Source organism: Variovorax sp. GW822-FHT04A09, from assembly GCF_058801005.1.
The window spans coordinates 114,580-170,711 of the sequence record NZ_JBXAMV010000007.1; the positions used below are offsets into that span (position 1 = coordinate 114,580).

Below are 56,132 nucleotides of genomic sequence, written 5' to 3' on the forward strand. Positions count from 1 at the left end.
ACGAATTGGGATGGATTGGTCGCAACGACATCGATGCTTACTTTCACGACGGCTCTCGACTCAAAGGACTCTCGGATGCACATGTACCGGGATGCGAAGTGACCTCCGGCACCTTGGGGCACGGGCTCTCGGTCGGCGTTGGACTCGCGCTGGCGGCCGCACGCGGAAAGACTGGGCAAAAGTGCTACGCCATCGTCGGTGATGGCGAGATTAACGAGGGCGCTATCTGGGAGGCGATGCTCTTCGCCGCTCATGCAAAGCTGGACAACCTCATGGTCATCGTCGATGCCAACGGTTTCCAGGCAATGGGGGCCACCGACGAAGTGATGCAACTCGGGAGCATCAGCGCGAAGTTTTCGGCGTTCGACTTCGACGTGCTGGAAGTCGATGGGCATGACATGGATGCCATATCGGCCGCCATCGAAAAATTGGAGTCCGTTAAGAGCGGGCGTCCCAAAGCGCTGGTGGCGCAAACGGTCAAAGGGAAAGGCGTTTCTTATATGGAGAACGTCAATGCTTGGCATTACTCCCGCCTGAACCAAGATCTCTACGCGCAAGCGCTGCACGAGCTCGGAGGAGCACCCTAATGAGAGCCGCATTTTCCAACGCGCTGATCGAAGCGGCGACCAATGACGAGCGGGTGATTCTTCTGACCGGAGATCACGGCTACGCGCTGTTTGACGAATTTCGTAAGCGTTGTCCGAATCAGTACATCAATGCGGGAATCGCCGAGCAAAACATGGTCGGGGTGGCCGCCGGGCTGGCGAAGGCCGGCCTTCGCCCCATCGTCTATGGGCTGAGTGCGTTCGTGCCGGTACGCGTGCTCGAGCAGATCAAGATCGACGTTTGCTACGAACAGTTGCCGGTGATCTTCACGGGTGACGGAGCAGGTCTGGTTTACAGCACGCTGGGGACGAGTCACCAGAGCTTTGAGGATATTGCGTGTCTTCGTGCGGTTCCGTACATCGACATCATGTCTCCGTGCGATGCGCACGAGTTGACGGTCGGTATGAGAATGGCGCTGGCGCAGAAGAGCCCGGTGTACTTCCGTATGGGCAAGGCCGACATCGGAGCAGTCCACGAAGCTCCGCCGCAACTTCGGCGCGGTGGCTTGGTACAGGTTCGCAAGGGCGGCCACTCCGTCAATCTCATTGCGACCGGCTCTATGGTGAAGACAGCTTGTGCGTTGGGCGACGAGTTAGGTGCCTCGGTCTGGAGCGCGCCGTGGATCAAGCCACTTGATGCAAGTCAGCTGACGGAGATGGCCGCAAGTGCTTCGGCGTTCGTTACGTTGGAGGAGCATTCCGCGGTGGGGGGCTTAGGCGGTGCCGTGCTTGAGGCAATCTCCGAACTTGCACCGCGTCCTGTTCTTCGCATTGGTATCGGCGAGCGCTTCTCCGAAACCTGCGGCAGTCACGTACATGCGATGCGCGAGCATGGACTCGACCTTGCGACAGTGCGTGAACGTGTACTGCCTTTCGCCGAGAAATGGAAAGTCGCGTGAAGTGTTGAATTCGCAGCTACTTCGCTTCCTCGTGGTTGGCGGCCTGAACACGGTTGTCGGCTACGCGCTTTTTGCAGTGCTCTCCTGGGCGGGGTTGCCTTACCCGTTGGCCATCGGGTTGGCCACGATCGTTGGTGTTGCGTTCAACTTTCAAAGTACCGGGCGGTTGGTTTTTGGTGGTGCGCCGCTGTCGTTGCTCTGGCGCTTCGTTGCTGCCTACGTTCTGGTGTATCTGATCAACATCGGTGCGGTGGCACTGTTGCTGCGTGCAGGGCTTAACGTCTATGTTGCAAATGCCTTGGTCATCCTTCCTTTGGCGCTGATCTCGTTTGTGCTGCAGCGTCGATTCGTTTTTGGAATGTCATGAAACATATCACCGTCGTCACGCCTTGCTACAACGAGGAAGACAACGTCGAAGAGGTTTACCGCCAGGTCCGAGCGGTCTTTGCGACCATCGAGGGGGTGACTTATGAGCACCTGTTCATCGATAACGCTTCCACGGACAAGACGCCAGGCCTTCTGCGCGAATTGGCGGCGACGGACTCAAGCGTCAAGGTCATTCTGAATGCGCGGAACTTCGGTCATATCCGCTCGCCTTTTCACGGACTGCTGCAGGCGGGTGGGGACGCAGCGATTTTGCTAGTAGCTGATTTGCAGGATCCCCCTGAACTCATGAAGGAGTTCGTTGGAAAATGGCTGCAGGGCGCGAAGCTGGTGGTGGGCGTCAAACCCTCCGCAGACGAATCCGGACTGATGTTCGCAATTCGCAGGGCCTACTATCGGACGGTGACACGCATCGCAGATGTCAAGCTGATTCAGAACTTCACTGGCTTCGGCCTCTACGACAGACAGGTGCTGGAGGTGCTTCGCCGCATTGACGATCCGTACCCCTATCTGCGCGGGCTGGTTTCCGAGGTGGGTTTCGAAGCGGTGCAGGTGTCCTACAACCAGCCGCGCCGAAAACGCGGCATCACCAAGAACAATTTCTATACCCTCTACGACATCGCGATGCTTGGGATTACCTCGCATTCGAGGGTTCCCTTGCGCATCGCGACGATGGCCGGGTTCGCCCTTTCCGGCCTCAGTCTTGCTGTTTCGTTGCTCTATCTTCTGTTGAAAGTCGTCTTCTGGAGTCAGTTTTCGGCCGGGTTGGCGCCGATTCTTATCGGCATGTTCTTCTTCGCCTCCGTACAGTTGTTCTTCATCGGATTGCTGGGGGAGTACGTCGGTGCGATTCTTACGCACGTCATGAAACGCCCGTTGGTTGTAGAGCGCGAACGCCTAAACTTCGATCAGCCCTGAATGAGAAATGCCACGCCCGAATAGACGATGGGGTGTGGTGCGTGAAAGCGTAGCCCCAGCGATATAGAACAAGGAAATCGGAGCGATGAACGAGCGAGTGAGAAGGTTTTTTTCGTTTTGGAAGGAGCAGGGCACAGGGGCCGTTGTGCGACTGGTTCGTGCCAAACTGGGGCGTGCGGTAGCCGGGCGACCCATTCTGGGAGGGGGGGAGGCAGCTGCTGCCATCAACGCGGTCGACCCGATCGTGAAGGCGAACGACGTTACGGCTGGGTACTTCTTGGCGATTCAGCCCTTGGAAACTTTCCTGATACCGGCTTCCTCGACGCGAAGAATCAGCCTGATTACCGACAGTATTGGTCGCGGCAGCCTGTTTGGCGGCGTTGGCACGGCCATGCTGTTAGCGGCACAGCTGGCCAATCGGTTGAGTGCCACACTGCGAATTGTGACCCGTACCGAAGAGCCCTCGCCGTCGAACGTTGCACAGATCCTGGGGGCGTATGGCATCGAGTTGACTCATGAAGTCCAGTTTGCATTCTTGCCACCCGTGGTGTCCGGCTTAGAGGTCGCTTCAGAAAAACCGCAAACCGGCCCTGCGGTCCCGGGGTTGGATATTCATCCGGACGAGCTGTTCATCACGACCTCCTGGTGGACAACAGCCGCAACGTTGCCCAGCGTTCCGCGCGCTTCGATCATCTACCTCCTCCAAGAGGACGAACGGATGTTCTATCCCTTTGGCGAGCAGCGGGTCCAATGTGAGCGTGTGCTCTCTACCCAGGACATTCGATTTGTTATCAACACGCAACTGCTGTACGACCACCTCATTGCATCTGGCTTGGAGAATTTGAACCGCAGCGCGAGTTGGTTCGAGCCTGCATTCCCGAAAACGCTGTTCCACGAGCGTGAGCGTGTTCCGGGCGAAAAGAAGCGTTTCTTTTTCTATGCGCGACAGAACAATCCGCGCAATCTTTTTCACATCGGCCTCGATGTGATTGATCGTGCGATCAATCAAGGCGTTCTCGATCTCAATGAGTGGGAGGTGTTTCTTGTTGGAAAAGACATCCCGAATGTGACATTCGGCGACGGTTATGTGCCCCAGCGCTGTGAGGGCCTGGAATGGAAAGCCTACGCCGATCTTGCCGGAACGATCGACCTTGGGCTTTCCTTGATGTACACGCCGCACCCGAGCTATCCGCCCCTGGATCTGGCTGCGAGTGGTGCGATCGTGGTGACCAACAAGTTCGCCAACAAGCAGGACCTGTCCAACTACTCGCGCAATATCATTTGCGCCGAACTCGATACCGAGGCATTGGTGGAGGCTCTTCGAACTGGTGTAGCGCTTGCTGAGGACCAGCAAACGCGCCGCCGCAACTTCTCGGCCAACGCACTCGGCGCAGACTGGGCCGCAGCGTTCGAGGAAACGCTCCAGTTGCTCACAGCGGCGCGCTAATGTTTTCTCTGGACATTCCTCAGGTTCCCTATTCGGACCCGTGGCTTCTGCCGCTCTCGGCGCGGCTGGCGATGCTGCATCGCCGCAAGGTTCGCGTCGCCTACTTCTACGAAGAGCCGAACAACAGCACCTTCCGCTACCGTGCCTACAACATGGCCCAGGTGCTCAATGAGGCTGACGGGGGCAATGTCTCGGCAAGCTATTTTTTCCTGTCGGATGTAGCGCGCTTCGATGAGATTGCAGATGCTGCAGACATGCTGGTAATTTGTCGTTCGCGCTATTGCCATCGGGTCAACGGATTGATCAGCAAGTTCCGCGCACGCCGCAAGCGCGTGCTGTTCGATGTCGATGACCTGGTTTTCGACACCGACTATGCGCACCTGGTGGTTGCCACGCTGGGCCTTGACGTCACACAGAAGGGGCTTTGGGACGATTGGTTTGCGATGATCGCGCGCATGGGCCAGACGCTGCGTCTTTGCGACGGCGCCATCACCACCAACGAGTTTCTTGCACAGAAGATTTCGGATTACTCCGGCCTTCCGGCGTCCGTCGTGCCAAACTTCATGAACAAGGAGCAGCTCGCCGTCGCGGAAGATGTCTTTGCTGCCAAGCAGCGCATGCGCTTTGTCGGCAGCGAGAAGATCTGTCTTGGCTATTTCAGCGGATCGCCGTCGCACCGACTTGACTACGCCATCGTGGAGCCGGCATTGGCCGAAGTACTTTCACAGCGCCCGAACGTGGAAGTCATGGTGGTTGGTTACATCGAGCATGGCCCCAGAATGCGAGAGTTTGCTGATCGCGTCAGTCGACAGCCTTTTCACGATTACGTGAACCTCCAGCGTCTGCTGGGAACAGTCGAGTTCAATCTGATGCCGCTGCAATCAAACGCGTTCACTGACTGCAAATCCGAACTGAAGTACTTTGAGGCGGCCAGCGTTGGTACTCTGAGCATTGCATCGCCGAGCTTCACTTACCGCGGCGCTATTCGCGAGGGCGAGAACGGCTACTTGGCGAAAGCCCACGAATGGACCGCGTCAATCTTGAGCGCCATAGACCGAAGTGAGTCCTATGAAGAGATGGCGACCGAAGCCAAGCGTGACGCGCTGCTAAAGTTTGGATGGCAGCACCAAGGCGCCACCATCCTTCGAGCACTGCAACTCATCTGAGTTGAAATGTCCTGCAGAGTGATGGCTTTTCTCGTTCAATAGATCGCCACAACCCCAATGAACGACGACGGCCGAACTTGACGAAATTTCTCCACCAAGACACGGTTCGGGCGCAGACCATCTTCATCTTTTTGGCGATTGGCACCGTGTTGCTGGCAGTCGCCTTGGTTATGGCGATAGACGCTCAGCCGTCAAATATTGCATCTTCTGCCAGCTTGATCATCGACGCGTACAAGGACTACATCGCGCCGAAGCCAACCGAGCGTTTTGTTTTTGGATTGCTTGCCGTCACGATACCGGTGTTGGCGGTCGTGGTCACATTGAAGGCTCCCAACTTTGAGCATTTGACAGCGCGGCCGTTTGCGTCATCGTTGCCATGGTTTGTCGCCTTGATGCTCTACTTGCCGTTTTTCGGCTCTGACTTCGTCGTCACGCTGCTCGGTCGATATGGCGCGATCAATCCGCACATGGGTCTTCGAGTTGCTGCGAGCCTTGTCGTGGCGATAGGGTGGTGTGTATGGTTTGCTCGGGTTGAGCGAGTGCGCCTGTCTGGCGCGAGGCGCGGGAACGCATTGCTTTTGGCCTGGTTGATCTTTGGTGCAACTGTTCTGCTTCAGTTGTTGTCTTGGCGGGTTGTCAGCTTTGCGTCGGTTACGCGAAGTGGTGTCTGGTCGACGCATGCCGACCCGGTCTTTTTCGCGCTGAGCCAAGTGGTTGCTGGGAAGACGCTGCTTGCTGACTTGCCGTCCCAATACGGGCTGTTCCCGCACATGCTGGCTCCGCTGTTCTGTGTCGTGGGACTCTCGGTGCTGAAGTTGAGCGTTCTCTTTGCATTGATGCAGGTGACGTCAATGGCTGGACTGTTTTTTGTCACTTCCAAGCTTGTGAGGAGCCGGTTGCTGCTGCTGCTGGCGGGCCTTGCACTTGTGATGGTGACGTTCGAGACGGTCTTGTACTTCGCCGGCATCGATGAGCGCTACTACCAGTACTGGCCCATTCGATTCTTCTGGCCAGCAATGTCCGTGCTTGCGTTCTATTGGTTTGCGTGCAGACGGACGCTATTGCGATGTGCAGCGGTATCGCTGCTCTCGGCCATCGGTCTGCTCTGGAACGTCGATTCGGGGCTCTTTATCGTTGTTGCGTTCGGTGCCTATCTCGTGGCGCAATGGGCAATGATCCTCTTTCCGTGGTCAAAGCCTCCCAACGAATTGCGCAACCGTTGGACTTCGCGCTCCTTCGCTGCAGCAATTGCCATTCACGCGGTCGTCGCTACGGCGGTCGTGAGCGCATCGCTCGCCGTGATGGTTCTGAAGGCTGGCGGCCCGCTCAATCTTCGTGCGTTGTTCGAGTACCAGCGAATCTTTGTCGAACTTGGTCTCATGATGCTTCCATTGCCGACCAAAGTGCATCCTTGGATGTCGGTCTTGGGCGTATACCTTGCCGGGGTGGTTGTTTCCCTCGGCATCTGGCGGCGGCGTGGCGCTCAAGTTCGGGCAGACGTGATGTTTTATCTCAGCATGTTGGGGCTCGGTCTGTTTGTGTACTACGCCGGTCGTGCGCACATCTTGAACCTTGTCACAGTTTGCTGGCCTGCTGTGGTGCTCGCCGCATGTGGGGCGGACGACTTGCTTCGTGGCGTGCGAGCAAAGGTATTGCCACGCGTGCAACTGGTTCTGCCCGTTGTTGCAGTCGCAATGCTTCTGCTGGCGGCAGCCAGCTTCGTGAGCAGAGTACCGTTTCTGCTCACGAAGGTTTGGGCTCAACTGGAAACGCACGGGCAAGTCGAAGAGCCGTTCGTTGCGAGTGAACTCGATCTGATCAGGGCACATAGCATTGGCAGGCGTGAATGCCTGATTCTTTCCCAGCGTCAAGGCATCTACTATGCCGAGTCAGGGCTTGCGTCGCCCCTCAAGGGGCCGGGCATCGTGGAAATCCTGCTCAAGAGCGACCAGCAAGCTATCGTCGAAGCCTTTGTCAAAGGACGTCTTGAATGCGTATTTCTCGGTGTGGGCGGATTCTCGAACCCCGGGCTGAACATGGATCTTGGCAATGTCCTTGCCAACTACGAAATCAAAGGCCGCAATACGCCGGAAACGATGCTTTTCCTGCAGGCCAAACCGTAACGTCACCGCCGCTGGCGTAATCGCATTCAGCACCGATGTGGCTCCGTGCCACGACGAAGACTGTGTCTCATGATCCAGTCGCGATTCGCTGACCGCAGACAACAGTTGGAATATCGGGGCGGCGAGCCCGCGCCGTGCCGTCCTAGCTTTCGACGATCCGCCCGTGTTCCATGTGGATCACGCGATTGCATTCCTTGGCAATCAGCTCGGGCGAGTGCGAGGCCAGCACCAGGATGCCCGACTTGGACACCACGTCGCGCATCCGCTTCTCTGCCTTCTCGGTGAAGGCGGCGTCGCCCACCGACAGCCATTCATCCATCAGCAGGATGTCGGCCTCGACGCTGGTCGAAATGGAGAACGCCAGCCGCATCATCATGCCGGTCGAGTAGGTGCGAACGGGCATGTTGACGTACTCGCCCAGGCCGCTGAATTCGCAGATGTCGGGCGTGAGCCGGTCGACCTCTTTCTTGCTCATGCCCATGACGAGGCCGCGCAGCATGATGTTCTCGATGCCGGTGGCGTCCATCTCGATGCCCAGTGCGGGGTCGATCAAGCTGGCCACGGAGCCCTGGCGCGTGAACTCGCCCGACGACGGTTCGTAGACGCCCGCCAGCGTGCGCAGCAGCGTCGACTTGCCCGCGCCGTTGTGGCCGATCAGGCCCAGCCGGTCGCCGCTCTTGAGTTCGAGGTTGAGGCCGCTGAGCGCCTGCACCACGGTGACGCCGGTTTCCTTGCCGAAGCGCCCGCCGGTGACGGAGGCCGCCAGCGTCTTCTTGAGTGACACCGAGCCGGCCCCGTAGATGGGGAAGCTGACCGAAACGTTCTTGAGTGAAATGGATGCCATGGATCAGAGCCAGTAAACGACGCGGCGACGGTATTTGACGAACATCACGCTCGCGGCGGTCAGGCACAACACGGTCCACACGCCGATACCGATCCAGCTGTGGAGATGGGCCTCGCCGCCCATCAGCGGGGTGCGCAACAGGTCGAGCATCTGCGCGAAGGGGTTCCACAGCACGTACTTGGCGCGGCCCGGGAGGTTCTCGGGAAGCCAGAACACGGGGGTGAGGAACATCAGCATCTGCATGATGCTGGTGATGATCTGCGTCACGTCGCGGTAGCGGGTGCAGATGAGGCCCAGCAGCAGGCCGAGCGCATGGGCGTTGACGATGAGGATCAGGAAGGCCGGAATGACCAGGAGAACCGACCACGACAGCGAGACGCCGGCCCACAGGGCGACGGGGATGTACAGCACGATCTGGTGGGCGAACTGGATCAGGTTGCGTCCCAGGCCTCGCCACACGAAGAGGCTGATGGGAAAGTAGCCCTGCTTCAGGTAGTTGGAGGCGCCGACGAAGGCGTTGCAGGCATCGGTGACGATCGCGGAGAAGAAACCCCAGAAGATGACGCCGAGCGCCAGGTGCGGGAAGAACTTGTCCAGCTGGGTGCCGAAGAGCGAGGCATACAGCGGGCCCATGCCGCCGATCATGATGCCCATGCTCAGCGTGAGCCACAGCGGCCCCAGCATGGAGCGGCGATAGCGCAGCACCACGTCGAACCAGGCCAGCGTCCACCAGATGTCGGTGCGGCGGGTGCCTTCCCACCAGTCGGCCAGGGCGCTTCGATGGAGATTGGAATGAACTTGGCTCATGCGTGTGCGTCAGTGTCTTTGTCTGCCATGCGGATGCCGATGTGCAGGGTCAGGTTCCCACCGCCGCGTGAAACGGCGATGAGCAAAAGCGCTTCGTGGCCGAGGGGGTCAAGCGGGATTTCTTGGAGGGCTATGGCCGGATGGGCCGGGACGGTGCTCGTGCGAGCCCGCGCATTTTATTCAGAGTATCAACTGAGAGATAATTTTACCGGCTCCGGTTCCCCTGCAATTCGTAACCATGGAAGAGCCCACCGCTCCCCCGATCGGACGGGCTGCGGCTGCCATCGGCAGCATGCCCGACAGAAAAACGATCCACCCATGCGCAATCCCCGTCCTCTCGAAGTCTCCGTCGCCCTGTGCACCTACAACGGCGCCCGCTTCCTGCGCGAGCAGGTGCGCAGCATCTGCCTGCAGACCCGGCCGCCGATCGAGGTCGTGCTGTCCGACGATGCCTCGCGCGACGGCTCGGTCGATGTCGTGCGTGCCACGGTGGCCGAATGCGCGGCGGAACGCCCCGGGCCGCCCATCGCCCTGCGGGTCTTCGAGAACCCCGTGGCCCTGCGGGTCGTCAAGAACTTCGAACAGGCCATCTCGGCCTGCACCGGCGACCTGATCGCGTTGAGCGACCAGGACGACGTGTGGGTGCCCGACCGGCTCGAGCGGATGGTGGCGCCCTTCGTGCAGGACGACAACCTCTGGCTGCTGCACACCGACGCGCGCCTCGTGGATTCCCAAGGCCGCGACCTGGGCAACACGCTGTTCCATGCGCTGGAGGTCACACCGTCGGAGCTCGAGCGGATCCACACGGGCCGGGCGTTCGATGTGTTCCTGCGCCGCAACCTCGTGACCGGCGCCACCACGGTTTTCCGTCGTGCGCTGCTCGCCGATGCGCTGCCGCTGCCCGTCGAGTGGGTGCACGACGAATGGCTGGCCATCATTGCGTCGACGACGTCGCGGGTCGACCTGCTGGAAGAGCCGCTCATCGAATACCGCCAGCACGAATCCAACCAGATCGGCGCCCGCCGCGACACCTACAAGGAAAAGGTGCGCAAGGCGCTCGCCTCGCGCGGCAACACGCACGTCGAGCGCGCGATCAAGGCCGAGCTGTTGCTGGAGCGTCTGCTCCAGCTCGGCGATCGCGTGCCCCCCGAGATCATCGACAAGGTGCGCAGCAAGATCGTGCACCAGCGCTTCCGCGCCGCCTTGCCGGCCTCGCGCCTGGCCCGGTGCGTGCCGATCCTGCGCGAGGCCATGACCGGTCGCTACGACAAGTTCGGCCGCGGGGTGCGCGGCGTGGTCCGCGATCTTTTCGAATCCGTCTGACACAACAACAATGAACCCAACCAACGTCCCCGCGAACTCATCCCGGCCCGGCGAGCCGACGGCCTGGCCGAACGTCGTGGTCATCATTCCGTTCTACAACGGCGCCGATTTCATCGAGCGCTCGGTGAAGAGCGTGTTCGAGCAGTCGGTGCCCGCGCACGAGGTGATCGTGGTCAACGACGGCTCGCGCCCGGAGGAGCGCGCCGCGCTCGACGGGCTGGCGGCCCGCTATCCGTTCCGCATCCTCGACAAGGAGAACGGCGGCCAGGGCTCGGCGCGCAATGCGGGCGTGGCGGCGTCGACCTCCGAGTACATCTGCTTCCTGGACCAGGACGACTTCTACCTGCCGAACCACATCGAGACGCTGGTGTCGTCGATCCCGTGGGACGACCGCCTGTTCGGCTACATCTACGCCGACCTGTACGAGGCGGACGGCGACGGCAACGTGATCCGCACCGGCGTCATCAAGGACCACGCACAGCACCCGAAGCGCAGCATCTTCGACCTGCTGCGCTACGACATGTTCGTGCTGCCCTCGGCCGCGCTCGTGAGTCGCAAGGCCTTCGACGCGGTGGGCGGCTTCGACTCGCAGTTCATGGGCTACGAGGACGACGACCTGTTCCTGCGCATCTTCCGCAAGGGCTACAGCAATCACTTCGTGGACAAGGCGGTGACGGTCTGGTGCATCCACACGGCCAGCACCTCGTTCGGCATCCGCATGGTGCGCAGCCGCTTCAAGTACTTCAAGAAGCTGCTGCAGATGTTCCCCGACGAGCACCAGCGCGGCCGCTACTACCTGCGCGAATACCTGATGCCGCGCTTCCAGCTGTTCTTCGTGAACGAGGCGATCGAGGCCATCAAGAAGGACGACCAGTACCGCGGCGAGATGACGGCGGTGCTCGACGACTACGCGGCCATCGTCTTCGCGAACCCGTACGTGGGTCGCAAGAAGAAGCTGCGGTTGTGGATCACGCTGTTCCTGCTGCGTCGGAGCACGCCGGGCATGGTGCGCTTCATCGGCGCGCTGACGAAGCTGCCGATCATCCGCAGCCTGCGCAAGGTCTACAAGTCCTGATGCGCGCCGCGGCGGCCCGCAGGCCGCCGCGGCCTGGTCCTCAGCGGGCCGGCGCCGAGGTCATCGCCGGGTCCATGTAGGTGGCGTGCGAGCGCACGTACTCGGCGCGCAGGTGGCCTGCGTCCTTGTAGATCGGCGTGGCGTCGGCATCGGCGCGGGTGCACCAGTCTTTCTGGCACAGGCTCGGGATCGGGTCGATCACGATGGCGCCGCTGCGCTGCGCGATCTGCCGCATGCGCTCGTGCAGCGCCTTCTGCCGCGGGTCCCAGGGGGCGGTGGGCGACATCTTGCCCACTTGCATGTCGCCCAGGCGGCCGCCCTTGATGAACTCCTCGGGGCCGAAGCCCTCGCCGACCGGGTTGTCCAGCAGCAGGTAGACCTGCTTGTGCTTGGACAAGGTGGTCAGCACGGTCTCGAGCATGTTGAGCGAGAAGTCCACGCCGCCGCCGCCCATGAAGCGCCGCTTGTCCTTGCCGTCGAAGAAGTAGTAGCGGTCGGCCGCTGCGTTCTCGGCGTTGGGCTTGCCGGTCTCGGTGAAGTAGCAGTTCCAGCAGCCGCCGAAGACGACGGCGTCGAACCGGTCGCTCATGGCCAGCCGCATGCCGCCGTCGCGGCGTTCGCCGCAGAGGTTGTTCTGCTCGTCGACCACGTTGGGAATCGGCGGGCAGGCGCCCCACGTCACGAAGGAGAGCGAATCGAGCGTGCCTGGCGAGGTCTTGGAGAGCTCGACGGCGCGCGGCCCGTACTGCTCGACGTGGCTGTCCCCGAAGAACAGCACCCGCCGCTTGCCCTGGCCGATCTGCTGCAGCACCTCGCCGTCGACCTTGATCGGGCTCAGGCCGTCCGGGTAGGCCCAGTCCTTGGCGGCCGCGGCGGTCTTGTTGAAGTACGGATCGCTGTGGCGGCCGACGTAGTAGCGCGTGGTCGCCAGCAGGCCGAGCACGACGAAGCCGATCATCACGGCCACCAGCCCCGCCGTCACCGTCGGGTTCTCGCTGCGGCGCGTGTAGCGCTCGACGAACCGGTAGGTCAGCCACGCCAGCACGAACGACGCCACCAGCATCAGCGCGCGGATGCCGTCGGAAGGCAGCTTGCCTTCCAGGATGCGCGCATAGGCCAGCAGCGGCCAGTGCCAGAGGTAGAGCGGGTAACTGATCAGCCCGACCCAGACCATCGGCCTGGACGCGAGCACATAGCGGTTGAGCACGCCGCTCGGTCCGGCGGCGATGCAGAAGAAGGCGCCTACCGACGGCAGGATGGCCCAGAACCCGGGGAAGGCCTTGCCGCCGCGGATGTAGCACAGGCCCAGCACGATCAGCACGAGGCCGGCGATCGACTGCGCGTGGCGGCTCCAGCCTGGCTTCGGTGGCGGGCGGTGCAGCCGCGCGTAGGCCAGCATGCCGCCGATCATCAGTTCCCAGAAGCGCGACAGCGGCGAATAGAACGCGGCCGTGCGGTGGCTGTGGATGGTCGTCACGTTGAGCAGGAACGACATCGCCGCCACCGTGCCGAGCACCGTGAGCATGCGCCACTTGCGCTTCCAGGCCAGGCCCAGCAGCACGGGCCAGAAGATGTAGAACTGCTCCTCGATGGCCAGCGACCACAGGTGCAGCAGCGGCTTGGTCTCGGCGGCGTTGTCGAAGTAGCCGGCCTCGTTCCAGAAGGCGAAGTTCGACACGAAGCCTGCGCCCGCGGCCACGTGCTTGCCCAGCTGTTCCCATTCGTGCGGCAGCAGGGCGAACCAGCCGAAGGCCATGGTGGCCAGCAGCACCAGCGCCAGAGCCGGGAAGATGCGCTTCACGCGCCGCGCATAGAACTCGCGGTAGCTGAAGCCGTCGCCCTGGAAGCTGCCCAGGATGATGGTGGTGATCAGGAAGCCCGAGATGACGAAGAAGATGTCGACGCCGATGAAGCCGCCCTTGATCCACTGCGGGAACGCGTGGTAGCCGAGCACCGACAGCACCGCGACAGCGCGCAGCCCGTCGATGTCCGGGCGGTATTTCGGGTGAACCAGGTGGGCGTGTTCGGGGAGGGAGGTCGGGCTGCTCGTGGTCGTCATCGTCGGTGCTGAAAGCGGCGCTAGCGGGCTTTTCGTGCGGGGCTTTTCGGCCCCGATTGTCCTCGCAAACGCCGCCGTGCCTTTTCAGGCGGCGGCGCGCTGCAGCCGCCAGTAGCGCCAGAAAGCGCCCGACAGCCACACCTTGAGCAGGCTGGTCACGTGCCAGTACAGGTACTTCTTGCTGCGGTGGCTGGCGCGCTGGGCGTCGTGGCGCGCGCGCAGGTCTTCGGTCACCTGGAGCTTCCAGCCGGCCAGGCGGGTGCGGGCGCAGATGTCGAAGTCTTCCCCGTACATGAAGAAGCGTTCGTCGAAGCCGCCGATCTTGCGGTAGGCCTCGCTGCGAAACAGCATGAACAGGCCGGGAATCCAGGCCGGCACGGTCGGCGGCTGGTAGCCGGGCTTCTTGCGGCCCAGGATCTCGAAGGGGGTCAGCAGCGCGCGGTGCGGCTCGGGCTCGGGCCGGCCCGACTCCAGGATGCGCGGCGTCATCAGGCCGGCGTCGGGCGCGGCCTGGGCGAGCATCGGGGCGAGCACGTCGGCGTCAAAGCGGATGTCGGGGTTGAGCACCAGGAACCAGGGCGTGTCGCAGCGCGCGAAGGCCTGGTTGTGGTTGGCGCCGAAGCCCAGGGGCGCCGCGTTCTCGATGCGCTCGATCGGAAAGCCCCACTGGCGTCCTGCGATCAGGTCGGCCTCGGGAATGTTCAGCGTGAGCACGACCTTGGCGATCGCGTTCCGGCTGTGGCGGTCGAGCTGCTCGAGCAGCGGCAGCACCAGCGCGAGCTGGCCGTGGCTCACGATCGACAGGGTGACCGGGGCGTGGGGTGAAGAAGGGGGCGTGGGCATGGTCTAATTTCGCTCGGGAATTCTAGGGTTCCCCCAACCCCACTCATGATTGCCCTGATCATCCTCAGTTTCTTCGTCTCCGCCATCGCGGTGCAGCTGTTCATGCGCCGCGCGCGCAGACACGCGCGCCGCTACGGCGCCGACATGCCCCAGCGTTTCCACAAGGGCCACGTGCCGCGCCTGGGCGGGGCCGGCATCATGCTCGGCATGAGCGCGGCCTGGCTGGGCGCCGGCCTGATCGAGCCGCTGAACATCGCCTGGCCGCTCAAGTCCTCGATGCTCACGCTGGTGTGCATCCTGCCCGCCGTGCTCGGCGGCATCGTCGAAGACGTGACGCAGCAGGTCAAGGTGCGCTACCGGCTGGGCCTGACGATCGGCTCGGCGCTGCTGGTGTGCTGGGTGCAGGGGCTGGGCGTGGCGCGCACCGGCTTCGAGACGCTCGACGGCTGGCTCGCGCTGCTGCCCTATGCCTCGCTGGTCTTCGCGGCCCTGGCCATCGGCGGCCTGCCGCATGCCTTCAACATCATCGACGGCTACAACGGGCTGGCGGGCACCGTGGCCGTGCTCGTGTGCCTGGCGATCTCGCACGTCGCGCTGCAGCTGGGCGACCGGCAACTGGCCGCGATGGTGATCTGCCTGGTCGGCGCCACCTTCGGCTTCCTGGTCTGGAACTACCCGCGCGGCAAGATCTTCGCCGGCGACGGCGGCGCCTACGTCTGGGGCATGGTGATCGCCGTGGCCTGCGTGACGCTGGTGCAGCGTCACCGCGTGGTGTCGCCGTGGTTCCCGATGCTGCTGCTGATCTACCCGGTGTGGGAGACGCTGTTTTCCATCTACCGCAAGCTGGCCCGCGGCCAGTCGCCGGGCACGGCCGACGCGCTGCACTTCCACCAGCTGATCTTCCGGCGCATCGTGCGTGTGGCCTTCGCGGACGACGAGGCGCGCCAGCTGCTGGCGCGCAACAACCGCACCTCGCCCTACCTGTGGATGTTCGCCGCGCTGTCGGTGGTGCCCGCGGTGCTGTTCTGGAACAACACCTTCGTGCTGATGCTGTTCTGCCTTCTGTTCGTCACGACCTACGTCGGGGCGTACCTGATGATCGTGCGCTTCAAGGTCCCGCGCTGGCTGCGGCCCTGACCGCCGGCGCCGCCTTGTTGCGAGAATTCTTCCCATCGTCCACCGCTTTGGAGCCTGACCGCCCATGACCGACCCCGTCCTCAACATCCCTCCGCGCGACAAGGCCGAGATCCTGGCCCAGGCGCTGCCGTACATCCGCAAGTTCCACGGCAAGACCATCGTCATCAAGTACGGCGGCAACGCCATGACCGACCCGGCGCTGCAGGCCGACTTCGCCGAAGACGTGGTGCTGCTCAAGCTGGTCGGCATGAACCCGGTGGTGGTGCACGGCGGCGGCCCGCAGATCGAGGCCGCGCTGAACAAGCTGGGCAAGAAGGGCAGCTTCGTGCAAGGCATGCGCGTGACCGACGCCGAGACCATGGAAGTCGTCGAATGGGTGCTGGCCGGCGAGGTGCAGCAGGACATCGTGGGCCTGATCAACCAGGCCGGCGGCAAGGCCGTGGGCCTCACGGGGCGCGACGGCGGCCTCATTCGCGCGCAGAAGCTCAAGCTGGCCGACCGCACCGACCCGAACGTGCACCACGACGTGGGCCAGGTCGGCGACATCGTTTCCATCGACCCCAGCGTGGTCAAGGCGCTGCAGGACGACGCCTTCATTCCCGTCGTGAGCCCCATCGGCTTCGGCGAGGAGAACGAGAGCTACAACATCAACGCCGACGTCGTCGCCGGCAAGCTGGCCACCGTGCTCAAGGCCGAGAAGCTCATGCTGCTGACCAACACGCCCGGCGTGCTGGACAAGAACGGCAACCTGCTCACCAACCTGAGCGCGCGCGAAATCGACGACCTGTTCGCCGACGGCACCATCTCGGGCGGCATGCTGCCCAAGATCGAAGGCGCGCTCGACGCGGCCAAGAGCGGCGTGAACGCGGTGCACATCATCGACGGCCGCGTGCCGCACGCGATGCTGCTCGAGATCCTGACCGACCAGGCCTACGGCACGATGATCCGGGCGCGCTGAGCGCCCTCCGCGCGCCTTCCGTCGGCGGAAGGCGCGCGCTCACTGCGCTGTGCGAGAATCAATTGATTACATCTTTGCACGCGCTCCCATGCAGAACGAAGAGACAGCTGCCCCCGGCGTAGAGACCCCGGCCGACACGCCCGCCGCCGCACCGACGCGCAAGCGCCCCAAGCCGGGCGAGCGGCGCGTGCAGATCCTGCAGGCGCTGGCCGCCATGCTGGAGCAGCCCGGTGCCGAGCGGGTCACCACCGCCGCGCTGGCCGCGCGGCTCGAGGTGAGCGAGGCGGCCCTGTACCGCCACTTCGCGAGCAAGGCCCAGATGTTCGAGGGCCTCATCGACTTCATCGAGCAGAGCGTCTTCACGCTGGTCAACCAGATCCTCGAGCGCGAAGGCGCCACCGGCAGCCAGCAGGCGGCCCGCATCCTCGTGCTGCTCGTGCAGTTCGCCGAGCGCAACCCCGGCATGACGCGCGTCATGGTCGGCGACGCGCTGGTGTTCGAGAACGAGCGCCTGCAGCAGCGCATGAACCAGTTCTTCGACAAGATCGAGGCCACGCTGCGCCAGGTGCTGCGCGGCGCGGCCGCCGCCGACGGCTCGGCCACGCCCAGCGTCGACGCCCAGGTGCGCGCCGCGGCGCTCACGGCCTTCGTGGTCGGGCAGCTGCAGCGCTTTGCGCGCTCGGGTTTCCGCCGCGCGCCGTCCGAACACCTGGAAGCCACGATCGCCCTGATCGTTTGACGGCCTTGCCGGCAAGTCCGGCGCCGCAACGCTGAACTCGACGCGGCCCCTTGCGGCGCGTACGATCGATTTCCTCCCTTGCCGCCACGCGGTGCCGCGGTGACAAGCCCGTTTCGCATGACCTCTGGATCGGAGGCTCGCATGAGTGCTTGTCCTTCCCGCCGCCGCTGGCCTTCCGGGGCGCGCCATGCCTGACGCCGCCGCCGCCCGCCCGGCCCTTCTCCTGCACGCCGTCGTGCTCACCGCCGTCGCCATGGTCGCGTTCGCGGCCAACTCGCTGCTGTGCAGGCTCGCGCTGCAGCACGGCGGCATCGACCCCGCCAGCTTCGGCAGCATCCGGCTCGCGTCCGGGGCGATCACGTTGGCGCTCGTCGTGCGCTTCCGGGCGCAGCCGTCCGCCCTCGGGCACACCGGCTGGCTCCCGGCCGTCATGCTGTTCGCGTACGTCGCGTTCTTCTCCTTCGCTTACCTCAGCCTCCCGGCGGGCACGGGCGCGCTGATCCTCTTCGGCGCGGTGCAGCTCACGATGCTGGGCGCGGGCCTGGGCGGCGGCGAGCGCTTCGGGGTGCTGGCGTGGTGCGGCTTTGTCCTTGCGGCGGCCGGACTCGTCTACCTGGTGTCGCCGGGCGTTGCCGCGCCGCCGCTGCTGGGCGCCGTGCTGATGGCGGTGGCGGGCGTGGCGTGGGGCGTGTATTCGCTGCGCGGCCGGGGCGTGGCCGACCCGCTGGCCGCGACCGCGCGCAACTTCCTGCGCGCCGTGCCGCTGGCCCTGGCATTGAGTCTTGTGTTCGCAACGCGCGCGCACGCCGATGCGCGCGGCGTCGCGCTGGCCGTGGCCTCCGGCGCGCTGACCTCGGGGCTCGGCTACGTCGTCTGGTACGCGGCGCTGGGCCGGCTGTCGGCCTTGCGCGCGGCCACCGTGCAGCTGTCGGTGCCGCTGCTGGCGGCGTTCGGCGGCGTGCTGTTCCTGTCGGAAGCGATCACGCCGCGGCTGGCGCTCGCCTCGGTGGCGATCCTGGGCGGCATCGCGCTGGTGCTGAGCCAGAAGTCGCGCCAGGCGACGCGGCGTTAGTTCAGGGCCACGCCCACCTTGGCGCCGGCGGCGACGATCTCGCCCCAGGTCGCGTCATCGACCCACACCCCGTCGCGCCGGCGTGCCGCGCGCGCCCGGCGCTCCGGCTCGCCCGCGATCTGCACGGCCTCGAAGCCCTGGCCCGGCGGGCTTTGCCGCAGCCAGCCGATGAACTCGCGTGCCTCCTCGTCGAAGGCTTTCTGCGTGCCGAGCTTCACGGGGTCGATCAGCACCGTCAGCATGCCGTTGAGCACCGTGCGCGCCGTGTCCGCCGGCCGGTGCCAGGTGCCGCCGCCCGTGAGCGCGCCGCCCAGCAGCTCGCACGCCACCGCCATGCCGTAGCCCTTGTGTTCGCCGAAGGTCATGAGCGCGCCGAACAGGCCGTTGCCCTGCGGCACCACGACCACGCCCGGGTCGTTGGTGGGCGCACCGCGCTCGTCGATCAGGTAGCCGTCGGGCACCTGCTCGCCCTTGTTGTGGGCCACGCGCATCTTGCCCTGCGCCACGCGGCTGGTCGCGTAGTCGAGCACGAAGGGCTCGGCGCCCGCCAGCGGAATGCCGATGCAGCACGGGTTGGTGCCGAAGCGCCCGTCGCCGCCGCCCCAGGGCGCTACCACGGGCCGCGAGAGCACGTTGACGAAGTGCATCGCCACCAGCCCCTGCGCCGTTGCCATTTCCGCGAAATGGCCGATGCGCCCCAGGTGGTGCGCGTTGGCGAGCGTGAAGATGCAGCTGCCGTGCTGCTTCGCGCGCGCGATGCCGAGCTCCATCGCCTGCACGCCGACGATCTGCCCGTAGCCGTGCTGGCCGTCCAGGCCCATCAGCGTGCCGATGTCGAGGTTGACCTTCACGGCCGCGTTGGGCACGAGGCCGCCTTCGGCCACCGCATCGATGTAGCGCGGCAGCATGCCCACGCCGTGCGAGTCGTGCCCGCTGAGGTTGGCCAGCACGAGGTTGGCGGCCACCTGCTGCGCTTCGGCGGTGCTGCTGCCCGCCGCTTCGAGGATGCGGGCGACGTTGGCTTGCAGGCCGTCGGCCGGCAGGGTTCTGGACATGGATCAGGCTCCTCTTGCGTTCAAGGTGATGGCGTGGCGGTGGCCGAAGGGGCGGGCGGGCAGGGGCTGCGCGGGCCTCACATCACCGCGCCGACTTGCCACGGCACGAACTCGTTCTGCCCGTAGCCGTGCTGCTCGCTCTTGGAGTGCGCGCCCGAGGCGGTGGCCAGCACCAGCTCGAAGATGCGCTGGCCCATCTCCGCAATCGACGCTGTGCCGTCGACGATCTCGCCGCAGTTGATGTCCATGTCTTCTTCCTGCCGCTGCCACAGCGCCGAGTTGGTCGCCAGCTTGAGCGAAGGCGAGGGCGCGCAGCCATACGCCGAGCCGCGACCGGTCGTGAAGCAGATCAGGTTCGCGCCGCCGGCCACCTGGCCCGTGGCGCTCACCGGGTCGTAACCCGGCGTGTCCATGTAGACGAAACCGTGCGCGGTCACGGGCTCGGCGTACTCGTACACCGCCTCGAGGTTGCTGGTGCCGCCTTTGGCGACCGCGCCCAGCGACTTCTCGAGGATGGTCGTGAGCCCGCCCGCCTTGTTGCCCGGCGAGGGGTTGTTGTTCATCTCGCCCTCGTTGATCTCGGTGTAGTGCTCCCACCACTTGATGCGGTCCACGAGCTTCTGGCCGACCTCGCGCTTCACCGCGCGGCGCGTGAGCAGGTGCTCGGCGCCGTACACCTCGGGCGTTTCGCTGAGGATGGCCGTGCCGCCGTGCGCCACCAGCAGGTCGACCGCCGCGCCCAGCGCCGGGTTCGCGCTGATGCCCGAGTAGCCGTCCGAGCCGCCGCACTGCAGCCCGATGGTGATGTGCGCCGCGCTGCACGGCTCGCGCTTCACCGCGTTGGCGCGGGGCAGCATCTCGTTGATGAGCGCCACGCCCTTTTCGACCGTCTTGCGCGTGCCGCCCGTGTCCTGGATGTTGAAGGTGCGGAAGTTCTCGCCCTCGGCCAGGTGGCCCGTCGCGAGCCAGGCGTTGATCTGGTTCGCCTCGCAGCCGAGTCCGACGACCAGCACGCCCGCGAAGTTCGGGTGCGTGGCGTAGCCCGTGAGCGTGCGCTCCAGGATCTGCATGCCCATGCCCTGCGTGTCCATGCCGCAGCCCGTGCCGTGCGTCAGCGCGACCACGCCGTCGACGTTCGGAAACGCCGCCAGCGCTTGCGGATTGGTCTTGCGCGAGAAGTGGTCGGCGATCGCGCGCGCGGCTGTCGCCGAGCAGTTCACGCTGGTCAGCACGCCGATGTAGTTGCGCGTGGCCACGCGGCCATCGGCGCGCTTGATGCCCATGAAGGTGGCCTCGCGTTTCGCGGGCGCGGGCTTCACGTCGGCGCCGAAGGCGTAGTCGCGTTCGAAGTCGCCCTTGTCGGGGCCCATGTCCAGGTTCTGCGTGTGCACGTGCTCGCCGGCGGCGATGGGCTTGCTCGCGAAGCCGATGATCTGGTTGTAGCGGCGCACCGGTTCGCCCTGCGCGATGGCGCGCATGGCGACCTTGTGGCCCGGCGGAATCAGGCCGCGCACGGCCACGTTCTCGACGAGCGTGCCGCCCAGCAGTTGTGAGCGCGCGATGACGACGTCGTCGGCGGGATGGAGTCGGATGTAGGGAGTCATCGTGGGTATCGTTCTCGGAGCCGGCGCGGGTGCGCCGGCGGTGGTCGTTACTGCATGATCTTCGGCAGCCACAGCACGGTGGCAGGCCAGTAGGTGATGATGCCCAGGCTCAACAGCAACGGCACCAGCCAGGGCAGGATCGCCATCGTCGTGCGCTCGATGCTGAGGTTGGCGATGCGCGCCAGCACGAACAGCACCATGCCCATCGGCGGATGCAGCACGCCGATCATGAGGTTGAGCACCATCACCACGCCGAAGTGCACCGGGTCGATGCCCAGCTGGTTCGAGATCGGCAAGAGGATCGGCACCAGGATCGTGATGGCCGCGGTGGTCTCCAGGAAGCAGCCCACGAACAGCATCAGCAGGTTCGCCAGCAGCAGGAACACCCAGGCTTCCTTGGTGAAGTTGAGCACCCAGCTCGCGATGTCGGCCGTGACGCCGGTGGCCGTCAGCATCCAGCCGAAGATCGAGGCGGCTGCCACGATGAAGAGCACCGTGGAGGTCGACTCCACCGTCTCCAGGCAGACCTTGACGAACATCTTCCACTGCAGCGTGCGGTACCAGAAGAAGCCCAGCACCATCGCCCACACGCAGGCGGCAATGGCGCCTTCGGTGGCGGTGAACAGGCCCGTCGCCATGCCGCCGATGAGCAGCACCGGCGTCATGATCGGCAGCACCGCCTCGAACTTGAAGACCTTGTCGGCCGCGAAAAGAATCACCAGCGCAATGGCCACCGCCGGTTGGGCCGGCGCGCCGAACTTGTCGACTGCGAACCACAGCAGCGTGGGCCACAGGCACACCACCAGCAGCTCGACCAGCGCCTTCATGAGGCGCGGCCACTGGAACTTCACGTCCGCGCCCCAGCCGTTCTTGTGCGCGTAGTAGGCCACCGTGAGCATCATGAGCAGCGTCATGATGAGCCCAGGCATCAGTCCCGCGATGAACAGCGCCCCCACCGACACGTTGGCCATCATCCCGTAGATCACGAAAGGCAGGCTCGGCGGAATGATCGGCCCCAGCGTGGCCGAGGCCGCGGTCACGCCGACCGCGAACTCGGTCGAGTAGCCGTGCTCCTTCATCGCCTTGATCTCGATCGTGCCCAGGCCGGCCGCGTCCGCGATGGCAGTGCCGCTCATGCCCGAGAAGATCACCGAGCCCAGGATGTTCACGTGCCCCAGGCCGCCCTTGAGCCAGCCCACCAGCGCGAGCGCGAAGTTGTAGATGCGGTTGGTGATGCCGGCGTTGTTCATCAGGTTGCCGGCGAGGATGAAGAAGGGAACGGCGAGCAGCGGAAAGCTGTCGACGCCGCTCACCATGCGGTGAATGACGACGAAGCCCGGCAGGTTGCCGCTCCAGAGGATGTAGACCAGCGAGGCACCGGCCATGGCCACGGCGACCGGGATGCCGGCGCTCATGAAGAGCAGGAAGGCGATCTTCAGCATGTTGTTGTCGTGATGGAGTGGGGTTGCGACCTCAGCGGTCGTCGATCGTGGATTCGGGCCGCTCCAGCACGCAGTAGCCGCGGCGCCAGTGCACCACGCTCACCTGCACCGAGCGCACGCACATGGCGACGAAGCCCAGCAGGCACACGCCGTAGACGATGTTCATCGGCAGGTCGACGATGGTCATGCTCGCGTTGTTGCCGATCTTGAGCATCATCTGCACCGTCATGACCACGGCCGCCGCGAAGAACGCCGTGCGCAGCACGTCGACCAGCAGGCCCAGCGCGCGGCCCATGGCCGGCGGCATGTGGCGGTAGAAGAAGTCGACCTGGATGTGGTTGTTGCGCGCCACGCCGATCGACGCGCCCACGAACACCGTGCCCACCAGCAGGTAGCGCGCGATCTCCTCGGTCCAGGAGGCCGAGTCGTTCAGCACGTAGCGCGTCACGAACTGGTAGAGCACCGTGAGGCCCAGCACCCAGAAGATGCCCAGGGCGGCCCAGGCCTCCACGGTGGTGCCGGACAGGTCGACGGCCTCGTCCTTGGCGTGGAACTCGCCGTCGTCGCCCAGCAGCTTGTCGTCGCTCATCGTGTGGCCTTACTTGATCGCGATGATGCGGTCGTAGTCCTGCTGGCGGTAGCCGTGGTCGGTGGGCTTGGTGTTCTTGAGCACGGCCTCGCGGAACGCGCCCTTGTCGACCGTGATCACGTTGTTGCCCTTCTTCTTGAACTCCTCCACCAGCCGGGTCTCGGAGGCGATGATCTCGCGGCCGGTTTTCTCGGCGGCTTCCTGCATCACGTCGTTGAACATCTTCTTCTCGTCGGCACTGAGCTTGGCCCACAGCTGGCCCGAGACCACGGTGAGCAGCGAGTCGACGATGTGGCCGGTCAGCGAGATGTTCTTCTGCACCTCGTAGAACTTCTTGGCCTCGATGGTGGGCAGCGGGTTCTCCTGCGCATCCACGGTGCCGCTTTGCAGCGCGAGGTAGACCTCGGCGAAGGCGATCGGCGTGGCGTTGGCGCCCAGCGACTTGGGGAAGGCCAGGTAGGCGGGCGCGTCGGGCACGCGGATCTTCAGGCCCTTCATGTCCTCGGGCTTGCTCACCGGCTTGGCCGCGCTCGAGGTGACGTGGCGCGCGCCGTAGTAGTTGAGCGCCGTGATGTGGTTGCCGGTCTTGTCGTCGTAGCCCTTGGCGAGCTCCTTGAACACGTCGCTCCTGGCGTACTTCAGCTGGTGCTCCGCGTCGCGGAAGATGAACGGAAAGTAGGTGATGGCCAGCGGCTTGTAGCTGTTGCCCGCGAAGCTCGCGCCGGTCAGCACGATGTCCACCGTGCCCAGCGTCAGGCCCTGGTTGATGTCGGCTTCCTTGCCCAGGCTGGAGGCCGGGAACACCTGGATGTCGTACTTGCCGTTGCTGCGCTTCTTGATCTCTTCGGCCGCCCACACCGAGTACTTGTGGAAGGGCTCCGAGGTCTCGTAGACGTGCGCCCACTTGAGCTTGGTCTGCGCCGAGGCGATGCCCGTTGCGCCCAGCGCGCCGGCTGCGAGGGCGCAGGCGGCCAGGGCCTTGAGGGCGGTGCGTTTGCTGTTCTTGCTGCTGCTGATCATGGGGTGTGTCTCCGTTGTAGTGAACTGGCAGGAAGGCTGGCGAGAAATCAGGCGGGCTTGGCGCGGCGCCAGCTCGCGCTGAAACGGTGGTGCGAGTTGTCCATGTGCGTGTGCATCGCGCTGCGCGCGGCGTCGGCGTCGCGCGCGGCAATGGCGTCGCGAATGGCTTCGTGCTCGGTGATGGCGGCGCGCCATGAGGTCACGGTCTCGAAGTAGCCGCCCAGCCGCGTGAAGATCGGCCCGCGGCGCGAATCCCAGAAGCCCTGCACCGTCTCGACCAGCACCACGTTGCCGCTGGCGCCGACGATGGCCAGGTGAAAGGCGCGGTCGCCGTCCAGCGGCATGACGTTGCGGTCGGCCATCTCGCGCATGGTGGCGATGGCGCGCGTCATCGCGTCCACGTCCTTGCGCTTGCCCGAGAGGGCGGCGATGGCGGCGGTCTCGCCCTCGATCACGCGGCGCGCGCGGATCAGCTCCAGCGGCCCCCACTCGGTGGGCGCCACCGGCGCGCTGGCGCGGTGCGAGCGGTCGAGCACGTACACGCCCGAGCCGGTGCGCACCTCGACCCAGCCCTCGACCTCCAGCGCGATGAGCGCTTCGCGCACCGAGGGCCGGCTCACGCCGAGCTGCTTGGCCAGGTCGCGCTCGGCGGGCAGGCGCGCGCCCACGTCGAACTCGCCCTTGGCGATCAGCCCCCGGAGCTGGTCGGCAATCTGACGATAAAGGCGTTGGGGTTCGACGGTCTGGAGCGGCACGGGAGCAGGCAGTGGGTGCGGGCGAGGCGGTGGATCGGCTTAAGGGTTGTCCTGAATTGGACAAGTGGTAAGGCCAATTCAGAATACGGCGATTCACAGATGTCACCCATCGGGCCTAACCCGAACCCACCCCGCATCCGCACAACACCCCAGGAGACACCGACCATGAGATTGAAGGGAAAGACCGTGCTCGTCACCGCCGCCGGCCAGGGCATCGGCCGCGCCAGTGTGCTGGCGCTCGCGGCCGAGGGCGCCCATGTGTGGGCCACCGACGTCAACGAGCAGCTGCTGTCGGCCTATGCCGGCGTGGCGAACGTCACGGCCCTGAAGCTCGACGTGCTCGACAAGGCCGCCATCGGCGCGGTCGTGGCGCAGCTGCCCACGCTGGACGTGCTGTTCAACTGCGCGGGCGTGGTGCACAACGGCACCATCGAGCAGGCCGGCGACGACGACCTCGACTTTGCCTTCCGCCTCAACGTGCGCGCGCAGATGTGGACCATCCAGGCCGTGCTGCCCGGCATGCTCGCGGCGGGGCGCGGCAGCATCATCAACATGGCCAGCGTGTGCTCGAGCATGAAGGGCCTGCCCAACCGTTTTGTCTACGGCACCACCAAGGCGGCCGTGCTCGGCCTCACCAAGAGCGTGGCGGCCGACTACGTGGCCCGCGGCATCCGCTGCAATGCCGTGTGCCCGGGCACGGTCGACACGCCCTCGCTGGGCGATCGCATCAACGCCAACGCCGACCCCGAGGCCGCGCGCAAGGCCTTCGTGGCGCGCCAGCCCATGGGCCGGCTCGCGCAGGCCGAGGAGATCGCGCCGGTGGTCGTCTTCCTGGCGAGCGACGAATCCATCTTCGCCACCGGCCAGTACTTCACGGTCGACGGCGGCATCACGATATGAACCGGCTCGATTTCGAAGGCCGCCACGCGGTGGTCACCGGCGGTGCCACGGGGCTGGGCTTCGGCATCGCGCAGCGGCTCGTCGCCTCGGGCGGCAGCGTCACGCTGTGGGACCGCGACGAGGCCGCCGCGGTGCGCGCGGCCGAAGCGCTGGGCGCCAAGGCCTTCGCACTGAAGGTCGAGGTGACGCAGCAGCCCTCGGTCGCGAAGGCCGTGGCCGCCACGCTCGCCCACGCGCCGCGCATCGATGCGCTGGTCAACAGCGCCGGCATCACCGGGCCCAACGTCAAGCTGTGGGACTACCCGGTGGACGACTGGCGCCAGGTGATGGAGGTCAACGTCAACGGCGTGTTCCTGTGCTGCCGCGAGGTGGTGGCGCAGATGCGCAGGCAGGGCACGAAGGGCGAGGGCCGCATCGTCAACATCGCCTCGGTGGCGGGCAAGGACGGCAACCCCAACGCCAGCGCGTACAGTGCGAGCAAGGCCGCCGTCATCGGGCTCACCAAGTCGCTCGGCAAGGAGCTGGCCGACACCGGCATCCGCGTGAACTGCGTGACGCCCGCGGCGGTGAAGACCGCCATCTTCGACCAGATGACCCCCGACCACATCGCCTTCATGCTCTCGAAGATTCCCATGGGCCGCTTCGGCACGGTGGAAGAGGTGGCCGCGATGGTCGGCTGGCTCTGCACCGACGATTGTTCGTTTTCCACCGGCGCGGTCTTCGACCTCTCCGGTGGCCGCTCCACCTACTGACCCCATTCCCTATTTCAATGCACTGAAAGGAACGCATGAAACTCGTCCGCTACGGCAACCCCGGCAAAGAGAAGCCCGGCCTCATCGACAACGAAGGCAAGCTGCGCGACCTGAGCGCCATCGTCAAGGACATCGGTCCCGACCAACTCGGCGATGCCGCCCTGGCCAAGCTGCGCAAGACCAAGCTCGACAAGCTGCCGCTGGTCAAGGGCAAGCCGCGTTTGGGCAGCCCCGTGGCCAACGTCGGCAAGTTCATCGCCATCGGCCTGAACTACGCGGACCACGCGGCCGAGTCGGGCCTGCCGGTGCCCAAGGAGCCCATCGTCTTCATGAAGGCCACCAGCTGCATCCAGGGCCCGAACGACCCGGTGATGCTGCCCAAGGGCTCGGTGAAATCCGACTGGGAAGTCGAACTCGGCGTGGTCATCGGCACGAAGGCGCGCTACGTCTCGCAAAAGAGCGCACTCGACTACGTGGCCGGCTACTGCACCATCAACGACGTGAGCGAGCGTGAATACCAGATCGAGCGCGGCGGCACCTGGGACAAGGGCAAGGGCTGCGACACCTTCGGCCCCATCGGCCCCTGGCTCGTCACGCGCGACGAAATCGAGAACCCGCAGAAGCTCGCGATGTGGCTCGACCTCAACGGCCAGCGCGTGCAGACCGGCAGCACCAAGACCATGATCTTCAGCGTGGCCAAGCTCGTGAGCTACGTGAGCCAGTTCATGACGCTGATGCCCGGCGACGTGATCACCACCGGCACGCCGCCCGGCGTCGGCATGGGCATGAAGCCGCCGCTGTTCCTGAAGAAGGGCGACGTGATGACGCTGGGCATCGAAGGCCTGGGCGAGCAGCGCCAGGAAGTGGTGCCCTTCAAGCTCTGAGCACGCGCACCAGCTCGTCGTACACCAGCCGCACGCGCGCCGGCACCGGCGCGCGCTGCGGGCGGTAGACGTGGATCGGCCAGGGCTCGGGCGCCTCGGCTGCCAGCACCTCCACCAGCGCACCCGACTGCAGCCACGGCTGCGCCAGCGGCCCGATGAGCTGGCCGAAGCCGATGCCCGCCAGCACCGCGGCGCATTCGGCGTCGATGTTGTCCGTCACGAACGCGGGCGACGACACGGTGAACACCCGTTTCTTGCTGAAGGCCCACGGCCAGGGCCGGCCCGAGCTGTGGTCGATCAGCGCCGTCACCGGCAGCCCGGACAGCGCATCGACGGTGCGCGGCGCACCGACCCGCTCGACGAGTGCGGGTGAGCCCACCACGCACAGCGACATCTTTCCCACGCCCCGCGCCACGAAGCGCGCGTCGCGCATCGGGCCGACGCGCACGCCGAGGTCGATCTGCTGGTCGACCACGTCGGCATGCTGCTCCGACAGCCGCAGGTCGAGCACCAGCCCGGGATGCTGCGCCAGCAGCGGCGCCAGCGCCTGCGGAATCAGCCGGGCGTACACATGCGGCGCCGTGACCCGCACCGTGCCCGTGTGCTGCGACAGCGCGCGCCGGTCGATGCGGTGAAAGAGCTCGTCCACGCCGCCCACGGCCACGCGGGCGCGCTCGGCCAACTGGCGCCCGAAATCGGTGAGCTGCACGCCGCGCGTGCTGCGGTGAAAGAGCGGCTCGCCCAGTTCTTCTTCGAGTTCGCGCACGGCGCGCGTCACCACCTGCGGCGACACCGACAGGCGCACGGCCGCCTCGCGGAAGTTGGCGGCATCGGCGGCGGTGAAGAACACGCGCAGGGCTTCGAGGCGGTTGGACATGGGGTGTTCCTTTTTGGGGAATTCTGAAGTCGCCAGAGTTTCATTTACTGGAACGCGTGGATTTTCCACACTGCATGCACTTCTTCAACACACCCCAAGGAAATTCCCATGACCTCCATTCAAGACAACATCCAGGGCAAGGTCGCCATCGTCACCGGCGCGAGCAGCGGCCTGGGCGAATCGACGGCGCGCCACCTGGCCGCGCGTGGCGCCAAGGTGGTGCTCGCGGCCCGCCGCACCGACCGGCTCGACCAGGTCGTCGCCGAGATCCGCGAGGCCGGCGGCGACGCCATCGCCGTGGCCACCGACGTGGCCCAGCGCGCCGACCTCGAAAGGCTGGCTGCCGCCACCGTCGAGGCCTTCGGCCGCATCGACGTGCTGGTCAACAACGCGGGCGTGATGCCGCTGTCGCCGCTGGACAAGCTCAAGGTCGACGAGTGGGACCGCACCATCGACGTCAACATCAAGGGCGTGCTCTACGGCATCGCCGCCGTGCTGCCGCGCATGCAGGCGCAGGGCAGCGGCCACATCGTGAACGTCGCGTCGATCGCCGGGCTGAAGGTGTTCACGCCCATCGGCACGGTCTACAGCGCCACCAAGCACGCGGTGCGGGCCATCTCCGAAGGCCTGCGCGTGGAGGTGGGCAACAGCGGCGTGCGCGTGACCATCGTGTCGCCCGGCGCGGTGGACTCGGAGCTGAAGTTCGGCAGCAGCGACGCCGAGAGCGCCGCCGGCGTGAAGGCCTTCTACGACGCCAACCAGATTCCGGCCGATTCGGTGGCGCGCGCCGTCGTCTATGCGGTGGAGCAGCCGGCGAACGTGGACATCAACGAGGTCGTGCTGCGGCCCGTGTCGCAGGAGTTCTGATCCCGCCGGGCAAGGGTGCGACCCTCTGGCGGTCGCCCCTTGCTTTGGCTAGCCTTCATTAACCTACCGCGGACCAAGGTCATTTGCGGTCAAAAGTGCAAAGCCCCTGCAAAATAGAACGACCGTTCGTTTTATTCGGAGCTTTCACGATGTCTGCCACCGCCGTTCCCGCCAAGCCGGCTCGCGCCGCCCCCAAAGGCCAGCAGACCAAGGCCATCATCGTCGACGCCGCGCTGGCACTGGCCGCGCAGATCGGGCTCGAGGGCCTGTCGATCGGCGCCGTGGCCGAAATCACCAAGATGAGCAAGTCGGGCGTGTTTGCCCACTTCGGCTCGCGCGAGGAACTGCAGATTTCGGTGGTGCGCGAATACCACGCCCGCTTCGAGCAGGAGGTGTTCTTCCCCGCCCTGCAGGCCCCGCGCGGCCTGCCGCGCCTTCGCGCCATGTTCGCCAACTGGATGAAGCGCACCTCGACCGAGATCGACTCGGGCTGCATCTACATCAGCGGCGCCTCCGAATTCGACGACCGCCCGGGCCCCGTGCGCGACGCGCTGGTCGAGTCGGTCAGCATCTGGCAGGCCGCCGTGCTGCGCGCCATCGTGCAGTCCAAGACCGAAGGCCACCTGCGCGCCGACGCCGACGAGCGCCAGGTCGGGTTCGAGATCCACGGCCTGATCCTCGCGCTGCACTACGAAGCCCGCTTCCTGCAGGTGCCCGGCTCCATCGGCCGCGCCAACGTCGGCTTCGACAACATCCTTGCGCGCGCCGCCACGCCGGACGCGCCGCCTGCTTCCAATGCCGCCGAGTCCGCGCCCGCCGCGCGCGGCACGCGCCGGCTCAAGACCGTGCGCTGAGCGCCACGGCTGCCCGTTTCGTTTTTCCGTTTTCGTTTTTCCAATCTATCTAGCTTCGACCAGGAGAGTCCCGGATGCCTACCTACAACCCCCCCGTGCGTGACATGCAGTTCGTGCTGCACGAAGTGCTCAACGTCGCCGAGGAACTCAAGGCACTGCCGGCCCACGCCGAGACCGATGCCGACACCATCAACGCCGTGATCGAAGAGGCCGGCAAGTTCGCGGCCGAAGTCACCTTCCCGCTGAACATCAGCGGCGACGAAGAAGGCTGCGTGCTCGACAAGGCCACGCACGAAGTGAAGACGCCCACGGGCTTCAAGGACGCCTACGCCAAGTACGTCGAAGGCGGCTGGCCCGCGCTGTCGTGCGACCCGGCCTTCGGCGGCCAGGGCCTGCCGTTCGTGGTGAACCAGTGCCTGTTCGAAATGCTCAACAGCGCCAACCAGGCCTGGACCATGTACCCGGGCCTGTCGCACGGCGCCTACGAGGCACTGGCCGCGCACGGCACCGACGCGCAGAAGAAGACCTACCTGCCCAAGCTCACGAGCGGCGAGTGGACCGGCACCATGTGCCTGACCGAACCCCATTGCGGCACCGACCTGGGCCTGCTGCGCACCAAGGCCGAGCCGCAGGCGGACGGCACCTACCGCATCACCGGCAGCAAGATCTTCATCTCGGCCGGCGAGCACGACATGACGAGCAATATCATTCACCTGGTGTTGGCCCGCCTGCCGGACGCGCCCAAGGGCAGCAAGGGCATCAGCCTGTTCGTGGTGCCCAAGTTCCACGTCAAGGCCGACGGCTCGCTGGGCGAGCGCAACCCGATCTTCTGCGCCGGCCTGGAGCACAAGATGGGCATTCACGGCAACGCCACCGCGCAGATCGTGATCGAAGGTGCCACCGGCACGCTGGTGGGCGAGCCCAACAAGGGCCTGGCTGCGATGTTCGTGATGATGAACGCCGCTCGCCTGGGCGTGGGCAACCAGTCGCTGGGCCTGACCGAAGTGGCCTACCAGAACGCGCTGGCCTACGCCAAGGACCGCATCCAGATGCGTTCGCTCTCGGGCGTGAAGGCCAAGGACAAGGAAGCCGACCCCATCATCGTGCACCCCGACGTGCGCAAGATGCTGCTCACAGCCAAGGCGTACGCCGAAGGCGGCCGCGCGCTGCAGATCTTCTGCACGCTGCTGCTCGACAAGGAACACAACCACCCCGACGAGAAGGTGCGCAAGGACAGCGGCGAGCTGGTCGCGCTGCTCACGCCCATCGTCAAGGCCTTCATCACCGACAACGGCCACATCGCGACCAATTCGTGCATGCAGGTCTTCGGTGGCCACGGCTTCATCAAGGAATGGGGCATGGAGCAGTTCGTGCGCGACAACCGCATCAACATGATCTATGAAGGCACCAACACCATCCAGTCGCTGGACCTGCTGGGCCGGAAGATCCTGGGCAACAACGGCGCTTCGCTGAAGAAGTTCGGCAAGCTCGTCGCCAAGCTGGTGGAAGAAGAAGGCGTGAACGAGAAGATGGCCGAGTTCATCAGCCCGATCGCGATGCTGGGCGACCAACTCACCAAGTTCACGACCGAGATCGGCTTCAAGGGCTTCCAGAACCCCGACGAAGTGGGTGCTGCCGCCGTCGACTACCTGCGCGTGGCCGGCCACTTCGTGTTCGGCTACCTGTTCGCCCGCATGGCGCAAGTGGCCCTGCGCGAAATCGCCGCCGGCAACAACGATCCGTTCTACGTCGCCAAGCTGCAGACCGCACGCTTCTACTTCGCCAAGCTGTTCCCCGAGACCGTGATGCTGATGCGCACCGCGCGCGCCGGCAGCAAGGTGTTGATGGACACCGACGCCGCACTCGCTTAAGCGACACACAGCCTTTCTTCATCGACCCACCGGGAGCCCGCTCATGAAAGCAACGCTTGCAGCCGTCTTGTTCACCGTCACCGCCGTCTCGGCCATGGCCCAGAGCACGCCGGTGGGCCTGTGGCGCAATGTCGACGACAAGACCGGCGAGGCCAAGGCCGAGATCCGCATCGCCGACGCCAACGGCGCGCTGCTCGGTCGCATCGAGAAGTCGTTGAAGAAAGACACCAAGCCCGACGCCACCTGCGACGAATGCGCCGACGACCGCAAGGGCAAGCCCATCGCGGGCCTGGAGATCATCCGTGGCGGCAAGAAGGCCGAGGGCAAGGACGTCTGGGAAGGCGGGAAGATCCTCGACCCCGAGAACGGCAAGGAGTACCGCGCGAGCTTCACGCCCATTGACGGCGGCAAGAAGCTGGAAGTGCGCGGCTACCTCGGCCCCTTCTGGCGCACCCAAACCTGGAACCGTGTGCAGTAAGTGCGCAACGGAGGCCATGTGACATGAGCGTCTCATCTGGAAAGTTGATCGGTGGCCTTGCCCTCGTGGCGGTTGCTGCTGGTGCGGCCGCTGTCATCTTCTTTCTTGGGATATTCGCAACTGTCCCCATTGCTACCGGGTACAGAGGCGCCTCGGCGACATTCCCGTGGTGGGTCGGTTTCGGTTGGGCGATCTGCGGTCTGTTTGGTTTGGGAGGACTGGTTCTCCTTGCGAACTCACTGGCAGCAGACGAATCGCCACCGACATCAGGTGCCGAATCGGACTCGGCATAGCGCGTCATCGATGCAGCGGAGATTCCCTTTTGTTCTTGATAGCTTGACCCACTCCCGTGCTGCTCACTTCGTGTAGCAGCCTCCCCTCAAGGGGCAAGACCAGCGGCCCGGCCAAACCGGTTTCGCAGTGTTCCCCGAACTGATTCATAACTTCGAAACTCAGCCATGTCCCGATTTCAAGTGAAGAAGGTCGCCGTGCTCGGCGCCGGCGTGATGGGCGCGCAGATTGCCGCCCACCTCGTCAACGTGCGCGTGCCTGTCGTGCTGTTCGACCTGGCCGCCAAGGAAGGCCCGAAGAACGGCATCGTCACGCGCGCCATCGACAACCTCAAGAAGCTCAAGCCCGCGCCGCTCGGTGACGTGGCCGACGCCGGCCTGATCGAGCAGGCCAACTACGAAGACGACCTCGCCAAGCTCGGCGAGTGCGACCTCATCATCGAGGCCATTGCCGAGCGCATGGACTGGAAGCTCGATCTGTACAAGAAGATCGCGCCGCACGTCGCCAAGCATTCGATCCTGGCCTCGAACACCTCGGGCCTGTCGATCACCAAGCTCAGCGAAGCACTGCCTGAAGCCCTGAAGCCGCGTTTCTGCGGCATTCACTTCTTCAACCCGCCGCGCTACATGTTCCTGGTGGAGCTGATCAACACGCCCACCACCCAACCCCAGGTGCTCGACGACCTCGAGGCCTTCGTCACCAGCACGCTCGGCAAGGGCGTGGTGCGCGCGCACGACACGCCCAACTTCATCGCCAACCGCGTCGGCATCGCCGGCATGCTGGCCACGCTGAAGGAAGTCGAGAAGTTCGGTTTGACGCCCGACGTGGTGGACGACCTCACCGGCAAGAAGCTGGGCCGCGCGAGCTCGGGCACCTTCCGCACCGCCGACGTGGTGGGCCTGGACACCATGGCCCACGTCGTGAAGACGCTGCAGGACAACCTGAATGCCGAGACCGATCCGTTCTACGCCAACTTCGCGACGCCGCCGGTGCTCGCCAAGCTGCTGGAGCTGGGCAACCTGGGCCAGAAGACCAAGGCCGGCTTCTTCAAGAAGGCCGGCCGCGACATCCTGCGCTTCGACCTGAAGAGCGGCGAGTACGTGCCCGCTGGCGCCAAGGCCGACGAGGTGTACGGCCGCATGCTCAAGAAGCCCGCGGGCGAGCGCCTGAAGCTGCTGCGCGAGAGCGAAGGACCGCAAGGCCAGTTCCTCTGGGCCATCCTGCGCGACGGTTTCCACTACGCCGCCGTGCACCTGGCCGACATCGCCGAGAGCGCGCGCGACATCGACTTCGCGATGCGCTGGGGCTTCGGCATGAAGCAGGGCCCGTTCGAACTCTGGCAGGAAGCCGGCTGGGCGCAAGTCGCCAAGTGGGTGCAGGAAGACATCGACGCGGGCAAGGCACTGAGCACCGCACCGCTGCCCAAGTGGGTCTTCGAAGGCCCGGTTGCGCAAGCGGGCGGCGTGCACACGCCCGAGGGCTCGTGGAGCGCGTCGCAGAACAAGTTCGTGCCGCAGCGCAAGCTGCCCGTGCACGACCGCCAGCTGTTCCCCGAGAGCGTGCTCGGCGCGAACGCAGCCGATGCCAACACGGCCGGCACGACGATCAGCGACGAAGGCGATGTGCGCGTGTGGACGCTCGACGGTGAAGTGCTCATCGCGAGCATCCAGTCGAAGATGCACGCCATCAGCCCCGACGTGGCCGAGGCACTCGGTGCCGCGGTCGACCTGGCCGAAGCCGAATACAAGGGCCTGGTGATCTGGTCGCCCGACGAGGTGTTCTCGGTCGGCGCCGACCTGCAGGCGATGCTGCCGGCCTTCGTGGTCGCGGGCATCGGCGCGGTCGAAGGCGCGGAAGAAGAGCTGCAGAACGTCATGCTCAAGATCCGCTACGCCAACGTGCCGGTGATCTCCGCCGTGCGCGGCATGGCGCTGGGCGGCGGCTGCGAGCTGGCCATCCACTCGGCCAAGCGCGTCGTCGCGATGGAAAGCTACATCGGCCTGGTCGAAGTCGGCGTGGGCCTGATCCCCGGCGCGGGCGGCCTGACCTACATCGCACGCCGCGCTGCGGAGAACGCATCGGCCTCGACGGGCACCGACCTGCTGCCGTTCCTCACCGAAGGCTTCACCGCCGCGGCGATGGCGAAGGTGGGCACCGGCGCGCTCGACTCGAAGAAGCTGGGCTACCTGCTCGACAGCGACGTGATCGTGCCGAACAAGGACGAGCTGCTCTACGTAGCACTGCAGCAGGCCAAGGCCATGGCCGACGCCGGCTACCGCCCGCCGCTACGCCGCACCTTCCGCGTCGCGGGCCGCAGCGGTGCCGCGACGATCAAGGGCCAGCTGGTGAACATGCGCGACGGCGGCTTCATCAGCGCGCACGACTTCCACATTGCCAGCCTGATCGCGAACGTGGTCACCGGCGGCGACGTGGACGCGGGCTCGCTCGTGACCGAGGAATACCTGATGGCGCTGGAACGCAAGGCGTTCTGCTCGCTCATCGTGCACCCCAAGACGCAGGAACGCATCATGGGCATGCTCAGCACCGGCAAGCCCGTGCGCAACTAAGGACAGATTTCATGAGCAAGCAAGTACAAGACGCCTACATCGTCTCCGCCACCCGCACGCCCATCGGCAAGTCGCACCGCGGCTACTTCCGCAACTACCGCCCCGACGACCTGCTCGCGACCACGCTGAAGGCGGCACTCGCGGCAGTTCCCGGCCTCGATCCGAAGGCCATCGAAGACATCATCTGCGGCTGTGCGATTCCCGAATCGCAGCAGGGCCTGAACGTCGCGCGCATCGGCGCGGTCCTGGCGGGTCTGCCCACCAGCATCGGCGGCATCACCGTGAACCGCTTCTGCGCCTCGGGCCTGTCGGCCGTGCAGATGGCGGCGGACCGCATCCGCGTCGGCGAAGCCGACGTGATGATCGCGGCCGGCGTCGAGAGCATGAGCATGGTGCCGATGATGGGCAACTCGCCCTCGCTGTCGCCCTCGATCTTCGAGCGCGAAGGCGACGTGGGCATTGCCTACGGCATGGGCCTCACGGCCGAGAAGGTCGCGCAGCAGTGGAAGGTGAGCCGCGAGGCGCAGGACGCGTTCGCGCTGGCCTCGCACCAGAAGGCACTGGCCGCGCAGGCCGCCGGCAAGTTCGCCGACGAGATCACGCCGATCGAAGTGACCGACCGCACACCGAACCTGGAAACCGGCGAGTCGATCGCCAAGACCCGCACCGTGAGCCTGGACGAAGGCGCGCGCCCCGACACCAGCATCGAAGGCCTGGCCAAGCTGCGCACCGTGTTCGCCGCGCGCGGCACCGTGACGGCCGGCAACAGCTCGCAGACCTCCGACGGCGCGGGCGCGCTGATCCTGGCGAGCGAGAAGGCCATCAAGCAGTACGGCCTCACGCCGCTCGCACGCTTCGTGAGCTTCGCCAGCAAGGGCGTGCCGCCGCACATCATGGGCATCGGCCCGATCGAGGCGATTCCGGCCGCGCTGCGCTATGCAGGCCTGAAGCACGAAGACATCGACTGGTTCGAACTCAACGAAGCCTTCGCCGCGCAATCGCTCGCGGTGATGAACACGCTGGGGCTCGACCCGTCGAAGGTCAACCCGATGGGCGGCGCGATTGCACTGGGCCACCCGCTGGGCGCGACCGGCGCGATCCGCGCAGCCACCGTGGTGCACGCGCTGCGCCGCGAGAAGCTGAAGTACGGCATGGTCACGATGTGCGTGGGCATGGGCCAGGGCGCTGCAGGAATTTTTGAACGCGTCTGATCCGTCCGACCCCGGGACGCCCTAGCAAGGGGCCGCAGAACGAAGGAGACCACGGAATGCAAGCCTTGCAACTGCCGGTCGACGCCGGCGCCCACGTGGCGGTGCGCCGCTACGACCCCGCCGGCGCCCCGCGCGCCAGCATCGTCATCGGCGGTGCGATGGGTGTGCGCCAGTCGTTCTACGAGCCCTTCGCGCACTGGCTCGCGGGGCAGGGCCTGCGGGTCTGGACCTTCGACTACCGCGGCAGCGGCGACTCGCTCGGCGATGCGCCGCTGCGTGGTTTCCAGGCCGACCTGTTCGACTGGGCGCGCGACTACGAGGCGGTGATCGACGCCGCGAAGGCCGCGCTGCCCGACGAGCCGCTGTACCTGCTGGGCCACAGCCTCGGCGCGCAGCTGCCGGGCTTCCTGCAGCGGCCCGGGCAGGTCGACGGCCTCGTCAGCATCGCGGCCGGCAGCGGCTACTGGCGCGAGAACGCGCCGAAGCTGCGACGCAGCATCCTGTATTTCTGGTTCGTGCTGGTGCCGCTGGCGACGCGCCTGTGGGGCTACTTTCCGGGCCGCAAGCTGAAGAAGGTCGGCGACCTGCCGCGCGGCGTGATCCTGCAATGGCGCCGCTGGTGCCTGAACCCGCGCTACAGCGTGGGCGCGGAAGGCGAGCCCGCGCTGCAAAGCTATGCACGCGTGCGCTTCCCGGTGCTCGCGCTCTCGATGACCGACGATGAACTGATGACGCATGCGGGCACGCGCAGCCTCGTGAGCTTCTACGCGGGCGCGCCGAGTGCGGTCGAGCGCATCGCGCCGGCCGACGTGCAGGCGCGGCGCATCGGCCACTTCGGTTTCTTCCGCGAGCAGTTCAGTCAGAGCCTGTGGCCGAGCACGCTCGACAAGCTGCACCGACTCGCCGCGCTGACCGCGCCTGCGGCAGTGCAGCACGCCAACGTCCCGCACACGACTGCGTGAGGTCATCCTCCGAAGGCACACTGGCGATCACCATGAGCAGCACGAACCCACACCCCCTCGACAAAGCCCTGGCCCTGCACCACAGCGACATCCGCGTGGGGCACTTCACGGGCACCACGAGTCCCGACTACTGGAACATGGTCGGCCCGTTCGGCGGCACCACCGCGGCGCTGGCGCTGCAGGCGGTGCTCCAGCACCCCGACCTGCTCGGCACGCCCATCGCGCTGACCGTCAACTACGCGGCCGCGCTCGGCGAGGGCGCGTTCGACATCCAGGCCACCGCCGTGCGCACCAACCGCTCGACGCAGCACTGGACGGTGACGATCACGCAGCCCGGCGCCGACGGCGCCGCGAACATGACGACCACCGCCACCGTGGTCACGGCCGCGCGCCGCGACACGTGGAGCCAGGCCGACCTCACCATGCCCGAGGCGCCCAAGCCCGAGGCGGTCGATCGCATCCGCATCGGCCCGTCGGGCGTGGCCTGGCTCGAGCAGTACGAGATGCGTCCCTTCAGCGGCGGCATTCCCGCCAAGTGGGACGGCAGCCTGCAGCACAGCGAAACGCGCCTGTGGGTGCGCGACGCGCAGGCGCGCCCGCTGGACTTCGCCTCGCTCGCCGCGTTGAGCGACGTGTTCTACCCGCGCGTGTGGCTGCGCCGCGCCACGCACGTGCCCGCGGGCACGGTGTCGATCACCACGTACTTCCATGTCGGTGCCGCCGAGCTGGCCGAGGTCGGCACGGGCTACCTGCTGGGCTGCGCGGCGGGGCAGCAGTTCTTCAACGGCTTCTTCGACCAGAAGGCACAGCTGTGGAGCGAGAAGGGCACGTTGCTGGCCACGTCGAACCAGATCGTCTACTACAAGGAATGACGCGATGACGCTCACCAAGGCCGCATTGATCGTCGGCGCGGGCGATGCCACCGGCGGCGCCATCGCCCGCCGCTTCGCGCGCGAGGGCTACGCCACCTGCGTCACGCGGCGCAGCCTCGACAAGCTGCAGCCGCTGGTGGCGCAGATCGAGGCCGACGGCGGCCGGGCCCACGCCTTCGCCTGCGACGCACGCAAGGAAGAAGAAGTGGTGGCGCTCATCGAGCAGATCGAATCGACCGTCGGGCCGATCGAGGTGATGGTGTTCAACATCGGCGCGAACGTGCCGGAAAGCATCCTCACCGAAACTGCGCGCAAGTACTTCAAGGTGTGGGAAATGGCCTGCTTCTCGGGCTTCCTCAACGGCCGCGAAGTGGCCAAGCGCATGGTGGCGCGCGAGATGCCGGCCGGCGGCCATCGCGGCACGATCATCTTCACGGGTGCGACGGCCTCGCTGCGCGGCGCGGCCAACTTCGGTGCCTTTTCTGGCGCCAAGATGGCCCTGCGCGCGTTGGCTCAATCGATGGCGCGCGAGCTGGGGCCGCAGGGCATCCACGTCGCGCACGTCGTGGTCGACGGGGCCATCGACACCGAGTTCATCCGCAGCAACTTCCCCGAGCGCTATGCGCTCAAGGACAGCGACGGCATCCTGAACCCGGACCACATCGCCGACAGCTACTGGATGCTGCACGCGCAGCCGCGCGATGCGTGGACGCACGAGCTGGACCTGCGCCCCTGGTCCGAGAAGTTCTGACCGACGCCGCGCTACGCTTCGCGTCGCGACGCACAGCCCCAAGGAGACGACACCCATGACGAAATCCGTCGCGTTCTATTTCGACGTCGGCAGCCCCGCCGCCTACCTGGCCGCCACGCAGTTGCCGCACGTGTGCGCCGACACCGGCGCCGAGCTGGTCTGGAAGCCCATGCTGCTGGGCGGCGTGTTCCAGGCCACGGGCAACCATTCGCCCGCCGAGATCAAGGCCAAGGGCCCGTACCTCACGACCGACCTGCAGCGCTTTGCAAAGCGCTACGGCGTTCCCTTCGTGCACAACCCGCACTTCCCGATCAACACGCTGCTGCTGATGCGCGGCGCCACCGGCGTGCAGATGAAGATGCCCGAACGCTTCGGTGCCTACATCGATGCGGTGTTCCATGCGATGTGGGTCGCGCCGAAGAACCTGAACGACCCCGCGACCGTCGGCGCCGTCTTGCAGAATGCAGGCTTCGACGCCGCGGACCTGCTCGCGCTGGCCGGCGCGCAGGAAGTGAAAGACCGCCTCAAGGCGGTCACGCAGGAGGCGGTGGAGCGCGGCGTGTTCGGCGCCCCCACCATGTTCGTCGGCGACCAGATGTTCTGGGGCCAGGACCGCCTCGATTTCGTCCGCGAAGCCATCGACGCCTGAGCGCGTCGCCCCCCGTTTTACCTACCCAAGGATCTTTCCATGAGCGACATCCTCGTCCACACCGAAGCCGGCGTGATGACCATCACCTTCAACCGCGTCGACAAGAAGAACTCGATCACCAGCAGCATGTACGCCGCGCTGGCCGACGCGCTCGCCACGGCCGAGAGCGAAGCGGCCGTGCGCTGCGTGCTGATCCAGGGCGACCCGACGATCTTCAGCGCCGGCAACGACATCGGCGACTTCCTCAACGCGCCGCCCGCCAACACCGAATCGCCGGTGTTCCGCTTCCTGCGCGGCATCGCCACCTTCCCCAAGCCCATCGTCGCCGCCGTGTGCGGCCCGGCCGTGGGCATCGGCACCACGATGCTGTTCCACTGCGACCTCGTCTACGCAGGCGACAACGCGGCCTTCTCGATGCCCTTCGTCAACCTGGGCCTGTGCCCCGAGGCCGCGTCGAGCCTGCTGGTGCCGCAGATGCTGGGCTACCACCGCGCCGCCGAAGCCCTGCTGCTGGGCGAGCCCTTCATGGCCGAGGCCGCGCTCGAAGTGGGCCTGGTCAACCGCGTGGTGCCGCCGACCGAAGCCAACGGCATCGCGCAGACGCAGGCGCGCAAGCTCGCGGCCAAGCCGCTGAGCGCGCTGATCGAGACCAAGCGCCTGCTGAAGAAGGCGCAGATGCCCGCCGTGCTCGAGCGCATGGGCGAAGAAGGCGCGAGCTTCGGCCGCATGCTGCGCGAGCCGGCCGCCAAGGAAGCGTTTGGGGCGTTCATGGAAAAGCGCAAGCCCGATTTCTCGAAGGTCTAAGCCTTCCGTGGACTTGCCTGCGGACGGTGCCTGCGTACACTGTTCCTCGTGCCTGCTCCAGACGTCAACCCGCCCACAGGGCCCGCCACGCGGGCGATGCGTGCTACTGAAAAAGTAGCATTCGGGCCCACGCGCCGGCATGCTTTGGGCTTACTCGCGGGCACGCTCGCGGCGCCCTCGCTGGTGCTGGCGCGCGTGCGGCCGTTGCGCATCGGGGTCATCGGCTCGTGGTCGGGGCCTTATGCGGGCGGCGGGCGCCAGTTCGACGCCGGCATGGCGGTCTGGCTGGCCGACCACAAGCAGCAGATCGCGGGCCGGCCGGTCGAGCTGCTGCGCCGCGACGTGCCCGGCAGCGCGCCCGAGCAGGCACGGCGCCAGGCGCAGGACCTCATCGAGAGCGAGCGCGTCGACCTGCTCACGGGGCTGGACTTCAGCTCCAACGCCTACGCCGTCGGCACCGTCGCCACGCAGGCGCGCGTGCCGACCGTGATCATGAACGCTGCCTCCTCGGGCATCCCCGGGCGCTCGCCGTTCATGGTGCGGGTGTCGTTCACCATCGCACAGGTCACGGCGCCGCTGGCGCGCTGGGCGCTGCAGCAGGGGCTGCGCGACGTGTGCACCGTGGTGGCCGACTACGCCTCGGGCGTGGACGCCGAAAGCGCCTTCGTCTCCGGCATCACCGCGGGCGGCGGGCGCGTGGGCGCGATGCTGCGCGTGCCGCTGAACACGCTCGACTACTCGGCCTACATGCTGCGCCTGCGCGAGCTGAAGCCGCAGGCCGTGTTCTTCTTCCTGCCCTCGGGCCAGATGCCGGCTATCTTCCTGAAGTTCTGGCGCGACCGCGGCATGGCCGACACCGGCATCCGCCTGCTCGCGACGGGCGACGCCACCGACGACCACTACCTGGACGGCATCGGCGAACTGGCCGAGGGGCTGGTCACCAGCCACCACTATTCCTTCGCCCACGAGTCGCCGGCCAACCGGCGTTTCGCGGGCGCCTTCGAGACCGAGTACGGCAGCCACCTGCGCCCGGGCTACTTCGCCGTGGCGGCGCACGACGGGCTCGCGGCCATCGACGCCGCGCTGAGCGCGCCGGGCGCGCGCGGCGGCAAGGCCGGCGCCGAGCGGCTGGTGGATGCGTTTCGCGGCCTGCAACTGGACAGCCCGCGCGGGCCGGTCGAGATCGACGCCCACACTCGCGACGTGGTGCAGTCGGTCTACATCCGCCGCGTGGAGCGGCGCGATGCGCGCTGGATCAACCGCGAGTTCGAGTGCTTCGAGCGCGTGCGCGACGCGGGTGTCTGACAGGGGAAGGGGACTGTCTTTTCCAGAAACACCGCGGAACCGGCTTTGCCGGGCCGCAGGTGTTGCCCCCGGCAAGGGGGTTGGAGAAGCGACACGAAGTGCGCGAAGCCTGGGGGATTACTTTTCAATCGGGCGCGGGCGGCCGTTGTCGTCGATGGCCACGTAGGTGAAGGTGGCCTGCGTCACCTTGATGTACTCGCCCTGTGCCCGGAAGCGCTCGGCGAACACCTCGACCGTCACCGTGATGGAGGTGCGGCCCACGCGCACCAGCTTCGAATAGAACGAGAGGATGTCGCCCAGCCGCACCGGCTGCTTGAAGATGAACTCGTTGACCGCCACGGTGGCCTGGCGGCCCTTGGCGTAGCGCGCCGGGATCACCGAGCCGGCCAGGTCGCACTGCGCCATGACCCAGCCGCCGAAGATGTCGCCGTTGGCGTTGCAGTCGGCCGGCATCGGGATGACCTTGAGCACCAGCTCCATGTCGGTGGGCAGGCTCTTGAGGGTGGCGGCGGCGGCCGCTGCGGCGGAAGCGGCACTGGAAGGGGAGGACATGGGCACAATCTGAAGCAACAACAACACCCACGATTGTCCCCCATGCGCCGAAGCGGCGAAGCCCTTTCCTCCTCTCCCCATGCGCCCGGTGGCCACCCGCCCGCGCGCTCCGACCGTTCCGACTGGGCGACCCTGCGCCGCCTGTTTCCCTACCTCTGGCAGTACAAGTGGCGGGTGATCGCCGCGCTCGGCTTCATGATCGCGGCCAAGGTGGCGAATGTGGGCGTGCCGGTGCTGCTCAAGAACCTGGTCGACACGATGACGCCCAAGCCCGACATGGCGCAGGCGCTGCTCGTCGTGCCGATGGCGCTGCTCGTGGCCTACGGGCTGCTGCGCTTTTCGACATCGCTCTTCAACGAGCTGCGCGAGCTGATCTTCGCCAAGGCCACCGAGGGCGCGGCGCGCAGCATCGCGCTGCAGGTGTTCGGCCACCTGCATGCGCTGAGCCTGCGCTTTCACCTGGAGCGCCAGACCGGCGGCATGACGCGCGACATCGAGCGCGGCACGCGCGGCGTGCACTCGCTCATCTCGATGTCGCTGTACAGCATCGTGCCCACCATCATCGAGCTGGCGCTGGTGCTCACCATATTGGGCGTGAAGTTCGACGCACTGTTCGTGTGGATCACGGGCGCGGCGCTGGTGCTGTACATCACCTTCACCGTGACGGTGACCGAGTGGCGCACGCAGTTCCGCAAGACCATGAACGAGCTCGACTCGATGGCGCAAAGCCGCGCGGTCGATTCGCTCCTGAACTACGAGACCGTCAAGTACTTCAACAACGAGGAGTTCGAGGCCAAGCGCTACGACGCCAGCCTCGACCGCTACCGCAAGGCCGCCATCAAGAGCCAGCGCACGCTGAGCATGCTCAACACCGGCCAGCAGCTGCTGATCGCCGTGAGCCTCGTGCTGATGCTGTGGCGCGCCACCTCGGGCGTGGTCGAAGGGCGCATGACGCTGGGCGACCTGGTGATGGTCAACGCCTTCATGATCCAGCTCTACATTCCGCTCAACTTCCTGGGCGTGATCTACCGCGAGATCAAGCAGAGCCTGACCGACCTGGACAAGATGTTCGTGCTGATGGAGAAGGAGCGCGAGGTGCGCGACGCGCCCGGTGCGCAGCCGCTGGCGGGTGCCGACTCGACCATCCGCTTCGAGGACGTGAGCTTCGCCTACGAGCCCGATCGCCCGATCCTCAAGCATGTGAGCTTCGAGATCCCCGCCGGCAAGACCGTGGCCGTGGTCGGCCCCTCGGGCTCGGGCAAGTCGACGCTGGCGCGCCTGCTGTACCGCTTCTACGACGTGCAGCAGGGCCGCATCACCATCGGCGGCGAAGACATCCGCGCCGTGCAGCAGGCCAGCGTGCGCCGTGCCATCGGCATCGTGCCGCAGGACACGGTGCTGTTCAACGACACGGTCGAATACAACATCGCCTACGGCCGCCCCGGGGCGACGCGCGAAGAGGTCGAAGGGGCGGCGCGTGCTGCGCGCATCCACGACTTCATCTCGGCCACGCCCAAGGGCTACGAGACGACGGTGGGCGAGCGCGGCCTGAAGCTCTCGGGCGGCGAGAAGCAGCGCGTGGCCATCGCGCGCACGCTCTTGAAGAACCCGCCGATCGTGATCTTCGACGAGGCCACCTCGGCGCTCGATTCGGCCAACGAACGCGCCATCCAGTCCGAGCTGCGCAGCGCCGCGCAGGGCAAGACCACGCTGGTCATCGCGCACCGCCTCTCGACCGTGGTCGAGGCGCACGAGATCCTGGTGCTCGAATCGGGCGTGATCGTCGAGCGCGGCACGCACGCCGATCTGCTCGCGCAACAGGGGCGCTATGCCCAGATGTGGGCTTTGCAGAAGAGCGAAGCAGTGCCGATGCTCTAGCCCGATCATTCACCCCTTCTTTCTTTTCACCGATCCCAGGAGTTCAGACGTGTCGACCAAGATTCCCCTGCTGGTGCTCAACAGCCTCTCGAGCGCCCACCAGGCCCAGATTGCCGAGGTCTACGACATGACCTACGCCTTCGGCGACGCCCAGCGCGCCGCCGCCATCGCCGAGCACGGCGCCCAGTTCCGCGCGGTGCTGACCATCGGCGTCATCGGCCTCACGCCCGCCGAGATCGACGCCATGCCGGCGCTCGAGCTGGTCTGTTGCATGGGCGCGGGCTACGAAGGCGTGCCGCTCGAGGTCACGCGCGCACGCGGCATCGCCACCGCCAACGGCGCCGGCACCAACGACGACTGCGTGGCCGACCACGCCTTCGGCCTGCTGATCAGCATCGTGCGCGAGTTCCGCACGCTCGACCGGCTGTGCCGCGAAGGCGTGTGGCGCGAGGCCATTCCGCAGCCGCCGAACGTGTCGGGCAAGAAGCTCGGCATCCTCGGGCTGGGCACCATCGGCCAGAAGATCGCCAAGCGCGCCGCCGCCTTCGACATGGAAATCGGCTATCACAACCGCAAGCCGCGCGAAGGCGCCACGCACCGCTACTTCGACGACCTGAAGTCGCTCGCCACCTGGGCCGACTTCTTGGTGCTGGCCGCGCCGGGCGGGCCGGCGACCAAGCACCTGGTCAACGCCGAGGTGCTCGATGCGCTGGGGCCGCAGGGCTATCTCGTGAGCATCGGCCGCGGCAGCGTGGTCGACACCGAGGCGCTGGCGAAGGCGCTGCGCGAGCACCGCATCGCGGGCGCGGGCCTGGACGTGTACGAGAGCGAACCCAAGCGCCCCGAGCCGCTCATCGGCCTGGACAACGTACTGCTCACGCCGCACATGGCGGGCTGGTCGCCCGAGGCCACGCAGAAGTCGGTGGACCACTTCCTCGCGAACGCCCAAGGGCACTTCGCGGGACGCGGCGTGCTCACGCCGATCTGATCAGATCCGATCAGGAAAGGGCCGGCGGGCGCCGCGCCGCCCAGCCGCAGGCCTGGTCGTAGGCATGGCCCAGCCGCAGCACGTCGAGGTCGGCATGGATCGGCCCGGCCAGCTGCAGGCCCATCGGCAGCCCGCCGTCGCCGAAGCCCGCGCGCACATTGAGCGTGGGCAGGCCCGCCAGCGTGAAGGGCGTGACGATCTCCATCCAGCGGTGGTAGGTGTCGCTCTTCACGCCGTTCACCTCGGCCGGCCAGTGCAGCTCGGCGTCGAAGGGGAACACCTGCGCCGTCGGCGCGACCACGAAGTCGAAGCGCTCGAAGAGCTTCAGGAATGCGCGGTACACGTTCGATCGGTAGTGCGAGGCCTGGTACAGCGAGGCGGCGTCCAGGTGCCGGCTTTGCTCGATCTCCCATTGCGCCTCGGGCTTGAGCTGGGCGAACAGCTTCGGGTCGCTCAGGTAGGCGCCGAGCTTGCCGCCCACCAGCAGTTGCCTCAATCGCAGCCAGGCGCTCCAGTTGTGCTCGCGCGGCACGTCGAGCGTGCAGGGCTCGACCTCGCAGCCGATGGTGCGGAAGGTGTCGAGCGCCTGCTCGCCGAGTTCGCGCACGCCCGGTGCCAGCGGCAGCTCCGGCCAGAGGCTGCCAAGCCAGCCGATGCGCAGGCCGCGGCCGTCGCCGTCCAGCTGCAGGTCGTCGGGCGAGGGCAGGGCGTGCGGTGACGACAGCGGCACGCGCGTGTCGAAACCCGCCTGCACGGCCAGCAGCCGGGCCGTGTCTTCCACCGTGCGGCCCATCGGGCCCTCGCAGCCCAGCTGCTGGAAGAAGAGCTCCTGCTCGGGGTCGCCGGGCACGCGGCCGCGCGAGGGGCGCAGGCCGATCACGTTGTTGAAGGCGGCGGGGTTGCGCAGCGATCCCATCATGTCGCTGCCGTCGGCCACGGGCAGCATGCCCAGGGCCAGCGCCACGGCCGCGCCGCCGCTGCTGCCGCCCGCGCTGCGATCGGGTGCGTAGGCGTTGCGCGTGATGCCGAACACCGTGTTGTAGGTGTGCGAGCCGAGGCCGAACTCGGGCGTGTTGGTCTTGCCGATGACCACGGCGCCGGCCGCGCGCATGCGCGCCACATGCAGGCTATCGGTGCGCGCGGGCGAGCGCGGCGACAGCGGCGAGCCCATCGAGGTCGGCAGGCCGGCGGCGTGGCTCAGGTCTTTCACGGCCAGCGGAAAGCCGTGCATCCAGCCGCGCCGTTCGCCGCGCGCCAGCTCGGCGTCGCGTTCGTCGGCCTCGGCCAGCAGCTGGGCGGGGTCGCGCAGGGAGACGATGGCGTTGAACCGCGGGTTGAGCGCGTCGATGCGGGCGAGCGACGCCTGCATCACCTCGCGGCAGGACACGTCGCGGGCCGCGATCTTGCGCGAAAGTTCGGTGGCGCTGAGCTCAGGCAGGTCGTCGAAAGGCATGGCGCATGCGGGAAAAGGAGGGGGCGCCCAGTATGGCGCGGCGCTCGCATAATCGCCGCGTATGGAAACAAAGTGGCTCGAAGACTTCATCAGCTTGGCGGAAACCCGCAGCTTCAGCCGCTCGGCCCAGTTGAGGCACGTGACGCAGCCGGCGTTCTCGCGGCGCATCCAGGCGCTCGAGGGATGGGCCGGCACCGACCTGGTCGACCGCAGCTCCTACCCCACGCGCCTCACGCCCGCGGGCCAGACGCTGTACAGCCAGGCCATCGAGATGCTGCAGTCGCTGCAGAGCACGCGCGCCATGCTGCGCGGCCACTCGGCCGCCGGGCAGGACGTGATCGAGATCGCCGTGCCGCACACGCTGGCCTTCACCTTCTTCCCCTCGTGGGTCACGAGCCTGCGCGAGCACTTCGGGCCGATCAAGAGCCGCCTCATCGCGCTCAACGTACACGACGCAGTGCTGCGGCTGGTCGAGGGCAGCTGCGACCTGCTGATCGCCTACCACCACCCCTCACAGCCGCTGCAGCTCGATGCCAACAAGTACGAGATGGTCAGCCTGGGCGAGGAAACCGTCGCGCCCTGGGTCAAGGCCGATGCCGAAGGCGCGCCGCGCTACCGGTTGCCGGGCCGCCCGGGCCAGCCGTTGCCCTACCTGGGCTATGCGCCGGGCGCCTACCTCGGGCGCGTGGTCGACCAGCTGCTGAAAGAGTCGGGCACCGCCATCCACCTCGACCGCGTCTACGAGACCGACATGGCCGAAGGCCTGAAGGTGATGGCGCTCGAAGGCCACGGCATCGCCTTCCTGCCGCAGAGCGCGGTGCGCAAGGAGATCAAGGCGCGCAAGCTGGTGAGCGCGCTGCCGCCCGAGATCGACAGCCTCGAGGCCAAGATGGAAATCCGCGCCTACCGCGAGCGGCCCACCGCGCCGGTCCCGGTGAAGGGCGGGGCCGGCCGCTCGGCGGCCCGGGCCGGGCTGTCCGAAAGCCTGCAGCCCAAGCGCACGGCCGACGCCCTGTGGTCCTACCTGGTCGGAACCCAGCCGCCGCAGTGAGCGGGCGAGTGTGAATGGTCGTGGATTTGTGCGCTGCACAATCTATAAGCACCACGCATACGACCCCCCGCAATCAGCATTGGCGGCCCGGCCACGGCGCCACTACAGTCGCGGCAGTTTTTTTCGGCCGTTGCACGCCGGGGATCGCCGGTCGCTGCTTGCGCCACGCACAGCCGCCCGAATGCCGGGCACAAAGGCTGCTTAGTGAAAGTCGGACAATGCGAAATGTCTGGATTGCACCAGGCTGGCGCCCCGATGGGCGCAGCCGGTGCGAGGCGGGCGGCGATGCCCGTGGAATGCACCGGGTTGGTCCGGGTATCCCGCAAAATGCGAGTGTCTAGAATTTCGTTCTATTTGTTTCAGTCACCCTCAGGAGCTTTTCGTATGAAAAAACAAGTATTGGCATTGGCTGTCGCAGCGCTCGCCACCAGCGGCGCCTTTGCACAGGCCAATGACACCCTGGCCAAGATCAAGGCCTCGGGCACCATCACCGAAGGCGTGCGTGAGTCCTCCGGCCTTTCGTACACGCTCGGCAATGGCCAGTACACCGGCTTCCATTACGACGTCTGCGCCAACATCATCAAGGACCTGGAGAAGGCCGCCGGCAAGAAGCTCGAAGTCAAGTACCAGCCCGTGACTTCGCAGAACCGCATCCCCCTCGTGCAGAACGGCACCGTGGACATCGAGTGCGGCTCCACCACCAACAACGCCACCCGCCAGAAGGACGTGGCTTTCGGCGTGACCACCTACGTCGAAGAAACCAAGATCGTCGTCAAGGCCAACTCGGGCATCAACTCGCTGGCCGACCTGAAGGACAAGACGGTCGCCACCACCACCGGCACCACGCCGCTGCAGACCGTGCGCAAGCAAAAGCGCGCCGAGAACCTGACCTTCAAGGAGGTCTACGGCAAGGACCACTCCGACAGCTTCCTGCTGCTGGAAACCGGCCGTGCCGACGCCTTCGTGATGGACGGCTCGATCCTGGCTGCCCTGGCCGCCAAGTCGAAGTCGCCCAAGGACTACAAGATCCTGAACGACGTGCTGGCCGTGGAACCCATCGCCATCATGATCCGCAAGGACGACCCGGCTTTCAAGAAGGCCGTGGACGACAGCATCAAGGCACAGGCCAAGTCGGGCGAACTCGCCAAGCTGTATGACAAGTGGTTCCTCAAGCCGATTCCCCCGGCCAACGTGACCATCAACCTGCCGCTCGGCGAAGCCACCAAGAACGCGTGGGCCAACCCGAACGACAAGCCGGCCGAAGAGTACGTCACCAAGGAATAAGCGCGCGTCGCTGCGTGAATGGACGCCCACCTTTCGCGGTGGGCGTTTCTTTTCAAGGGACGGTTTTTCGAAAAGAAGCTGAAGGAGTAAACACACATGGGAAACTGGGATTGGCAGGTCTTCCTGCAAGACCCCGGGGGGGAATATCCGAGCTACCTGCAATGGATGCTCTCGGCCTGGGGCTGGACGGTGTCGGTCGCGCTGCTGGCGCTGATCGTCGCGCTGGTGCTCGGCTCGCTGATCGGCATCATCCGCACGCTGCCCGACAGTCCGTGGCTCGTGCGCTTCGGCAATGCATGGGTGGAGCTCTTTCGCAACATCCCGCTGCTGGTGCAGATCTTCCTCTGGTACCACGTGATTCCGGCGCTGGTTCCCGTGATGAAGGGCGTGCCGAGCTTCATCCTCGTGGTGCTGGCACTGGGCTTCTTCACCTCGGCGCGTATCGCCGAGCAGGTGCGCTCCGGCATCCAGGCGCTGCCCAAGGGCCAGCGCTACGCGGGCATGGCGGTGGGTTTCACCACGCCGCAGTACTACCGCTACGTGATCCTGCCGATGGCGTATCGCATCATCATCCCGCCGCTCACGAGCGAGACGATGAACATCTTCAAGAATTCGTCCGTCGCGTTCGCCGTGTCGGTCACCGAACTCACCATGTTCGCCATGCAGGCGCAGGAAGAAACCTCGCGCGGCATCGAGGTCTACCTCGCGGTGACGGCGTGCTACGTGGTGTCGGCCCTGGCCATCAACCGGCTCATGGCGTTCATCGAGAAGAAGACCCGCGTGCCGGGCTTCATCGTCTCGGCCAGCGCTGGCGGCGGAGGACACTGACATGATGAATCTCGACCTGTCCTTCTACAACTGGGACGTCATCAGCAACTTCGTCATCAAGGGCTTCTACTTCAGCATCATGCTGACGGTGGTGGCCACCATTGGTGGCGTGATCTTCGGCACGATCCTGGCGCTCATGCGCCTGTCGGGCAAGAAGTGGCTCGATGCGCCCGCGGCCCTGTACGTCAACGGCATGCGAAGCATCCCGCTGGTGATGGTGATCCTGTGGTTCTTCCTGCTGGTGCCGGCGTCGTTCTATTCGCTGTTCGGTTCGCTCGGCTCGAACTACCGCTCGGAAATCTCGGCGGTGATCACCTTCGTGGCGTTCGAAGCGGCCTACTTCTCCGAGATCATGCGCGCGGGCATCCAGTCGATCCCGCGCGGCCAGGTGAACGCGGGCCAGGCGGTGGGCATGACCTACGGCCAGAACATGCGTCTCGTGGTGCTGCCGCAGGCTTTCCGCAACATGCTGCCGGTGCTGCTCACGCAGACCATCATCCTGTTCCAGGACACCTCGCTGGTCTACGCCATCGGTGCCTACGACATGCTCAAGGGCTTCGAGACGGCGGGCAAGAACTTCGGTCGTCCGATCGAGGCCTACCTGCTGGCGGCGGTCGTGTACTTCGCCATGTGCTACGCCCTTTCCTGGCTGGTGAAACGCCTGCACAAGAAAATCGCCATCATTCGCTGATTGAGTGGCTGAACTGAACCGGAGAGAAACAAATGTCCGAAAAAATGATTGAAATCAAGAACGTCTCCAAGTGGTACGGCCCGGTGCAGGTGCTCAACGACTGCTCGGTGAACATCTCCAAGGGCGACGTGGTCGTGGTGTGCGGCCCGTCGGGTTCCGGCAAGTCCACGCTCATCAAGACCGTGAACGCGCTCGAGCCTTTCCAGAAGGGCGAGATCACCGTCAACGGCATCCCGCTGCACGACCCCAAGACCAACCTGCCCAAGCTGCGCTCCAAGGTCGGCATGGTGTTCCAGCACTTCGAGCTGTTTCCCCACCTGTCGGTGACCGAGAACCTCACGATCGCGCAGATCAAGGTGCTGGGGCGCACGCCCGACGAAGCCAAGACCCGCGGCCTGAAGATGCTCGACCGCGTGGGCCTGATGGCGCACAAGGACAAGTTCCCCGGCCAGCTGTCGGGCGGCCAGCAGCAGCGCGTGGCGATCGCCCGTGCGCTGTCGATGGACCCGATCGTGATGCTGTTCGACGAACCCACCTCGGCGCTCGACCCCGAGATGGTCGGCGAAGTGCTCGACGTGATGGTGAGCCTGGCCAAGGAAGGCATGACCATGATGGTCGTCACGCACGAAATGGCCTTCGCCCGCAAGGTCGCGAGCCGCGTGATTTTCATCGACGTGGGCGGCAAGATCCTCGAAGACTGCCCGAAGGACGAGTTCTTCAATCATCCGGAAAACCGCCAACCGCGCACCAAGGACTTCCTCAACAAGATCCTGCAGCACTGATCCGCTGCGCGCTCCAAGCAAAAAGCCACGCTGTTCGCAGCGTGGCTTTTTTCATGAGCGCCCCTTGTTCAGGGCAGCCGCGCGATGTGCTCCGTCAGCAGGTCGAAGAAGCCCTGCGCATCGCCATCGATGACCCACTGCACGTTGGCCGGCCGCTTCAGGCTGCCGTGCCAGTCGGCCACGGTCTGGCCGAAGCCCATGCCTTCACGGCTGTCGATTTCGACGTGGATGCGGCGGCCCTGGAACAGGTCGGGGCGCAGCAGGTAGGCGGTCACGGTGGCGTCGTGCACCGGGCCGCCGGGCATGCCGTAGTGGGCCATCTCCTGCGGCGCGTAGGCGTCGAGGATGTCGGCGACGATCGCGCCGGCGCGGTTGCCCAGCTGGCGCAGCCGCGCGATGCGCGCGTCGCTCGTGAGGATCTTGTGCGTCACGTCCAGCGGCAGCATCGTGATCGGCACGCCGCTTTTGAGCACCGCCTCGGCCGCGTGCGGGTCGGCGAACACGTTGAACTCCGCCACCGGCGTGATGTTGCCGCCGTTGAAATGCGTGCCGGCCATGAGCACCAGCTCGCGCAGGCCGCGCACGATGTCGGGCGCCTGTTCGAGCGCCAGCGCGAGGTTGGTCTGCGGGCCGAGCATGGCGAGCGTCACGCTGTGCTCGGGCGCGGCGCGCAGCGTGCGAACGAGGTAGTCGACGGCGCTGCCTTCGGCCAGCGGCACGGCGGGCTCGTGCACGGTCACGCCGGTGAGGCCTTCTCGGCCGTGGATGTTGGCGGCGTAGATCGGTGTGCGCTGCAGGGGCCGCTCGGCGCCCGCGTAGACCGGAAGCTCCGGTCGCCCGGCCCATTCGCAGGCCAGGCGCGCGTTGCGCGAGGTCTTGGCCAGGGGGACATTGCCCGCCACCGTGGTCAGCGCCTGAATCGCCAGCGATTCAGGCGCCGCCAGGGCGAACAGCAGCGCGATCACGTCGTCCGCGCCGGGGTCCGTGTCGATGATCAGGGTGTGCATGGCGACATTGTCATGCCGCCCCCGATCCGCGGCGGTGCGCGGCTTACTTCGCGCGCGCGGCGATGGCCTTCTCGGCCTTGGCCACCAGGTCGGCGCCGACGGTCGACTTCCACTTGTCGTACACCGGGCGCGTGGCCTTCACGAAGGCGTCGCGCTCGGCCGGCGTGAGGTTGGTCACCGTCACGCCCATGGCCGCGATGTCCTTCAGCACGGGTTTGTCGGCTTCGACCAGGCCCTTGCGCGCGATGGCGATTTCCTGCTTGCCGGCATCGAGCGCGGCCTGGCGCACGATGGCCTGGTCGGCCGGCGTCCACGAGGCCCAGATTTCCTTGTTCACGACGAACACCAGCGGGTCGGCCACGTAGCCCCAGGTGGTGACGAACTTCTGGCCCACCGTGTGCATCTTGAGCACGGTGAACAGGAACAGCGGGTTCTCCTGGCCGTCGACCGCGCCGCTGGCGAGCGCGGGCTGTGCGTCGGCCCAGCTCATCTGCGTGGGGTTGGCGCCCAGCGCGGTGAGCATGTCGGAGTAGATGGGCGAGCCCACCACGCGGATCTTCATGCCCTTGATGTCGGCCGGCGACTTGATGGGCTTCTTCGAGTTGGTGATTTCGCGGAAGCCGTTCTCGCCCCAGGCGAGCGGCACCACGCCGGCCTTGTCGAGGGTCTTGAACATGTCCTTGCCCACCTCGCCCTGCGTGAGCGCGTCGATGGCCGCGTAGTCGGGCATCAGGAAGGGCATGGAGAACAGATTGAGCTGCTTGACCTGCGGCGACCAGTTGATGGTCGAGCCCACCGCCATGTCGATCACGCCCTGGCGCAGCGCGCTGAACTCGCGCGTCTGATCGCCTTGAATGAGCGACACGCCCGGGTACAGCTTGATGTTGATGCGGCCCTGGGTGCGCTCCTTCACGAGGTCGGCCCAGATCTTGCCGGCCTGGCCCCACGGCGTGGGCGGGCCCAGCACCAGCGACATCTTGTACTCGGGCTTGTAGGTGGCCTGCGCCATTGCGCCGGTCGAGAACAGGCCGAGCGTGGCGGCGACGGCGGCAAGGCCCAGCAGGGTGCGGCGGAATTTCATGAGAGAGGTCTCCTCTTGGTCTGTCGATGGATCGAAAAAATCAGTAGCCCAGCTTGCGCGGCAGCCAGAGCGCGAGTTCGGGGAAGGCGATCACCAGCACCATCACCACGAACATCGAGAACAGCATCCAGCCCACCCACCGCACGGTTTCTTCCATGCGCACCTTGGCGATGCGGCACGAGACCATGAGGTTGACCGCCAGCGGCGGCGTGAACTGGCCCAGCGCCACCTTCAGCGTGAGGATCACGCCGAACCACACCGGGTCCCACTTGTAGTGCTGCACGATGGGCAGCAACAGCGGCACGAAGATCAGGAAGATCGACACGCCGTCCAGGAACATGCCCACGGTGATCAGCAGCAGGATCAGCAATGCCAGGATGCCGTACTCGCCCAGCCCCGAATTCACGATGGCGCGCGTGACCGGATCGATGACGCCCAGCGTCGAGAGCGAGTACGCGAAGATGCCCGCCAGCGACACCACCAGCAGGATCACCGCCGACAGCTCGCCCGATTCGCGCAAGATCACGAACAGGTCGCGCACCTTGATCGTCCGGTGGATGCACATGCCCACGAACAGGCCGTAGAACACGGCGACCACGGCCGCCTCGGTCGGCGTGAACCAGCCCGCGCGCATGCCGCCCAGAATGAGCACCGGCGCCGCCAGGCCCCAGATCGCTTCGCGAAAGCTCTTCCAGAACGGCGGGCGCGGCAGCGTCGATTCGAGCGCGCCCATCTTGTGCTTGCGCGCCAGCCACACGGCCGGAATCATCAGCGCCAGGCCGGCCATCACGCCGGGGATCATGCCGGCCGCGAACAGCGCCGGCACCGAGGCGCCGGGCACCAGCACCGAGTACACGATGAACGCGACCGAGGGCGGAATCAGGATGTCGGTGGCCGCCGCGGCGCCCACCACGCTGGCCGAGTACGCGGCCGGATAGCCGGCGCGGCTCATGGCCGCGATCATCACCGCGCCCACGGCGGCGGCGTTGGCCGGGCCCGAGCCCGAGATGCCGCCCAGGAACATGGCCACCGCAATCGCCACCAGCGGCAGCATGCCGGGGCCGCGGCCCACGATGGCGATGGCGAAGTTGACCAGGCGCAGCGCCACGCCCGAGCGGTCGAAGATGGAGCCGACCAGCACGAACATCGGAATCGCCAGCAGCGGGTACTTGCCCAGGCCGGCGTAGAAGTTCTGCGGCACGGCCAGCAGGCCGAACCACTGGGCGTCGGCGTTGGCCAGCGCGATGCAGGCCGCGCCCGCCAGGCCGAGCGCGGCGCCGATGGGCACGCCCACCAGCATCATGAGCACGAAGGCGACGAAGAGCAGGGTGGCGATCACTTGGCGTCGCCCTTGCTGTTGTTGTCGTCAGACTTGTAGTTCGTCTTGCGGCCCCGGCGGACCATGAGGCCGATGGCGCGCCCCGCGATCGCGAACGACACGATGGGCAGCCAGATCGAATACCACCAGGCGGGCAGGCCGATGCCGGGCGTGGTTTCCTCGAAGCGGTAGTCGTCCCAGACCATGCGGATGCTGAGCGCGCCGATCAGCGCGAACAGGATGGCGATCATCAGCGCACCGAACTGCGCCAGGCGCTTGCGCCGCGCCATGGAGCCGCTTTCCGAGAAGTACTCGATGCGGATGTGCCGGTCGCGCGCCACGGCGGCCGAGCCGGCCACCAGCGCCAGCATGATCATGAGGAACACCGAGAACTCTTCCGTCCACGCGAAGGACGAGTCGGTGAAGTAGCGCACGATGACGTTGGCGAACGTGATGAGCGCCAGCGCGCCCATGATGAGGACCGTGAGCCAGTCTTCGATGGCGAGGGGAACCTTGGTGGGTTCGTCGGCGGCTTCGATGTCGGGGGGGAGGGGACTGGCGGCGTCCAGCGTGGGGCCGGACTCGGGAGGAGTTGTCATCGCAGGAAAGGGCAGCTGAGGCAGGCGCCAGGTCACCGGGCGGACGCCGGGACGCGATCCGTACACCTTGACAGGCGAGCAGCGCTCGATGCTAGGGGGTCAATGACCATTCATATATCGGGGGTTTCCTTAGCTGTGGCGGCTGGTTGACTGCCTCTTCGCGGCCTTTGTTCGGGGCGCTGTTGTCGGGGGCGCGTGCACAGGTCACCGGGTACTCCCCTCCGCGAATGTCCCCCGCCTTCGGCTCCTCCTTGATTTCGCTGCGGGGAGCACCCGATGCCCTGCGCACGATGAGTGCGGCTGTGGCGTTGGCGGTTCGACCGCTGTGGTGGATGGCGGATGGATGTGCGGGGGCGTACCACTGAGCTTTCGTGAGAGGCGGGCGGTGGGCAGGCCGAGGTCCGAAGGACCGGTGTCGGCTGCGGTCGACATTGGTATGACTGCGTTCAATGTTCGCGTCAGACTGCGCGCTGCCTTTCAGTCACGACGTCTGACCGTCGCCTTCGGGCCCATTGCTGAAGTTAACCTGCAGCCCACAGAAGCGTCGAAGGCTTCTGGAGCCCTTCATAATCAAAATCTACCCCCCGCTTGTTTGAGATACCGATCTTTCGTCATGGATAAATTCTTGCTGCAACAGCAGGTGCTGGAACGGCTCGCCGAAGACCTGCTGCAAGCCGAACAGGCAGTGCGGGCAGCCCATGAAACGGCGACTCATGAAGAGAACATTGCCGAAAACAAATACGACACATTGGGACTCGAAGCCGCCTACCTGGCCACCGGCCAAGCTCGGCGCGCCGAAGCCATACGCCAGGCGATGGCCAACTGGCGCCAATTCCGCCCGCGTCCCTACGACGCCAGCAT

53 protein-coding genes (2 of these 53 only partly in view) are annotated in these 56,132 nt (G+C 66.0%); 36 read left to right on the plus strand and 17 right to left on the minus strand.

The annotated features are described in order from the left end of the window. The 7 genes from AC1RLW_RS27820 to AC1RLW_RS27850 form a co-directional block, all read left to right on the plus strand. Window positions 1–587, plus strand: partial view of a transketolase gene (locus AC1RLW_RS27820; protein WP_493195854.1) — the 3' portion only. The gene continues 262 nt to the left of window position 1, outside the view; only the last 587 of its 849 coding nucleotides appear in the window; the start codon falls outside the window, past its left edge; it ends in the stop codon at window positions 585–587. Further along, on the plus strand, window positions 587–1,504 hold the full coding sequence (locus AC1RLW_RS27825) for a transketolase family protein (RefSeq protein WP_493195855.1): 918 nt from the start codon (window positions 587–589) through the stop codon (window positions 1,502–1,504). The genes AC1RLW_RS27820 and AC1RLW_RS27825 overlap by 1 nt, the downstream gene beginning before the upstream one ends. Before the next feature lies 1 nt (window position 1,505). Next, entirely contained in the window at window positions 1,506–1,871 is a 366-nt protein-coding gene (locus AC1RLW_RS27830) for a GtrA family protein (RefSeq protein WP_493195856.1), read from the plus strand. Continuing rightward, window positions 1,868–2,806 carry a glycosyltransferase family 2 protein gene (locus AC1RLW_RS27835; protein ID WP_493195857.1) on the plus strand — a complete coding sequence of 313 codons (939 nt, stop codon included), beginning with the start codon at window positions 1,868–1,870 and terminating at the stop codon, window positions 2,804–2,806. The genes AC1RLW_RS27830 and AC1RLW_RS27835 overlap by 4 nt, the downstream gene beginning before the upstream one ends. Before the next feature lie 85 nt (window positions 2,807–2,891). Then, the gene (locus AC1RLW_RS27840) at window positions 2,892–4,253 is read left to right on the plus strand and encodes a rhamnosyltransferase WsaF family glycosyltransferase (RefSeq protein ID WP_493195858.1); all 1,362 of its coding nucleotides are present in this window, start codon (window positions 2,892–2,894) and stop codon (window positions 4,251–4,253) included. Beyond that, entirely contained in the window at window positions 4,253–5,419 is a 1,167-nt protein-coding gene (locus AC1RLW_RS27845) for a glycosyltransferase (protein ID WP_493195859.1), read from the plus strand. The genes AC1RLW_RS27840 and AC1RLW_RS27845 overlap by 1 nt, the downstream gene beginning before the upstream one ends. A 77-nt stretch (window positions 5,420–5,496) precedes the next feature. Further along, window positions 5,497–7,542, plus strand: coding sequence for a hypothetical protein (locus AC1RLW_RS27850; protein WP_493195860.1), 2,046 nt, complete (start codon window positions 5,497–5,499; stop codon window positions 7,540–7,542). Window positions 7,543–7,684: 142 nt separating this feature from the next. Here AC1RLW_RS27850 and AC1RLW_RS27855 read toward each other — a convergent pair whose 3' ends face one another. Beyond that, window positions 7,685–8,386, minus strand: coding sequence for an ABC transporter ATP-binding protein (locus AC1RLW_RS27855; RefSeq protein ID WP_062471155.1), 702 nt, complete (start codon window positions 8,384–8,386; stop codon window positions 7,685–7,687). A gap of 3 nt (window positions 8,387–8,389) precedes the next feature. Continuing rightward, window positions 8,390–9,193 (minus strand): ABC transporter permease, encoded by an 804-nt coding sequence (locus AC1RLW_RS27860; RefSeq protein WP_493195861.1) that lies wholly within the window; start codon window positions 9,191–9,193, stop codon window positions 8,390–8,392. Between the two features lie 318 nt (window positions 9,194–9,511). Between AC1RLW_RS27860 and AC1RLW_RS27865 the strand changes: the two genes are divergently transcribed. Together AC1RLW_RS27865 and AC1RLW_RS27870 are read left to right on the plus strand one after the other, a co-directional pair. Further along, the gene (locus AC1RLW_RS27865; RefSeq protein WP_493195862.1) at window positions 9,512–10,516 is read left to right on the plus strand and encodes a glycosyltransferase family 2 protein; all 1,005 of its coding nucleotides are present in this window, start codon (window positions 9,512–9,514) and stop codon (window positions 10,514–10,516) included. 10 nt (window positions 10,517–10,526) lie between these two features. Beyond that, window positions 10,527–11,591: a glycosyltransferase family 2 protein gene (locus AC1RLW_RS27870; RefSeq protein ID WP_493195863.1), complete on the plus strand. Its 1,065-nt coding sequence runs from the start codon at window positions 10,527–10,529 to the stop codon at window positions 11,589–11,591. Between the two features lie 40 nt (window positions 11,592–11,631). Here the strand turns inward: AC1RLW_RS27870 and AC1RLW_RS27875 are convergent, their stop codons facing one another. Next, window positions 11,632–13,650 (minus strand): acyltransferase family protein, encoded by a 2,019-nt coding sequence (locus AC1RLW_RS27875; protein WP_493195864.1) that lies wholly within the window; start codon window positions 13,648–13,650, stop codon window positions 11,632–11,634. 84 nt (window positions 13,651–13,734) lie between these two features. After that, window positions 13,735–14,493: a glycosyltransferase family 2 protein gene (locus tag AC1RLW_RS27880; RefSeq protein ID WP_492740994.1), complete on the minus strand. Its 759-nt coding sequence runs from the start codon at window positions 14,491–14,493 to the stop codon at window positions 13,735–13,737. A 45-nt stretch (window positions 14,494–14,538) separates the two neighbouring features. Between AC1RLW_RS27880 and AC1RLW_RS27885 the strand changes: the two genes are divergently transcribed. From AC1RLW_RS27885 to AC1RLW_RS27900, 4 genes are all read left to right on the plus strand, one after another. Continuing rightward, on the plus strand, window positions 14,539–15,630 hold the full coding sequence (locus AC1RLW_RS27885) for a glycosyltransferase family 4 protein (protein ID WP_062471143.1): 1,092 nt from the start codon (window positions 14,539–14,541) through the stop codon (window positions 15,628–15,630). 64 nt (window positions 15,631–15,694) lie between these two features. Beyond that, the gene (gene argB, locus AC1RLW_RS27890) at window positions 15,695–16,588 is read left to right on the plus strand and encodes an acetylglutamate kinase (RefSeq protein ID WP_062471140.1); all 894 of its coding nucleotides are present in this window, start codon (window positions 15,695–15,697) and stop codon (window positions 16,586–16,588) included. Window positions 16,589–16,676: 88 nt separating this feature from the next. Further along, window positions 16,677–17,327 carry a nucleoid occlusion factor SlmA gene (gene slmA / locus AC1RLW_RS27895; protein ID WP_062471138.1) on the plus strand — a complete coding sequence of 217 codons (651 nt, stop codon included), beginning with the start codon at window positions 16,677–16,679 and terminating at the stop codon, window positions 17,325–17,327. A 187-nt stretch (window positions 17,328–17,514) separates the two neighbouring features. Next, window positions 17,515–18,399 carry a DMT family transporter gene (locus AC1RLW_RS27900; protein WP_493195865.1) on the plus strand — a complete coding sequence of 295 codons (885 nt, stop codon included), beginning with the start codon at window positions 17,515–17,517 and terminating at the stop codon, window positions 18,397–18,399. Here the strand turns inward: AC1RLW_RS27900 and AC1RLW_RS27905 are convergent. The 6 genes from AC1RLW_RS27905 to AC1RLW_RS27930 form a co-directional block, all read right to left on the minus strand. Beyond that, window positions 18,396–19,454, minus strand: a complete 1,059-nt coding sequence (locus tag AC1RLW_RS27905) for a malate/lactate/ureidoglycolate dehydrogenase (protein ID WP_487848601.1) — start codon at window positions 19,452–19,454, stop codon at window positions 18,396–18,398. The two genes, AC1RLW_RS27900 and AC1RLW_RS27905, sit on opposite strands and share 4 nt — an antisense overlap. Before the next feature lie 77 nt (window positions 19,455–19,531). Further along, window positions 19,532–21,058, minus strand: a complete 1,527-nt coding sequence (locus AC1RLW_RS27910; protein ID WP_307582846.1) for a UxaA family hydrolase — start codon at window positions 21,056–21,058, stop codon at window positions 19,532–19,534. 47 nt (window positions 21,059–21,105) lie between these two features. Next, window positions 21,106–22,500 (minus strand): TRAP transporter large permease, encoded by a 1,395-nt coding sequence (locus tag AC1RLW_RS27915; protein ID WP_095743531.1) that lies wholly within the window; start codon window positions 22,498–22,500, stop codon window positions 21,106–21,108. A 31-nt stretch (window positions 22,501–22,531) separates the two neighbouring features. Then, complete coding sequence (locus AC1RLW_RS27920) at window positions 22,532–23,089, minus strand: TRAP transporter small permease (protein WP_070060225.1); 558 nt, start codon at window positions 23,087–23,089, stop codon at window positions 22,532–22,534. Window positions 23,090–23,098: 9 nt separating this feature from the next. After that, window positions 23,099–24,109: a sialic acid TRAP transporter substrate-binding protein SiaP gene (locus tag AC1RLW_RS27925; RefSeq protein WP_307582850.1), complete on the minus strand. Its 1,011-nt coding sequence runs from the start codon at window positions 24,107–24,109 to the stop codon at window positions 23,099–23,101. A 47-nt stretch (window positions 24,110–24,156) separates the two neighbouring features. Continuing rightward, window positions 24,157–24,864, minus strand: coding sequence for a FadR/GntR family transcriptional regulator (locus AC1RLW_RS27930; RefSeq protein WP_062471117.1), 708 nt, complete (start codon window positions 24,862–24,864; stop codon window positions 24,157–24,159). Between the two features lie 165 nt (window positions 24,865–25,029). Here AC1RLW_RS27930 and AC1RLW_RS27935 point away from each other — a divergent pair, with 165 nt between their 5' ends. From AC1RLW_RS27935 to AC1RLW_RS27945, 3 genes are read left to right on the plus strand one after another with little or no spacing between them, the layout of a single operon-like run. Then, the gene (locus AC1RLW_RS27935; protein ID WP_062471114.1) at window positions 25,030–25,764 is read left to right on the plus strand and encodes an SDR family oxidoreductase; all 735 of its coding nucleotides are present in this window, start codon (window positions 25,030–25,032) and stop codon (window positions 25,762–25,764) included. Then, window positions 25,761–26,516, plus strand: coding sequence for an SDR family NAD(P)-dependent oxidoreductase (locus AC1RLW_RS27940; protein WP_493195866.1), 756 nt, complete (start codon window positions 25,761–25,763; stop codon window positions 26,514–26,516). Before AC1RLW_RS27935 ends, AC1RLW_RS27940 begins: the two co-directional genes overlap by 4 nt. Window positions 26,517–26,551: 35 nt before the next feature. Next, window positions 26,552–27,400 carry a fumarylacetoacetate hydrolase family protein gene (locus tag AC1RLW_RS27945; protein ID WP_493195867.1) on the plus strand — a complete coding sequence of 283 codons (849 nt, stop codon included), beginning with the start codon at window positions 26,552–26,554 and terminating at the stop codon, window positions 27,398–27,400. Here AC1RLW_RS27945 and AC1RLW_RS27950 read toward each other — a convergent pair. Continuing rightward, window positions 27,390–28,277, minus strand: coding sequence for a LysR family transcriptional regulator (locus tag AC1RLW_RS27950; RefSeq protein WP_095743534.1), 888 nt, complete (start codon window positions 28,275–28,277; stop codon window positions 27,390–27,392). The genes AC1RLW_RS27945 and AC1RLW_RS27950 overlap by 11 nt on opposite strands. A gap of 108 nt (window positions 28,278–28,385) precedes the next feature. Between AC1RLW_RS27950 and AC1RLW_RS27955 the strand changes: the two genes are divergently transcribed. The 12 genes from AC1RLW_RS27955 (at window position 28,386) to AC1RLW_RS28010 (ending at window position 41,759) form a co-directional block, all read left to right on the plus strand. After that, the gene (locus tag AC1RLW_RS27955; protein WP_493195868.1) at window positions 28,386–29,144 is read left to right on the plus strand and encodes an SDR family oxidoreductase; all 759 of its coding nucleotides are present in this window, start codon (window positions 28,386–28,388) and stop codon (window positions 29,142–29,144) included. Between the two features lie 149 nt (window positions 29,145–29,293). Further along, on the plus strand, window positions 29,294–29,998 hold the full coding sequence (locus tag AC1RLW_RS27960; RefSeq protein WP_070060219.1) for a TetR/AcrR family transcriptional regulator: 705 nt from the start codon (window positions 29,294–29,296) through the stop codon (window positions 29,996–29,998). Window positions 29,999–30,072: 74 nt separating this feature from the next. Further along, complete coding sequence (locus AC1RLW_RS27965; RefSeq protein ID WP_493195869.1) at window positions 30,073–31,869, plus strand: acyl-CoA dehydrogenase C-terminal domain-containing protein; 1,797 nt, start codon at window positions 30,073–30,075, stop codon at window positions 31,867–31,869. Window positions 31,870–31,912: 43 nt separating this feature from the next. Further along, complete coding sequence (locus AC1RLW_RS27970) at window positions 31,913–32,347, plus strand: DUF2147 domain-containing protein (RefSeq protein WP_062471092.1); 435 nt, start codon at window positions 31,913–31,915, stop codon at window positions 32,345–32,347. Between the two features lie 458 nt (window positions 32,348–32,805). Next, window positions 32,806–35,205, plus strand: coding sequence for a 3-hydroxyacyl-CoA dehydrogenase/enoyl-CoA hydratase family protein (locus tag AC1RLW_RS27975; RefSeq protein ID WP_493195871.1), 2,400 nt, complete (start codon window positions 32,806–32,808; stop codon window positions 35,203–35,205). An 11-nt stretch (window positions 35,206–35,216) separates the two neighbouring features. After that, entirely contained in the window at window positions 35,217–36,416 is a 1,200-nt protein-coding gene (locus AC1RLW_RS27980) for an acetyl-CoA C-acyltransferase (protein WP_062471086.1), read from the plus strand. Between the two features lie 56 nt (window positions 36,417–36,472). Then, on the plus strand, window positions 36,473–37,378 hold the full coding sequence (locus AC1RLW_RS27985; RefSeq protein ID WP_492698173.1) for an alpha/beta hydrolase family protein: 906 nt from the start codon (window positions 36,473–36,475) through the stop codon (window positions 37,376–37,378). A gap of 32 nt (window positions 37,379–37,410) precedes the next feature. After that, window positions 37,411–38,250, plus strand: a complete 840-nt coding sequence (locus tag AC1RLW_RS27990) for an acyl-CoA thioesterase (RefSeq protein ID WP_493195872.1) — start codon at window positions 37,411–37,413, stop codon at window positions 38,248–38,250. A 4-nt stretch (window positions 38,251–38,254) separates the two neighbouring features. Next, on the plus strand, window positions 38,255–39,001 hold the full coding sequence (locus AC1RLW_RS27995) for an SDR family oxidoreductase (RefSeq protein WP_354346766.1): 747 nt from the start codon (window positions 38,255–38,257) through the stop codon (window positions 38,999–39,001). Between the two features lie 55 nt (window positions 39,002–39,056). After that, window positions 39,057–39,650, plus strand: coding sequence for a 2-hydroxychromene-2-carboxylate isomerase (locus AC1RLW_RS28000; RefSeq protein WP_493195873.1), 594 nt, complete (start codon window positions 39,057–39,059; stop codon window positions 39,648–39,650). A 39-nt stretch (window positions 39,651–39,689) separates the two neighbouring features. Continuing rightward, the gene (locus AC1RLW_RS28005; RefSeq protein WP_307582871.1) at window positions 39,690–40,454 is read left to right on the plus strand and encodes an enoyl-CoA hydratase; all 765 of its coding nucleotides are present in this window, start codon (window positions 39,690–39,692) and stop codon (window positions 40,452–40,454) included. A gap of 195 nt (window positions 40,455–40,649) precedes the next feature. After that, on the plus strand, window positions 40,650–41,759 hold the full coding sequence (locus AC1RLW_RS28010) for an ABC transporter substrate-binding protein (RefSeq protein ID WP_493195966.1): 1,110 nt from the start codon (window positions 40,650–40,652) through the stop codon (window positions 41,757–41,759). 117 nt (window positions 41,760–41,876) lie between these two features. On the opposite strand, the gene AC1RLW_RS28015 is transcribed toward AC1RLW_RS28010, so the two are convergent. Further along, window positions 41,877–42,311, minus strand: coding sequence for an acyl-CoA thioesterase (locus tag AC1RLW_RS28015; protein ID WP_159278631.1), 435 nt, complete (start codon window positions 42,309–42,311; stop codon window positions 41,877–41,879). A gap of 42 nt (window positions 42,312–42,353) precedes the next feature. On the opposite strand from AC1RLW_RS28015, the gene AC1RLW_RS28020 reads away from it, so the two are divergent. Next, entirely contained in the window at window positions 42,354–44,189 is a 1,836-nt protein-coding gene (locus AC1RLW_RS28020; protein WP_493195875.1) for an ABCB family ABC transporter ATP-binding protein/permease, read from the plus strand. A gap of 49 nt (window positions 44,190–44,238) precedes the next feature. Next, window positions 44,239–45,177 (plus strand): 2-hydroxyacid dehydrogenase, encoded by a 939-nt coding sequence (locus tag AC1RLW_RS28025; RefSeq protein WP_493195876.1) that lies wholly within the window; start codon window positions 44,239–44,241, stop codon window positions 45,175–45,177. Between the two features lie 10 nt (window positions 45,178–45,187). Here the strand turns inward: AC1RLW_RS28025 and AC1RLW_RS28030 are convergent, their stop codons facing one another. Further along, on the minus strand, window positions 45,188–46,630 hold the full coding sequence (locus AC1RLW_RS28030; RefSeq protein ID WP_070060206.1) for an amidase: 1,443 nt from the start codon (window positions 46,628–46,630) through the stop codon (window positions 45,188–45,190). A 61-nt stretch (window positions 46,631–46,691) separates the two neighbouring features. Between AC1RLW_RS28030 and AC1RLW_RS28035 the strand changes: the two genes are divergently transcribed. From AC1RLW_RS28035 to AC1RLW_RS28055, 5 genes are all read left to right on the plus strand, one after another. After that, a complete protein-coding gene (locus tag AC1RLW_RS28035) occupies window positions 46,692–47,681 on the plus strand; it encodes a LysR substrate-binding domain-containing protein (protein ID WP_095949530.1) in 990 nt (329 codons plus the stop codon). A 384-nt stretch (window positions 47,682–48,065) separates the two neighbouring features. Continuing rightward, complete coding sequence (locus tag AC1RLW_RS28040) at window positions 48,066–48,965, plus strand: amino acid ABC transporter substrate-binding protein (protein WP_062471058.1); 900 nt, start codon at window positions 48,066–48,068, stop codon at window positions 48,963–48,965. A gap of 96 nt (window positions 48,966–49,061) precedes the next feature. Further along, window positions 49,062–49,793 (plus strand): amino acid ABC transporter permease, encoded by a 732-nt coding sequence (locus AC1RLW_RS28045; RefSeq protein WP_139701450.1) that lies wholly within the window; start codon window positions 49,062–49,064, stop codon window positions 49,791–49,793. 1 nt (window position 49,794) lies between these two features. After that, the gene (locus tag AC1RLW_RS28050) at window positions 49,795–50,484 is read left to right on the plus strand and encodes an amino acid ABC transporter permease (protein WP_070060204.1); all 690 of its coding nucleotides are present in this window, start codon (window positions 49,795–49,797) and stop codon (window positions 50,482–50,484) included. A gap of 44 nt (window positions 50,485–50,528) precedes the next feature. Further along, on the plus strand, window positions 50,529–51,266 hold the full coding sequence (locus tag AC1RLW_RS28055; RefSeq protein ID WP_056576214.1) for an amino acid ABC transporter ATP-binding protein: 738 nt from the start codon (window positions 50,529–50,531) through the stop codon (window positions 51,264–51,266). A gap of 68 nt (window positions 51,267–51,334) precedes the next feature. On the opposite strand, the gene AC1RLW_RS28060 is transcribed toward AC1RLW_RS28055, so the two are convergent. The 4 genes from AC1RLW_RS28060 to AC1RLW_RS28075 are packed head-to-tail and all read right to left on the minus strand — an operon-like array spanning window position 51,335 to window position 55,271. Beyond that, complete coding sequence (locus AC1RLW_RS28060; protein WP_493195877.1) at window positions 51,335–52,273, minus strand: nucleoside hydrolase; 939 nt, start codon at window positions 52,271–52,273, stop codon at window positions 51,335–51,337. Window positions 52,274–52,316: 43 nt separating this feature from the next. Then, the gene (locus AC1RLW_RS28065; protein WP_447740996.1) at window positions 52,317–53,354 is read right to left on the minus strand and encodes a DctP family TRAP transporter solute-binding subunit; all 1,038 of its coding nucleotides are present in this window, start codon (window positions 53,352–53,354) and stop codon (window positions 52,317–52,319) included. Between the two features lie 40 nt (window positions 53,355–53,394). Next, window positions 53,395–54,693 carry a TRAP transporter large permease gene (locus AC1RLW_RS28070; protein ID WP_493195878.1) on the minus strand — a complete coding sequence of 433 codons (1,299 nt, stop codon included), beginning with the start codon at window positions 54,691–54,693 and terminating at the stop codon, window positions 53,395–53,397. Further along, a complete protein-coding gene (locus AC1RLW_RS28075; RefSeq protein ID WP_369644805.1) occupies window positions 54,690–55,271 on the minus strand; it encodes a TRAP transporter small permease in 582 nt (193 codons plus the stop codon). The genes AC1RLW_RS28070 and AC1RLW_RS28075 overlap by 4 nt, the downstream gene beginning before the upstream one ends. Window positions 55,272–55,884: 613 nt before the next feature. Between AC1RLW_RS28075 and AC1RLW_RS28080 the strand changes: the two genes are divergently transcribed. Beyond that, on the plus strand, window positions 55,885–56,132 hold the 5' portion of the coding sequence (locus AC1RLW_RS28080) for a GreA/GreB family elongation factor (protein WP_062471040.1). Its footprint extends 235 nt past the window's final position; only the first 248 of its 483 coding nucleotides appear in the window; it begins with the start codon at window positions 55,885–55,887; its stop codon lies beyond the right edge, outside the window.

Excerpts from the sequence above, each read along its gene's own strand:
- AC1RLW_RS27840 (WP_493195858.1), top strand. The coding sequence starts at position 2,892 with ATGAACGAGCGAGTGAGAAGGTTTTTTTCGTTTTGGAAGGAGCAGGGC.
- AC1RLW_RS27860 (WP_493195861.1), bottom strand. The coding sequence starts at position 9,193 with ATGAGCCAAGTTCATTCCAATCTCCATCGAAGCGCCCTGGCCGACTGG.
- AC1RLW_RS27875 (WP_493195864.1), bottom strand. The coding sequence starts at position 13,650 with ATGACGACCACGAGCAGCCCGACCTCCCTCCCCGAACACGCCCACCTG.
- AC1RLW_RS27920 (WP_070060225.1), bottom strand. The coding sequence starts at position 23,089 with ATGAGCGACGACAAGCTGCTGGGCGACGACGGCGAGTTCCACGCCAAG.
- AC1RLW_RS28060 (WP_493195877.1), bottom strand. The coding sequence starts at position 52,273 with ATGCACACCCTGATCATCGACACGGACCCCGGCGCGGACGACGTGATC.
- AC1RLW_RS27825 (WP_493195855.1), top strand. The coding sequence starts at position 587 with ATGAGAGCCGCATTTTCCAACGCGCTGATCGAAGCGGCGACCAATGAC.
- AC1RLW_RS27965 (WP_493195869.1), top strand. The coding sequence starts at position 30,073 with ATGCCTACCTACAACCCCCCCGTGCGTGACATGCAGTTCGTGCTGCAC.
- AC1RLW_RS28050 (WP_070060204.1), top strand. The coding sequence starts at position 49,795 with ATGATGAATCTCGACCTGTCCTTCTACAACTGGGACGTCATCAGCAAC.
- argB (WP_062471140.1), top strand. The coding sequence starts at position 15,695 with ATGACCGACCCCGTCCTCAACATCCCTCCGCGCGACAAGGCCGAGATC.
- AC1RLW_RS28055 (WP_056576214.1), top strand. The coding sequence starts at position 50,529 with ATGATTGAAATCAAGAACGTCTCCAAGTGGTACGGCCCGGTGCAGGTG.
- AC1RLW_RS27905 (WP_487848601.1), bottom strand. The coding sequence starts at position 19,454 with ATGTCCAGAACCCTGCCGGCCGACGGCCTGCAAGCCAACGTCGCCCGC.
- AC1RLW_RS27835 (WP_493195857.1), top strand. The coding sequence starts at position 1,868 with ATGAAACATATCACCGTCGTCACGCCTTGCTACAACGAGGAAGACAAC.
- AC1RLW_RS27995 (WP_354346766.1), top strand. The coding sequence starts at position 38,255 with ATGACGCTCACCAAGGCCGCATTGATCGTCGGCGCGGGCGATGCCACC.
- AC1RLW_RS27845 (WP_493195859.1), top strand. The coding sequence starts at position 4,253 with ATGTTTTCTCTGGACATTCCTCAGGTTCCCTATTCGGACCCGTGGCTT.
- AC1RLW_RS27960 (WP_070060219.1), top strand. The coding sequence starts at position 29,294 with ATGTCTGCCACCGCCGTTCCCGCCAAGCCGGCTCGCGCCGCCCCCAAA.
- AC1RLW_RS28065 (WP_447740996.1), bottom strand. The coding sequence starts at position 53,354 with ATGAAATTCCGCCGCACCCTGCTGGGCCTTGCCGCCGTCGCCGCCACG.
- AC1RLW_RS27870 (WP_493195863.1), top strand. The coding sequence starts at position 10,527 with ATGAACCCAACCAACGTCCCCGCGAACTCATCCCGGCCCGGCGAGCCG.
- slmA (WP_062471138.1), top strand. The coding sequence starts at position 16,677 with ATGCAGAACGAAGAGACAGCTGCCCCCGGCGTAGAGACCCCGGCCGAC.
- AC1RLW_RS27900 (WP_493195865.1), top strand. The coding sequence starts at position 17,515 with ATGCCTGACGCCGCCGCCGCCCGCCCGGCCCTTCTCCTGCACGCCGTC.
- AC1RLW_RS28035 (WP_095949530.1), top strand. The coding sequence starts at position 46,692 with ATGGAAACAAAGTGGCTCGAAGACTTCATCAGCTTGGCGGAAACCCGC.
- AC1RLW_RS28015 (WP_159278631.1), bottom strand. The coding sequence starts at position 42,311 with ATGTCCTCCCCTTCCAGTGCCGCTTCCGCCGCAGCGGCCGCCGCCGCC.
- AC1RLW_RS27915 (WP_095743531.1), bottom strand. The coding sequence starts at position 22,500 with ATGCTGAAGATCGCCTTCCTGCTCTTCATGAGCGCCGGCATCCCGGTC.
- AC1RLW_RS28075 (WP_369644805.1), bottom strand. The coding sequence starts at position 55,271 with ATGACAACTCCTCCCGAGTCCGGCCCCACGCTGGACGCCGCCAGTCCC.
- AC1RLW_RS27985 (WP_492698173.1), top strand. The coding sequence starts at position 36,473 with ATGCAAGCCTTGCAACTGCCGGTCGACGCCGGCGCCCACGTGGCGGTG.
- AC1RLW_RS27945 (WP_493195867.1), top strand. The coding sequence starts at position 26,552 with ATGAAACTCGTCCGCTACGGCAACCCCGGCAAAGAGAAGCCCGGCCTC.
- AC1RLW_RS28045 (WP_139701450.1), top strand. The coding sequence starts at position 49,062 with ATGGGAAACTGGGATTGGCAGGTCTTCCTGCAAGACCCCGGGGGGGAA.
- AC1RLW_RS27880 (WP_492740994.1), bottom strand. The coding sequence starts at position 14,493 with ATGCCCACGCCCCCTTCTTCACCCCACGCCCCGGTCACCCTGTCGATC.
- AC1RLW_RS28040 (WP_062471058.1), top strand. The coding sequence starts at position 48,066 with ATGAAAAAACAAGTATTGGCATTGGCTGTCGCAGCGCTCGCCACCAGC.
- AC1RLW_RS27970 (WP_062471092.1), top strand. The coding sequence starts at position 31,913 with ATGAAAGCAACGCTTGCAGCCGTCTTGTTCACCGTCACCGCCGTCTCG.
- AC1RLW_RS27865 (WP_493195862.1), top strand. The coding sequence starts at position 9,512 with ATGCGCAATCCCCGTCCTCTCGAAGTCTCCGTCGCCCTGTGCACCTAC.
- AC1RLW_RS27940 (WP_493195866.1), top strand. The coding sequence starts at position 25,761 with ATGAACCGGCTCGATTTCGAAGGCCGCCACGCGGTGGTCACCGGCGGT.
- AC1RLW_RS28020 (WP_493195875.1), top strand. The coding sequence starts at position 42,354 with ATGCGCCGAAGCGGCGAAGCCCTTTCCTCCTCTCCCCATGCGCCCGGT.
- AC1RLW_RS27925 (WP_307582850.1), bottom strand. The coding sequence starts at position 24,109 with ATGATCAGCAGCAGCAAGAACAGCAAACGCACCGCCCTCAAGGCCCTG.
- AC1RLW_RS27975 (WP_493195871.1), top strand. The coding sequence starts at position 32,806 with ATGTCCCGATTTCAAGTGAAGAAGGTCGCCGTGCTCGGCGCCGGCGTG.
- AC1RLW_RS27855 (WP_062471155.1), bottom strand. The coding sequence starts at position 8,386 with ATGGCATCCATTTCACTCAAGAACGTTTCGGTCAGCTTCCCCATCTAC.
- AC1RLW_RS27910 (WP_307582846.1), bottom strand. The coding sequence starts at position 21,058 with ATGACTCCCTACATCCGACTCCATCCCGCCGACGACGTCGTCATCGCG.
- AC1RLW_RS27980 (WP_062471086.1), top strand. The coding sequence starts at position 35,217 with ATGAGCAAGCAAGTACAAGACGCCTACATCGTCTCCGCCACCCGCACG.
- AC1RLW_RS27885 (WP_062471143.1), top strand. The coding sequence starts at position 14,539 with ATGATTGCCCTGATCATCCTCAGTTTCTTCGTCTCCGCCATCGCGGTG.
- AC1RLW_RS27935 (WP_062471114.1), top strand. The coding sequence starts at position 25,030 with ATGAGATTGAAGGGAAAGACCGTGCTCGTCACCGCCGCCGGCCAGGGC.
- AC1RLW_RS27955 (WP_493195868.1), top strand. The coding sequence starts at position 28,386 with ATGACCTCCATTCAAGACAACATCCAGGGCAAGGTCGCCATCGTCACC.
- AC1RLW_RS27950 (WP_095743534.1), bottom strand. The coding sequence starts at position 28,277 with ATGTCCAACCGCCTCGAAGCCCTGCGCGTGTTCTTCACCGCCGCCGAT.
- AC1RLW_RS28005 (WP_307582871.1), top strand. The coding sequence starts at position 39,690 with ATGAGCGACATCCTCGTCCACACCGAAGCCGGCGTGATGACCATCACC.
- AC1RLW_RS28030 (WP_070060206.1), bottom strand. The coding sequence starts at position 46,630 with ATGCCTTTCGACGACCTGCCTGAGCTCAGCGCCACCGAACTTTCGCGC.
- AC1RLW_RS27990 (WP_493195872.1), top strand. The coding sequence starts at position 37,411 with ATGAGCAGCACGAACCCACACCCCCTCGACAAAGCCCTGGCCCTGCAC.
- AC1RLW_RS28000 (WP_493195873.1), top strand. The coding sequence starts at position 39,057 with ATGACGAAATCCGTCGCGTTCTATTTCGACGTCGGCAGCCCCGCCGCC.